The organism is Streptomyces sp. XY006, assembly GCF_002237655.1.
In the GTDB taxonomy this organism is placed as follows: domain Bacteria; phylum Actinomycetota; class Actinomycetes; order Streptomycetales; family Streptomycetaceae; genus Streptomyces; species Streptomyces levis.
The window spans coordinates 57,153-103,557 of record NZ_NOKT01000032.1; the positions used below are offsets into that span (position 1 = coordinate 57,153).

45 protein-coding genes (1 of these 45 running past the window's edge) are annotated in these 46,405 nt (G+C 73.4%); 22 read left to right on the plus strand and 23 right to left on the minus strand.

Annotated features, from left to right (window positions below):
- A protein-coding gene (locus tag CHR28_RS30560; protein ID WP_094056955.1) for an ABC transporter substrate-binding protein crosses the window boundary here: on the minus strand, window positions 1–1,079 show its 5' portion. Its footprint begins 232 nt before the window's first position; only the first 1,079 of its 1,311 coding nucleotides appear in the window; the start codon lies at window positions 1,077–1,079; the stop codon falls past the left edge of the window.
- A gap of 117 nt (window positions 1,080–1,196) precedes the next feature.
- Here CHR28_RS30560 and CHR28_RS30565 point away from each other — a divergent pair, with 117 nt between their 5' ends.
- A complete protein-coding gene (locus CHR28_RS30565; RefSeq protein ID WP_094056956.1) occupies window positions 1,197–1,697 on the plus strand; it encodes an SCO4402 family protein in 501 nt (166 codons plus the stop codon).
- A gap of 46 nt (window positions 1,698–1,743) precedes the next feature.
- Entirely contained in the window at window positions 1,744–2,625 is an 882-nt protein-coding gene (purU, locus tag CHR28_RS30570; protein ID WP_094056957.1) for a formyltetrahydrofolate deformylase, read from the plus strand.
- 38 nt (window positions 2,626–2,663) lie between these two features.
- On the opposite strand, the gene CHR28_RS30575 is transcribed toward purU, so the two are convergent.
- Window positions 2,664–3,947: a maleylpyruvate isomerase N-terminal domain-containing protein gene (locus CHR28_RS30575; RefSeq protein WP_094056958.1), complete on the minus strand. Its 1,284-nt coding sequence runs from the start codon at window positions 3,945–3,947 to the stop codon at window positions 2,664–2,666.
- The gene (locus tag CHR28_RS30580; RefSeq protein WP_094056959.1) at window positions 3,944–4,525 is read right to left on the minus strand and encodes a sigma-70 family RNA polymerase sigma factor; all 582 of its coding nucleotides are present in this window, start codon (window positions 4,523–4,525) and stop codon (window positions 3,944–3,946) included. The genes CHR28_RS30575 and CHR28_RS30580 overlap by 4 nt, the downstream gene beginning before the upstream one ends.
- 361 nt (window positions 4,526–4,886) lie before the next feature.
- Here CHR28_RS30580 and CHR28_RS30585 point away from each other — a divergent pair, with 361 nt between their 5' ends.
- Entirely contained in the window at window positions 4,887–5,267 is a 381-nt protein-coding gene (locus CHR28_RS30585; RefSeq protein ID WP_030849533.1) for an STAS domain-containing protein, read from the plus strand.
- Window positions 5,268–5,447: 180 nt separating this feature from the next.
- Window positions 5,448–5,960: an EF-hand domain-containing protein gene (locus CHR28_RS30590; protein WP_094056960.1), complete on the plus strand. Its 513-nt coding sequence runs from the start codon at window positions 5,448–5,450 to the stop codon at window positions 5,958–5,960.
- 50 nt (window positions 5,961–6,010) lie between these two features.
- Here the strand turns inward: CHR28_RS30590 and CHR28_RS30595 are convergent, their stop codons facing one another.
- The gene (locus tag CHR28_RS30595) at window positions 6,011–7,513 is read right to left on the minus strand and encodes a class I adenylate-forming enzyme family protein (RefSeq protein WP_094056961.1); all 1,503 of its coding nucleotides are present in this window, start codon (window positions 7,511–7,513) and stop codon (window positions 6,011–6,013) included.
- An 89-nt stretch (window positions 7,514–7,602) separates the two neighbouring features.
- Here CHR28_RS30595 and CHR28_RS30600 point away from each other — a divergent pair, with 89 nt between their 5' ends.
- From CHR28_RS30600 to CHR28_RS30615, 4 genes are all read left to right on the plus strand, one after another.
- Window positions 7,603–8,799 (plus strand): amidohydrolase family protein, encoded by a 1,197-nt coding sequence (locus tag CHR28_RS30600; protein ID WP_094056962.1) that lies wholly within the window; start codon window positions 7,603–7,605, stop codon window positions 8,797–8,799.
- Window positions 8,799–9,932 (plus strand): acyl-CoA dehydrogenase family protein, encoded by a 1,134-nt coding sequence (locus CHR28_RS30605; protein ID WP_094056963.1) that lies wholly within the window; start codon window positions 8,799–8,801, stop codon window positions 9,930–9,932. Before CHR28_RS30600 ends, CHR28_RS30605 begins: the two co-directional genes overlap by 1 nt.
- Before the next feature lie 5 nt (window positions 9,933–9,937).
- Window positions 9,938–10,828, plus strand: coding sequence for an acyl-CoA dehydrogenase family protein (locus CHR28_RS30610; protein ID WP_094056964.1), 891 nt, complete (start codon window positions 9,938–9,940; stop codon window positions 10,826–10,828).
- A gap of 444 nt (window positions 10,829–11,272) precedes the next feature.
- A complete protein-coding gene (locus CHR28_RS30615) occupies window positions 11,273–11,761 on the plus strand; it encodes an ATP-binding protein (protein ID WP_179272610.1) in 489 nt (162 codons plus the stop codon).
- A gap of 451 nt (window positions 11,762–12,212) precedes the next feature.
- On the opposite strand, the gene CHR28_RS30620 is transcribed toward CHR28_RS30615, so the two are convergent.
- Window positions 12,213–13,139, minus strand: a complete 927-nt coding sequence (locus CHR28_RS30620) for a cyclase family protein (RefSeq protein ID WP_094056966.1) — start codon at window positions 13,137–13,139, stop codon at window positions 12,213–12,215.
- Between the two features lie 104 nt (window positions 13,140–13,243).
- Between CHR28_RS30620 and CHR28_RS30625 the strand changes: the two genes are divergently transcribed.
- The 3 genes from CHR28_RS30625 to CHR28_RS30635 all read left to right on the plus strand — a co-directional run bounded on the left by CHR28_RS30625 (window position 13,244) and on the right by CHR28_RS30635 (window position 16,538).
- Complete coding sequence (locus tag CHR28_RS30625) at window positions 13,244–14,161, plus strand: SDR family NAD(P)-dependent oxidoreductase (protein ID WP_094056967.1); 918 nt, start codon at window positions 13,244–13,246, stop codon at window positions 14,159–14,161.
- A gap of 185 nt (window positions 14,162–14,346) precedes the next feature.
- Window positions 14,347–15,489, plus strand: coding sequence for an acyl-CoA dehydrogenase family protein (locus tag CHR28_RS30630; RefSeq protein ID WP_094056968.1), 1,143 nt, complete (start codon window positions 14,347–14,349; stop codon window positions 15,487–15,489).
- Complete coding sequence (locus CHR28_RS30635) at window positions 15,489–16,538, plus strand: alcohol dehydrogenase catalytic domain-containing protein (RefSeq protein WP_094056969.1); 1,050 nt, start codon at window positions 15,489–15,491, stop codon at window positions 16,536–16,538. The genes CHR28_RS30630 and CHR28_RS30635 overlap by 1 nt, the downstream gene beginning before the upstream one ends.
- On the opposite strand, the gene CHR28_RS30640 is transcribed toward CHR28_RS30635, so the two are convergent.
- Complete coding sequence (locus CHR28_RS30640; protein WP_094056970.1) at window positions 16,528–17,568, minus strand: GlxA family transcriptional regulator; 1,041 nt, start codon at window positions 17,566–17,568, stop codon at window positions 16,528–16,530. The two genes, CHR28_RS30635 and CHR28_RS30640, sit on opposite strands and share 11 nt — an antisense overlap.
- 102 nt (window positions 17,569–17,670) lie before the next feature.
- Between CHR28_RS30640 and CHR28_RS30645 the strand changes: the two genes are divergently transcribed.
- Window positions 17,671–18,975 carry an MFS transporter gene (locus CHR28_RS30645; RefSeq protein WP_094056971.1) on the plus strand — a complete coding sequence of 435 codons (1,305 nt, stop codon included), beginning with the start codon at window positions 17,671–17,673 and terminating at the stop codon, window positions 18,973–18,975.
- A gap of 15 nt (window positions 18,976–18,990) precedes the next feature.
- Here the strand turns inward: CHR28_RS30645 and tgmC are convergent, their stop codons facing one another.
- From tgmC to CHR28_RS30695, 10 genes are all read right to left on the minus strand, one after another.
- Window positions 18,991–20,109: an ATP-grasp peptide maturase system methyltransferase gene (gene tgmC / locus CHR28_RS30650; protein ID WP_256984500.1), complete on the minus strand. Its 1,119-nt coding sequence runs from the start codon at window positions 20,107–20,109 to the stop codon at window positions 18,991–18,993.
- Window positions 20,106–21,053 (minus strand): ATP-grasp ribosomal peptide maturase, encoded by a 948-nt coding sequence (gene tgmB, locus CHR28_RS30655; protein ID WP_094056972.1) that lies wholly within the window; start codon window positions 21,051–21,053, stop codon window positions 20,106–20,108. Before tgmB ends, tgmC begins: the two co-directional genes overlap by 4 nt.
- Window positions 21,050–21,346: a putative ATP-grasp-modified RiPP gene (tgmA, locus tag CHR28_RS30660; protein ID WP_094056973.1), complete on the minus strand. Its 297-nt coding sequence runs from the start codon at window positions 21,344–21,346 to the stop codon at window positions 21,050–21,052. Before tgmA ends, tgmB begins: the two co-directional genes overlap by 4 nt.
- Before the next feature lie 33 nt (window positions 21,347–21,379).
- Window positions 21,380–21,850: a DUF6415 family natural product biosynthesis protein gene (locus CHR28_RS30665; protein WP_094056974.1), complete on the minus strand. Its 471-nt coding sequence runs from the start codon at window positions 21,848–21,850 to the stop codon at window positions 21,380–21,382.
- Between the two features lie 212 nt (window positions 21,851–22,062).
- Window positions 22,063–23,250 (minus strand): helix-turn-helix domain-containing protein, encoded by a 1,188-nt coding sequence (locus tag CHR28_RS30670; protein ID WP_094056975.1) that lies wholly within the window; start codon window positions 23,248–23,250, stop codon window positions 22,063–22,065.
- Between the two features lie 108 nt (window positions 23,251–23,358).
- A complete protein-coding gene (locus CHR28_RS30675; protein ID WP_094056976.1) occupies window positions 23,359–24,000 on the minus strand; it encodes an HAD family hydrolase in 642 nt (213 codons plus the stop codon).
- Between the two features lie 407 nt (window positions 24,001–24,407).
- Window positions 24,408–25,028, minus strand: a complete 621-nt coding sequence (locus CHR28_RS30680) for a flavin reductase family protein (protein WP_094057001.1) — start codon at window positions 25,026–25,028, stop codon at window positions 24,408–24,410.
- 42 nt (window positions 25,029–25,070) lie between these two features.
- Entirely contained in the window at window positions 25,071–25,919 is an 849-nt protein-coding gene (locus tag CHR28_RS30685) for an enoyl-CoA hydratase/isomerase family protein (protein WP_094057002.1), read from the minus strand.
- On the minus strand, window positions 25,919–28,144 hold the full coding sequence (locus CHR28_RS30690; protein WP_094056977.1) for an acetate--CoA ligase family protein: 2,226 nt from the start codon (window positions 28,142–28,144) through the stop codon (window positions 25,919–25,921). Before CHR28_RS30690 ends, CHR28_RS30685 begins: the two co-directional genes overlap by 1 nt.
- A gap of 180 nt (window positions 28,145–28,324) precedes the next feature.
- Complete coding sequence (locus tag CHR28_RS30695) at window positions 28,325–29,530, minus strand: flavin-containing monooxygenase (protein WP_094056978.1); 1,206 nt, start codon at window positions 29,528–29,530, stop codon at window positions 28,325–28,327.
- Window positions 29,531–29,735: 205 nt separating this feature from the next.
- Here CHR28_RS30695 and CHR28_RS30700 point away from each other — a divergent pair, with 205 nt between their 5' ends.
- The 5 genes from CHR28_RS30700 (at window position 29,736) to CHR28_RS30720 (ending at window position 32,963) form a co-directional block, all read left to right on the plus strand.
- Window positions 29,736–30,185 (plus strand): DoxX family protein, encoded by a 450-nt coding sequence (locus CHR28_RS30700; RefSeq protein ID WP_094056979.1) that lies wholly within the window; start codon window positions 29,736–29,738, stop codon window positions 30,183–30,185.
- On the plus strand, window positions 30,185–30,676 hold the full coding sequence (locus tag CHR28_RS30705; RefSeq protein ID WP_094056980.1) for a Zn-ribbon domain-containing OB-fold protein: 492 nt from the start codon (window positions 30,185–30,187) through the stop codon (window positions 30,674–30,676). Before CHR28_RS30700 ends, CHR28_RS30705 begins: the two co-directional genes overlap by 1 nt.
- 389 nt (window positions 30,677–31,065) lie before the next feature.
- Window positions 31,066–31,668, plus strand: a complete 603-nt coding sequence (locus tag CHR28_RS30710; RefSeq protein WP_094056981.1) for a GNAT family N-acetyltransferase — start codon at window positions 31,066–31,068, stop codon at window positions 31,666–31,668.
- A 92-nt stretch (window positions 31,669–31,760) separates the two neighbouring features.
- Window positions 31,761–31,973: a DUF4287 domain-containing protein gene (locus CHR28_RS30715; protein WP_094056982.1), complete on the plus strand. Its 213-nt coding sequence runs from the start codon at window positions 31,761–31,763 to the stop codon at window positions 31,971–31,973.
- Window positions 31,974–32,030: 57 nt separating this feature from the next.
- Window positions 32,031–32,963, plus strand: a complete 933-nt coding sequence (locus tag CHR28_RS30720; protein WP_094056983.1) for a GNAT family N-acetyltransferase — start codon at window positions 32,031–32,033, stop codon at window positions 32,961–32,963.
- A gap of 501 nt (window positions 32,964–33,464) precedes the next feature.
- On the opposite strand, the gene CHR28_RS30725 is transcribed toward CHR28_RS30720, so the two are convergent.
- From CHR28_RS30725 to CHR28_RS30735, 3 genes are all read right to left on the minus strand, one after another.
- Window positions 33,465–34,139: a pyridoxine/pyridoxamine 5'-phosphate oxidase gene (locus tag CHR28_RS30725; RefSeq protein WP_094056984.1), complete on the minus strand. Its 675-nt coding sequence runs from the start codon at window positions 34,137–34,139 to the stop codon at window positions 33,465–33,467.
- Window positions 34,140–34,175: 36 nt separating this feature from the next.
- Window positions 34,176–34,601, minus strand: a complete 426-nt coding sequence (locus CHR28_RS30730) for a pyridoxamine 5'-phosphate oxidase family protein (protein ID WP_094056985.1) — start codon at window positions 34,599–34,601, stop codon at window positions 34,176–34,178.
- Between the two features lie 83 nt (window positions 34,602–34,684).
- Window positions 34,685–35,854, minus strand: a complete 1,170-nt coding sequence (locus CHR28_RS30735) for a thiolase C-terminal domain-containing protein (protein WP_094056986.1) — start codon at window positions 35,852–35,854, stop codon at window positions 34,685–34,687.
- A gap of 110 nt (window positions 35,855–35,964) precedes the next feature.
- Between CHR28_RS30735 and CHR28_RS30740 the strand changes: the two genes are divergently transcribed.
- Window positions 35,965–37,188, plus strand: a complete 1,224-nt coding sequence (locus CHR28_RS30740; RefSeq protein ID WP_094056987.1) for an acyl-CoA dehydrogenase family protein — start codon at window positions 35,965–35,967, stop codon at window positions 37,186–37,188.
- Window positions 37,188–37,661, plus strand: a complete 474-nt coding sequence (locus CHR28_RS30745) for a nitroreductase family deazaflavin-dependent oxidoreductase (protein WP_094056988.1) — start codon at window positions 37,188–37,190, stop codon at window positions 37,659–37,661. The genes CHR28_RS30740 and CHR28_RS30745 overlap by 1 nt, the downstream gene beginning before the upstream one ends.
- Before the next feature lie 110 nt (window positions 37,662–37,771).
- Here the strand turns inward: CHR28_RS30745 and CHR28_RS30750 are convergent, their stop codons facing one another.
- A complete protein-coding gene (locus tag CHR28_RS30750; protein WP_094056989.1) occupies window positions 37,772–38,419 on the minus strand; it encodes a TetR family transcriptional regulator in 648 nt (215 codons plus the stop codon).
- 122 nt (window positions 38,420–38,541) lie between these two features.
- On the opposite strand from CHR28_RS30750, the gene CHR28_RS30755 reads away from it, so the two are divergent.
- Both CHR28_RS30755 and CHR28_RS30760 read left to right on the plus strand, forming a co-directional pair.
- Window positions 38,542–39,264 carry a VOC family protein gene (locus tag CHR28_RS30755; RefSeq protein WP_094056990.1) on the plus strand — a complete coding sequence of 241 codons (723 nt, stop codon included), beginning with the start codon at window positions 38,542–38,544 and terminating at the stop codon, window positions 39,262–39,264.
- A gap of 191 nt (window positions 39,265–39,455) precedes the next feature.
- Window positions 39,456–41,840 (plus strand): outer membrane protein assembly factor BamB family protein, encoded by a 2,385-nt coding sequence (locus tag CHR28_RS30760; RefSeq protein ID WP_094056991.1) that lies wholly within the window; start codon window positions 39,456–39,458, stop codon window positions 41,838–41,840.
- 168 nt (window positions 41,841–42,008) lie between these two features.
- Here the strand turns inward: CHR28_RS30760 and CHR28_RS30765 are convergent, their stop codons facing one another.
- From CHR28_RS30765 to CHR28_RS30775, 3 genes are read right to left on the minus strand one after another with little or no spacing between them, the layout of a single operon-like run.
- The gene (locus CHR28_RS30765) at window positions 42,009–42,800 is read right to left on the minus strand and encodes an enoyl-CoA hydratase/isomerase family protein (RefSeq protein WP_094056992.1); all 792 of its coding nucleotides are present in this window, start codon (window positions 42,798–42,800) and stop codon (window positions 42,009–42,011) included.
- On the minus strand, window positions 42,779–43,192 hold the full coding sequence (locus tag CHR28_RS30770) for a Zn-ribbon domain-containing OB-fold protein (RefSeq protein WP_094056993.1): 414 nt from the start codon (window positions 43,190–43,192) through the stop codon (window positions 42,779–42,781). Before CHR28_RS30770 ends, CHR28_RS30765 begins: the two co-directional genes overlap by 22 nt.
- Before the next feature lies 1 nt (window position 43,193).
- Window positions 43,194–44,354, minus strand: coding sequence for a lipid-transfer protein (locus CHR28_RS30775; RefSeq protein ID WP_094056994.1), 1,161 nt, complete (start codon window positions 44,352–44,354; stop codon window positions 43,194–43,196).
- 95 nt (window positions 44,355–44,449) lie between these two features.
- Here CHR28_RS30775 and CHR28_RS30780 point away from each other — a divergent pair, with 95 nt between their 5' ends.
- Entirely contained in the window at window positions 44,450–46,057 is a 1,608-nt protein-coding gene (locus CHR28_RS30780) for a FadD3 family acyl-CoA ligase (protein ID WP_094056995.1), read from the plus strand.
- Window positions 46,058–46,405 lie beyond the last annotated feature (348 nt).

The window sequence follows — 46,405 nt, forward strand, 5'->3', positions numbered from 1 at the left end:
ACCTCGCCGTCGCCGAGCGACTCGACGACCCGGTGGAACACGGAGTAGGCGATCCAGGTGGTCTGCACACCGGCGTCCGCGGGGTCGATGCGGTTGTCGCCGAAGGCCTCCTCCTTGATCACCTGCTTCATCCCGTCCCAGCGCGGGTCACTCGCCACGGGGTACCAGCCGGTGATGTACGAGCCCTCGTAGGGCCCCGACGCCCCTCCCGTCGCGTCGATCACCGTCTGGTCGACGCTGCCGAGCACGGCGGCCGTCCGTACCTCGGGGTACTCCTCCCGGGCGCGGCGGAAGGAGTCCATGAACGTGCCGTTGCGGTCCCCGAGCGCCGGCACCACACAGCCCTCGTCCTCCGGGTCGACGGTCGTCGAGCGCAGCGCCCGCTCGGCGTGGCCGGTGTACTCGGTGGCGTCCTCGGGCGCGCGCTGGTCCCGGGCGGGCGCGTGCCCGCCCGACTTCAGGCCCGAGTCGAGCAGCGGCGGCAGCTGGTCGCCCGCGATGGTGTCGGGCCGGATCAGCGCGACCGGCCCGCAGTCGGCGAGCGCCCGGCCCAGACCGGCGAGCAGCGCGGGCTGCCCGCCGTTGACCGGGTAGGACAGGGGGCTGGTGAACTCGGCGTTCGTGATGCCGTAGCCGCCGATGTACGGGATGCCCGCGCCCTCGAGGGACGGGAAGAAGGAGTCGGCGTACTGACTGTAGGATCCGACGACCGCGACCACGTTCTCCCTGGCGGCCTGCCGGGCGCACTTCGCCGCGGCCACGCTGTCGTTGTGATCGTTGCAGGTCAGCACCTTGAGCTCGCGGCCGTTGATCCCGCCGCCCGCGTTCACCCAGCGGGCGTAGGCGCGGGCGAAGGCCGGCATGCCGGGCTTGTTGGTGGCCTTGGTCTTCTCGGGCGCCCACGTCATGACGGTGATGGGATCGTCCCCGGCACCCCCCGTGGTACCGGGCACGACCCCGCATCCGGCGAGGAGGGACGCGCACGCGACCGCCGTGCCCGCGGAGAGGACGCCTTTTCTGGCGTGACGGGTGAGGAGGCCGGGGAGGGATGTGCTGCGAGTACGTCGCCTGCCGGTCATGGTTCCGCACGATTCCGTCACATGGCTAACCCATGAGTGACCCGCGGTCAACGATCGGTGACGTACAGGTGAATTGCGGGGGTCCGTGTGACCGATGTGGAGGGGAACGTACGATCGATGACCGTGCAAGCTTCGGAGAACTCTTCCCGACGTGGCCGTCGCTCATCCACCATGGGCGGCATGCCTGTCAACGACATGCCGTGGTGGCGCTGGCGCAGCAACGTGCGCTCGGCGCTGCACATGCTCTCCGATCCCGTCTTCCAGCGGGACGTCTGGCTGGCCGGCGTGGACGGCTACGGCGACGTGACCGACGCGGTGTACCGGCTGGTCGAGGACACCTGGCTGGACCACTGGTCCGCCGAGAAGTACGTCGGCACGATCTTCCGCGACTCGCAGGAGGCGGCGCTGGTCGACACCGCCGTGCTGCGGGTGCTGCGGATCATGCACCAGGTGGGGCCGGACGCGCCGGTCGCCGCGTACCTGGAGCACGAGGCGTGGCCGGAGGCGGTCGGGGCCGCCCGGGAGGCCCATGTGCGGCTCGCCGCGAGCGACGGTGAGGAGCCGGACACGCCGCCGCGCAGCCTCGAGGTGCTGCGGATCATGACGAGGTCCGCCTAGCGGGACGATTGCCGGTGCCGTCGGTCCTTGTGGGAACCTGTCCAGCATGAACGAGCAGTCCACCAGTGCCGCGGTCCCGGCCGACCAGTACGTCCTCACCCTTTCCTGCCCGGACAGGAAGGGCATCGTGCACGCCGTGTCGAGCTACCTGTTCATGACCGGCTGCAACATCGAGGACAGCCAGCAGTTCGGCGACCACGACACGGGGCTGTTCTTCATGCGGGTCCACTTCTCGGCGGACGCCCCGGTGACGCTGGAGAAGCTGCGGGCCAGCTTCGCGGCGATCGGTGACTCCTTCCAGATGGACTGGCAGATCAACCGGGGCGACGAGAAGATGCGCATCCTGCTGATGGTCAGCAAGTTCGGGCACTGCCTGAACGACCTGCTGTTCCGGGCGCGGATCGGGGCGCTGCCGGTCGAGATCGCGGGTGTGGTGTCCAACCACACGGACTTCGCCGAGCTGGTGGGTTCCTACAACGTGCCCTTCCACCACATCCCGGTGACGAAGGACACCAAGCCGGAGGCCGAGGCGCGGCTGCTGGAGATCGTGCGCGAGGAGGGCGTGGAGCTGGTCGTGCTGGCCCGCTACATGCAGGTCCTCTCGGACGACCTGTGCAAGCGGCTGAGCGGGCGGATCATCAACATCCACCACTCGTTCCTGCCGAGCTTCAAGGGCGCGAAGCCGTACCACCAGGCGCACGCGCGGGGTGTGAAGCTGATCGGGGCCACGGCCCACTACGTGACGGCCGACCTCGACGAGGGGCCGATCATCGAGCAGGAGGTCGAGCGGGTCGGGCACGACGTCACGCCGGACCAGCTGGTGGCGATCGGGCGGGACGTGGAGTGCCAGGCGCTGGCGCGGGCCGTGAAGTGGCACGCCGAGCGCCGGATTCTGCTGAACGGGCGGCGGACCGTGGTGTTCGCCTAGGAGCTCGGGGCCTGAGGGCGCGTCCCCCCGGCCGCGTTCTACATCCTGCTCAGTGACGCCGCCGCGAACAGGACGTCCCTGATCGCCTCTCTGTCGCCCACCTGGCCGGCCGCCGCCTCCTGGGGTGGGACGTGGCCCGCCGCGAGGCGGCAGAACTCGACGCCGTCCAGGGCCACGTGGGCCACCTCGTGTTCGGCGGAGCCCTTGGCAGCGGGGGAGTCCAGCGGGATGAGCCACTCGCCGCCGCCCGAGCCCTCGATCTCCAGGCGCAGGCTGCGGCCCGGTTCACCGGCCGCGACCAGGTGGCGGTGGTGGGCGGGGGCCGCGAGGCCGGCCTGCCTGCGGTGGGCCAGCGCCGTCGGGAGCATGCGGGCCGCCAGGTCGATCATGCGGTGCAGATGGCGTGGCGAGGGCGGGTCGAAGGGGTAGTCGACGGCGTCCGCGATGTCCTCCGCGTGCACCCAGCACTCGAAGGCCCGGTCGAGCATCGCGTCGTGCAGCGGCAGGTCGAAGTCGCCGTACGGGATCGGCATCCGGCCCCCGCCGCCGCCCGTGAAGGACACCGTGCGCACCAGGTTGTGGCTCTGCTCCCGCCAGGGGGCGCGCACCGCGCGGGTGGGCGGGAAGTGGGAGGCGCGCCAGAACGCCTCGGTGCGCTCCGCCGGGGTCGGCCGCGCGGAGGGGACGTCGCCCAGCGGGTCGTCCAGGCCGAGCGCGACCGCCACCAGCCCGTCCACGCTGAGCAGATGCGCGATCACCCCGGCGACGGTGGTCCGGCGGGTCGTCGCCTCGTCGCCGTGGAACCAGCGCAGCCGTACCGGCGCGTGCCACTCGGCGTCGCCGAAGTCCTGCAGCAGGGCGTCCAGACGGGCGGTCTCGGCGTCGTACGCGGCGGCCCACTCCGGCACGGGGATGCGCGGCGGGCGCCGCTCCAGGCACGTCTCCAGGACGCGGGTGCGCAGGCCCGGGTCGAGGTCCAGGCTCTCGGGGCGCTGCAGCAGTCCGACCGCCTCGCGCAGCCGCCGCGCCTCGTCGGCGCACGCGCCGCACGATCCGAGGTGCTCCTCGACGGCCGTGGCCTCCTCGGCCGAGCAGGCGGCCAGCGCCCAGGCGCCGAGCAGGGACTTCAGCACGGGATGCTCGAACACGGGCCGTTCCGGTGGTGGTGGCGCGGGCAGGGGGAGCCCGTTGTCCTCGACGGAGGCCCGGGGCATGGGAATGCGCGGCGGCCGGCCCGGGCCGCGGCCCGGCTCGTCGCCGTGGTCGGGGCCGCCGTCGTCCTCGTGGTCGTCGTACGCCCCGGAAGCATCCGGTCCGCTCACGCCGCACCCCCGGATCCGGGCGGGGCGCCGGGGGCCTCGGTGTCGTGGGCGGTGGAGAGCAGTTGCAGGCCCAGGCGCAGCCGGCGGCGGGCCTCGTCCTCGGTGATGCCGAGGTCGGCGGCGGCCTGGCGGTAGTCGCGGCGCTGGAAGTAGGCCCGCTCCAGGGCCGAGCGCAGCGGGACCGGCATGGACTGGACGATGTAGTCGGCGCGGGCGGCGACCGCGGCGCTGCGCACCCGTTGCTCCAGTTCCTCCGCGGTGCCGGAGCCGTCCCGGGCGAGGGCGGCGGTCTCGGTGGCGCGCAGCCGCTGCACCGCGAGCCGGTGGGTCAGTCCGGCGACCCAGGTCCGCAGCGGGCCGTCCTTGGGGTCGTAGGAGTCGGGGTGTTCCCAGACGTGGACGAAGACCTCGCGGGTGATGCGGTCGGCCGCGCTCTCGTCGCCGAGGACGCGGTGGGCGAGGCCGTGCACGAGGGAGGCGAACCGGTCGTAGAGCTCACCGAGGGCGGCGGCTTCCCCGCGGGCGAGCCGCTGCTGCATCTTGCGGTCCCAGCGAGGCGGTACGTCCCTCTTCGCCATGCGGCCCCCTCACCCCCTGCTCGTGTTCCGCGCCCGTGTCCTGTCCAGCCTGTGCCTCATGTCTCCTCGAATGTAGTCGGCACGTCCGGCGGCGCACGCCCCTTTGTGGCAATGTGCGCCCCCCGAGGGGCCGCAGGTGGTAGGAGGCCACCCGTGCCCGGGCCAGGAGCCTTTGGTGCGCGCCTACCCCTCTGCCCGCCGATCAGACATGACTGATAAGGATCGAAGCGGATCGAAGCCGACTAAAACAAGCCTCTTTTGCCCGCCATCCGTTTTTGGGCCCGTGTTTCAGGGAACGGCCGCTGGGCAGCCGCGCTGCAAGGAAGCGTAGGGACTGCTTCCGTTTTGGCGAGCGAGGGGCGTGGTGGTGACCTTCAAAGTGACCGGCGGCGAGCAGGGCGAGTGGGCCGTGCTCCAGGTGTCGGGCGAGCTGGATCTGGTGACGTCGCCGGTGCTGCGTCAGCGGGTGCACGACGTGGTGGCCGAGGGGCACCACTGTCTCGTCCTGGACCTGTCCGAGGTGTTCTTCTGCGATTCCAGTGGGGTCGGCGTGCTCATCGCCGCCCGCCGGCTCATCCGCTCCTGCCAGGGCCGGCTGCGCCTGGTGCTGCCCGCCCGGGGCGCTGCGGACGGCTCGCACGTGAACCGGGTGCTCGGCGCCCTGGGCGTGCGCCGTCTGTTCGACGTGTACGGCGATGTGGACGCGGCCCTGGGCGACGAGGGCGAACCCCTGTCGGCATGACACCCGCGTGACGTCCCTCTCACGCAACGTAAGCCCCAAGCCGCGGTCGCGGCACGGTGTTGTCCCGGAATTCCCCCGGTCTTGGCACAAGTGACGTTTTCCCGCGCCCGAACCGCTCCCCCCGTCGTACGCTCCGACCGAAGACGCACCCCACCTGACGTAAGGCGGCCCGAAAGAGACATGGTCAGCAGCGAGTACGAGCGCAGGATCGCCGCCCGGTTCGCCACCTTCGACCAGGACGGCAACGGCTACATCGACCGCGAGGACTTCTTCGGGGCGGCCAAGGCGCTGCTCACGGAGTTCGGCGTCGCGGCCCGCTCCGACAAGGGGCAGGCGCTGTACGGCGGCGCCGAGGCGTTCTGGCAGGGCATGGCCGGGATAGCGGACCGCGACGGCGACCAGCGCATCACGCGCGAGGAGTTCGTCAACGGCGCGGTCAAGCGCCTGCGCGACAACCCCGACCGGTTCGCCGAGATCGCCCGCCCCTTCCTGCACGCGGCCCTGGACGTCGCCGACACCGACGGTGACGCCGCGGTGACGGTCGACGAGGCCGGGCGCGTCCTGAAGTGCCTGGGCGTCCCCGAGGAGATGGCCGCACCGGCCGCCGCGGAGCTCGACGCGGACGGCGACGGCAAGGTCGGCGAGGCCGATGTCGTGCCCGCCTTCGCCCGTTACTTCACCGTGCCCGAGTAGCCCCCCGGGCACGGGACTCACGTGCCCGAGCAGCCCTCGGGGCGCCGGACTCACGTGCCCGAATAGCGTTCGCGCAGCCGGTACTTCAGCACCTTCCGCAGGGTCTCGCCCCGCGGAAGGGCGTCCACCAGCTCCAGCCGTTCCGGCAGCTTGTGCACCGACAGTCCCTCGGCGCGCAGGAACGCGGTCACGGCTTCGAGCGTCAAGGCCGCGGCCCCGGGCGGCTGTTCCACCACCGCGCACACCAGCTCCCCGCGCACCGGGTCGGGCAGCCCGATCACGGCCACGTCCCCGACCGCCGGATGCCGGTGCAGCAGGTCCTCTATCTCCCGGGCCGAGATGTTCTCGCCCTTGCGGATGATGACGTCCTTGAGCCGGCCGGTGAGCACCAGGTGACCGGTCTCCGTGAGGTGCCCCAGGTCGCCGGTGCGCAGGAAGCCCTCCTCGTCGAAGGCCTGCGCCGTCTGCGCCGGGTCCAGGTATCCCCGGCACACGGCCTCCCCGCGCAGCCGCACCTCCCCGTCCACGACCCGGATCTCCATGCCCTGCGGCGCCCGCCCCTCGGTCGTCGCCAGCAGCTCGGCGCTGTCGTCGGGCGACCCCATGGTGATCATCGGCACCTCGGTCATGCCGTAGCCGTGGGTGAGCTGCACGCCCATCTCCCGCACCACCGCGTGGTACAGCTCCGGCGGCTTGGGGGCCCCGCCGCCCGCCAGCAGCCGCAGGGACGGCAGCAGTGGCTCCCCGGGCCGCTTGCGCTGCTCCGCCAGGAACATCGAGTAGAACGCCGTCGAGCCGCCCGCGATCGTCACCCCGTGCGCCCGGTACGCCGTCAGTGCCTCGGGCAGCGCGAACTGCTCGAACAGCACCGCCGGGAAGCCGTACAGCAGCAGCATCACCGTGTAGTCGGGCCCGCCGATGTGGGCGTAGGGAAAGGCGATCGACCCCACGTCGTCCGCCGAGGGCCGCAGGGCGTGGGCCAGGCAGGAGCCGCCCGCGAGCAGCGAACGGTCCGTGTGCAGCACGCCCTTGGGGGCGGAGGTCGTGCCGGACGTCCAGTAGATCCAGCGGACGGCGGTGCCGTCGGCCGGCGCCGGGGGCAGTACCGACGGGTCGCCGTCGGGCAGTTCGCCGTAGGCCTCGAAGACGCCCTTCGCGCCGAGCCTGCGGGCCATCTCCGTGTGGTCGAAGCCGCGCCACACGCCCGGCACCGCGAAGAACTCCGCCTTGGACTCCCGCAGCGCGAAGCCCACCTCGCGGTCCCGGTGGAAGGGGATCACCGGGCTCTGCACGGCGCCGAGCCGGGCCAGCGCGAAGGAGAGCAGGGCCGTCTCGATACGGGTGGGCAGCTGCCAGGCGACCACCGTGCCGGGGCGTACGCCCATGCCGTACAGGCCGGCCGCCACCCGCTCGGCGCGCACGGCCAGCTCGCCGAAGGTGAGGACGCGGTCGTCCTGGAGGAAGAGCGGGCGGCCGGGCGTGGCGGCGGCGCGGCGGGCCACCAGCTCCCACAGGGTGCGGGACGTGCTCAGGGCGTGCGGGGTCTCGTTCACGGCTGCCCCCTGCTGCTTGGCTGACGGGTCGTCAGGTGGGATGCTATCTGACGCTGTATCAGATAAGTACCGTCCGGCGGAGGGGACCCATGGCGACCGAACTGCCCCGCATCATCAGCGTCGACGACCACGTGATCGAGCCCGCCCACCTCTTCGACACCTGGCTGCCCGCCAAGTACCGCGACCGGGGCCCGAGGCCGCTGACCGCCGGCATCGGCGAACTCGCCTACGTCGGCGGCAAGTACCGCATCACCATGGACCCGGACGGCCCGCCCACCGACTGGTGGGTCTACGAGGACCTGAAGTTCCCGTACAAGCGCAACATCGCCGCCGTCGGCTTCGACCGGGACGAGATGACCCTGGAGGGCATCACCCGAGCCGAGATGCGGCGCGGCTGCTGGGACCCCAAGGCGCGGCTGGCGGACATGGACCTCAACCACGTCGAGGTCAGCCTCTGCTTCCCCTCCTTCCCCCGCTTCTGCGGCCAGACCTTCGCCGAGGCGCACGACAAGGAGGTCGCCCTGGCCTGCGTGCGCGCCTACAACGACTGGATGGTCGAGGAGTGGTGCGGCGACAGCGGCGGGCGGCTCATCCCGCTCTGCCTGATCCCGCTGTGGGACGTCGGCCTCGCGGTCGCCGAGATCCGCCGCAACGCCGCGCGCGGGGTGAAGGCCGTCACCTTCTCCGAGATCCCCACCCACCTCGGTCTGCCGTCCATCCACAGCGGCTACTGGGACCCGTTCTTCGCCGTCTGCCAGGAGACCGGGACGGTGGTGAACATGCACATCGGGTCCTCGTCCCAGATGCCGGCCGCCTCCCCGGACGCCCCGCCCGCCGTCCAGGCCTCGCTCAGTTTCAACAACGCGATGGCCTCGATGATGGACTTCCTGTTCAGCGGGGTGCTCGTCCGCTTCCCCCGGCTCAGACTCGCCTACTCCGAGGGCCAGATGGGCTGGGTGCCGTACGCCCTGGAGCGGGCCGACGACGTCTGGGCGGAGCACCGCGCCTGGGGCGGCGTACGGGAGACGGTCCCCGAGCCGCCGTCGACGTACTACTACCGGCAGATCTTCTGCTGCTTCTTCCGCGACCGGCACGGGGTCGCCTCGATCGACGCCGTCGGCCGCGACAACGCCACCTTCGAGACCGACTACCCGCACGTCGACTCGACCTTCCCGCACACCAAGGAGGTCGCGCTCGACCACGTCAAGGGCCTCGACGACGAGACGGTGTACAAGCTGATGCGGGGCAACGCCATCCGGATGCTCGACCTGGACCTCGACCGCTGATGGACCTGTCGGACACCCCCGAGGAGGAGGAGTTCCGGGCCCGGCTGCGCGCCTGGCTCGCCGCGGTGCTCCCCGGTCTCCCGCCCAAGCCGCCGCCCGACGACTGGCCGGCGCGGCGGGCGTACGACCTCGGCTGGCAGCACAGGCTCCACGACGCCGGGTACGCCGGCGTCCACTGGGACGCCTCCCCGGCGATCCGGCTGATCTTCCTGGAGGAGACCGAGAAGGCCGGCGCCCCCTACGTGGGCGCGAACTTCGTGGGCCTGCTGCACGCCGGGCCGACCATCGCCGCCGAGGGCACGGCGGAGCAGCGGGCGCGCTGGCTGCCGCCGATCCTGCGCGGCGAGGAGGTCTGGTGCCAGGGCTTCAGCGAACCGGAGGCCGGCTCCGACCTCGCGGCCCTGCGCACCCGCGCCCGGCGCGAGGGCGACACCTACGTCGTGACCGGCAGCAAGCTGTGGACCTCCCACGCGGAAGTGGCCGACTGGTGCGAGCTGTTGGTCCGCACCGACCCCGAGGCCCCCCGGCACCGGGGCATCACCTGGCTGGCCCTGCCCATGGACACGCCCGGCATCACCGTACGGCCGCTGCGCACGCTCGCCGGGTCGGCCGAGTTCGCCGAGGTCTTCCTCGACGAGGTGCGGGTGCCCGTGGCCAACCGGGTCGGGGACGAGAACGACGGGTGGCGCGTGACCATGGTGACGCTGTCCTTCGAACGCGGCACCGCCTTCGCCGGCGAGGTCGTCGCCTGCCGCCGCGTCCTCACCGAACTGGCCGCCGCGGCCCGGGGCAACGGCCGCTGGGACGACCCCGCCCTGCGGCGCCGGCTCGGCAGGCTGGGCGCCGAGTTCCGGGCGCTGTGGCGGCTGGTGCAGTGGAACGTGAGCGCGGCCGGGACCTCCGGCGGCGTGCCGGGCGCCGGCGGCTCGGTCTTCAAGCTGCGCTACTCGCACGCCCGCCAGGAGCTGTACGACGCCGCCGCCGACGTCCTGGGCGACGACTGCCTCGACCTGGACCGCCCCTGGACCCTCGACCGCCTCTCCTCGCTGTCGTACACCATCGCGGCCGGCACCTCGCAGATCCAGCACGGCATCATCGCCGAGCGGATCCTCGGCCTGCCGAAGGGACGGTGAGGGCGGTGCGGTTCGGTCTGACGGAGGACCAGCGGGCGCTGCGCGACGCGACACGGCGGCTGCTGGCCCGGCACTTCGGCGGCCAGGCGTTGCGGGCGGCCCTGGACGGACCCGCGCGGCCCGACCGGGCGCTGTGGCGGGCCCTGGGGGAGGCCGGGTTCTTCTCGCTGCGGCTGCCCGAGGCGCGGGGCGGCGCCGGACTGGGGCTGCCGGAGGCCGTGTTGGTGTTCGAGGAGGCCGGGCGGGCCCTGCTGCCCGGGCCGCTCGTCGCCACGCACCTCGCGGCCGGGGCCGTCGCGGGCGCGGCCACCGGGGAGGCCGTGGTGACAGACGTCGACGGCGGCCTGGTGGAGTGGCTGGCGGCGGCCGACGTCGTCCGCGGGGACGCCACCGGAGCCGTGCCGCTGCGCTCGCTCGACCCGCTCACGCCGCTGCACCGCGTACCCTCCGGGCGGCCCGCGCACGAGCGGCGCGACGTCCGCCTCACCGTCCTGCTCACCGCCGCCGAGCAACTCGGCACGGCCGGCCGCGTCTGCGAGCTGGCGGCGCAACACGCCCGGGCGCGCGAACAGTTCGGACGGCCCGTCGGCGCCTTCCAGGCCGTGGCGCACCTGTGCGCCGGGATGCTGGTCCGCACGGAGACGGCCCGCGCGGCGGTGTACGCGGCGGCCGTCACCGGCGATCCGGTCGACGTCGCCGCCGCCCGGCTGCTCGCCGACGAGGCCGCCGTACGCGGTGCCCGCGACTGTCTCCAGGTACACGGCGGCATGGGCTTCACCTGGGAGTCCGAGGTCCATCTCCATCTGAAGCGCGCATGGGTTCGAACCCGACGTGGCGGCGGTGTCACGGAGAGTGAGGAGGTGGTGGCGGCGGATCTGCTGGCCGGAACGGCCTGACAGGCCGCCGGGCTGCCGTATCGCCGCACGGGAGGCTCATGGATGTCGCGGATCGTGGCACACCATGATCACGGAGCGTTGATATCGGTCTGTGTCCTCGGTGTGACTCGTCACGGCCCGGAGTCGACGGCACGCTCCGGTACCTTGTGTGAGATGCGAGTGGCTCTGAGCGCAGCGCGACCCCGTGGCGCCGCCTGTTCGACTGCCCCTGGGGAGCGTCGCACAGTATGCCGCACGGGTACTCCTTCGCGCTGGAATATGCCCGAAGCGCTTGTTGGGGTGACTGTACGTCAACCATGCTGTCCCACAAGGGATTCACGTTCCGTGATCCCTGACTCGGCCGTTGTTCTGGCCATGCAGAAAATGGCTACGATCGTGGCCCTCGTGAGGCGCGAGCCTAAGTGTCCGCCGGTTCGGATGGTGTGAGCGGTGCAGGTGCTTCAAGTGCAGCTGGAGATCCGGCCCGACCCCGCAGAGGTGGGGCGGGCGCGGCGGTGGGCCCGCTCGCGCCTGGCCGGGTCGGGCATACAGGCCGATGAACCGCTCGCCGAGACGCTGATTCTGCTCGTCTCCGAGCTCGTCACCAACGCCGTGGTGCACACCGGCCGTCCCGCCGTGCTGCGGCTCAGTCTGCCGCCCGCGGTGACGGAGGAGGCCACGGTCCGCCTGGAGGTCGCCGACCGCAGCGGCCGGGCCCCCGTGCCCCGGTGCGCGGGCGACGAGGCGACCGGCGGCCGGGGCCTCGCCCTCGTGGACGGCCTCGCCGACCGCTGGGGCTGGAGCGTCGAGGCCACCGGTAAGCGCATCTGGTGCGAACTGGACCGGTGTGCCGCGTCCCGTGAGATCGCGGCGTCGTGCGGGGGCGGCGCGGTGGCGTACGGCGGCGCCGGCGGCGCGGCTCTCGAAGGGTTCGCGGCGTACGAGGTGGTGTAGGCCCGCCTTTCGGTCCGGCGGTGCGCGGCGGCAGATGCCGCGCCGTCGAGGTACGGCGGCACATGCCGCGCGGTCTTGCGGCGGACCCGGGGCACGTGGGCATCACGGGTCGGCCGGTTCCCTGCGGAGATGCGGCGGTGCGCCGGGACGTGCTTCCGTGCGCGCCCGCGGCAAAAGCCGCATAAGAAACAAAACGCCGAATCGGTGTTGACGCGTCGTGACCGGATGCTCACGCTTGTGGGCAGCGATTCGCCGTGAGGGGACGGCGAGGGCTGCGACGACGGCGGTCCTCGGCGAGTGTGAGTCGTGACTCGGCGTCGGCTTCCGTCAGGGCCATGGAAGCCGGGGCGGGAGCGCCGGAGTCGGATGGCGGCGCGCGCTGTCGTGTTCGGGGCGAGCAGCGCGGCGCCGTCATTCCGGTTCCGGGGGCTTCAGGAGGGTGGTCACCGGCCTACAGGACGGCGACCGGGGCCACCGGGGATCCGGTCGCCCCGGTGAACGGCTCGGGGGTGGCCGACAGCAGGAAGGCGTAGCGGCCGGTTTCTCCACAGGCTGTGGACAACTTTTCGAGATTCCAGTTCTGGCCCTGCGGCATGCCCATCTCCACGAGGTGGAGGGCGTGCACCGGCAGCCACAGGTCCTCCGACTCCGGCGGGAACACCTCGAAGGTGAGGGTGTCGTTGGCGACGGCGGCGATGTCCCGCGCGTGGAACCACTCCGGCGTCCGCACCGACAGCCCCGGCGAGGGATACGCGTAGGCGTGCCGGTCCCCGGCCAGGAAGACCCGCATCTGCCCGGTCCGCACGAGCACGGCGTCACCGGCCCGCACCCGGGTCCCGGCCAGTTCCTCGGCGGCGTCCAGGTCCTCGGGCGTGACGGCGTACGACCCGTCGAGCCGGTCCGTGCCCCGGGCCCGGGCCACGTCGAGCAGCACCCCGCGCGTCACGAGGTGCCGCACCGTGCCGATGCCGCTGAACTCGGCGCCGCCGTGCGCGGTGACGGTGTGGGCCGGGCGGCCGTTGTAGAGCCGGCCGGAGTGGGAGACGTGGGGCAGGGCGTCCCAGTGGGTGGCCGCCTGGAGCCCCATGGTCACGGCGTCGTCGCTGCACGCGACCGTGCCCGGGCCGAACAGCTCCTGGTTGATCTGCACCATGACGTGCAGCGGGTTGACCCGGCCGGGGATCATGCCCGTCTGCACGCCGTCCTGTCGCAGGGGCAGGGCGAGCGGGACGCGACGGCCGGTGCGGACGGTGGCGGCCGCCTCCCGGACCACCTCGTCCGTGATCAGGTTCAGCGTGCCGAGCTCGTCGTCGGGCCCCCAACGGCCCCAGTTGTTCACGCGCTTGGCGATCTCGTGGAACGCGGCCGGCAGCGACATGGGTCCTCCGCGGGGCTTGTCTTCCCGTATCTGACGGGTCGTAGAATCCAGGAACGGCGTATCTAACGGTCCGTCAGAAACCGTGGCGCGGGAAGGGGACCGGCGTGGGCAACTTCTTGGCAGGCAGGGTCGTCGCCGTCACCGGCGCCGGGCGGGGCATCGGCCGCGCGGTCGCGCGGGCGGCCGCCGCCGAGGGAGCGAGGGTCGTCGTCAACGACTACGGCGTCTCGGTCGACGGCGCCTCCCCGGCGAGCGAGGTCGCCGAGGCCGTGGCCAAGGAGATCACGGCGGCGGGCGGGGACGCGGTGGCCGTCGCCGACGACATCTCCACGATGGCGGGCGGGCAGCGGGTCGTCGACGCGGCACTGTCCGCGTACGGACGGCTGGACGGGGTGGTCTGCGGCGCCGGGATCCTGCGCGAGCGGATGCTGTTCAACATGACCGAGCAGGAGTGGGACCCGGTCCTCGCGACGCATCTGAAGGGCACCTTCACGGTGTTCCGGGCGGCGTCGGCGGTGATGCGCGCCCAGCGGTCCGGGACCCTGATCGGCTTCACCAGCGGCAACCACCAGGGGTCGGTCGCGCAGGCGAACTACAGCGCGGCGAAGGGCGGGGTCATCTCCCTCGTGCGCAGCGCCGCGCTGGGGCTGCACAAGTACGGGGTGACCGCGAACGCGGTCGCACCGGTCGCCCGGACCCGGATGTCGGCCGGGGTGCCGATGCGGCTGGCGGAGATCGGGGAGCCGGAGGACGTCGCCGCGCTGGTGGTGTACCTGCTGTCGGGCGAGGCCGCCCGGCACGGGATCACCGGGCAGGTGTACACGGCCGCCGGGGCGAAGATCGCGGTGTGGGCGCAGCCGCGGGAGCTGCGGGCCGTGTACGCCGAGGGCGGTGCGTGGACGCCGGAGCGGATCGCCGAGGTGCTGCCGGGGTCGGTGGGGGTGGATCCGATGCCGATGCTGGAGGGGGTGGCGGCGATGGAGCGGGCGGCGCGGGGAGGAGAGCGGCCGAACGCGCGGTAGCCGGGGGGCCGCTGGCCCCGGGGTTTTCGGCGGCCCGGGGAGTGCCGGCGGCTCGGGGGCGTGTGTGTGCGGGGGTGCGGGGTGTGCGGTGGTGTGGCGGGTGCGGGTTCGTTGTGGCTTGGCGCGCCGTTCCCCGCGCCCCCGAAGGTGGGGTTGTGCCCTGCGGCGTCGAGAGGAGAACCCTGATGGACTTCGGCTTCGGTCCGGAGGACGAGGCGTTTCGGGGTGAGGCCCGGGGCTGGCTCGCCTCGCACGTCAAGCCCGTTCAGGACCGGCGGACTTGGGAACGCACCCTCGGTGCGGCCGGCTGGATCGGGATCGGGTGGGGCGAGGGCGGGTACGGGAACCGCACCGCCTCCCTCACCCAGCAGGTCGTCTGGGCCGAGGAGTACGCGCGCTCGGGGGCGCCCCCGCGGTCGGGGCACATCGGGGAGAAGCTGCTCGCGCCCACGCTGATCGCGCACGGCACCGTCGAGCAGAAGGCCCGCTTCCTGCCCCCCGTCGCCGCCGGTGAGGAGCTGTGGTGCCAGGGCTACAGCGAACCCGGCGCCGGATCGGACCTGGCCGGGGTCCGCACGGCGGCCGTACGGGACGGGCGGGTCTACCGCGTCACCGGGCAGAAGATCTGGACCTCGCTCGCGCACGAGGCGCACTGGTGCTTCGTACTGGCCAGGACCCGGCCGGGCTCGACGCGGCACCACGGGCTGTCGTTCCTGCTCGTGCCGATGGACCAGCCGGGCCGTATCGAGGTCCGGCCCATCCGGCAGATGACGGGCACCAGCGACTTCAACGAGGTCTTCTTCGACGGCGCACGCGCCGAGCACGTCGTCGGCGCCGAGGGCGACGGCTGGCGGGTCGCGATGAGCCTGCTCGGATTCGAGCGGGGCGTGTCCACGCTGGCCCAGCAGATCGGGTTCGCCGAGGAACTGGACGGTGTGGTGCGCGCGGCCGTCGCCTCGGGCGCCGTACGGGACCCGGTCGTACGGGAGCGGCTCGTGCGGCTGTGGGCCGAGCTGCGCACGATGCGCTGGAACGCCCTGCGCACGCTGGGCGGTTCGGCCGACCCGGGCGCCCCGAGCGTGGCCAAGCTGCTGTGGGCCGGCTGGCACCAGCGGCTCGGGGAACTGGCGGTACTGGTGCGGGGCGCTGCGGGGGCCGCGGGGCCCGGAGAGTGGTCGGCGGCGGCGCCGTACGAACTGGACGCGGCGCAGCACCTGTTCCTCTTCTCCCGGGCCGACACGATCTACGGCGGCTCGGACCAGATCCAGCGCACGATCATCGCCGAGCGCGTGCTCGGACTGCCCAGGGAGCCCAAGGGGGCCGTGTGATGCGAGGCGTGATCTTCGACGGCAAACGGGTCCGGGTCGTGACGGACCTGGAGGTGCGCGACCCCGGGCCGGGGGAGGTGCGGGTGGCGATCTCGGCGGCCGGGCTGTGCCACAGCGACCTGTCGGTGGTGGACGGGACCATACCGTTCCCGGTTCCCGTGGTGCTGGGCCATGAGGGTGCCGGGGTCGTGGAGGCCGTAGGTGTGGGCGTCACCCATGTGGCGCCCGGGGATCATGTCGCGCTGTCCACCCTCGCCAACTGCGGGACCTGCCCGGACTGCGACCGGGGCCGGCCGACCATGTGCCGGCAGGCCATAGGCCGCCCTGGTCGGCCGTTCCGCCACGAGGGTCTGCCCGTCCACCAGTTCGCCGCCAACTCGGCGTTCGCGGAGCGCACGGTCGTCAAGGCCGTCCAGGCGGTCCGGGTCCCCGGCGACCTCCCGCTGCCGTCGGCCGCGCTCATCGGGTGCGGGGTGCTCACGGGCGTGGGCGCGGTGCTGAACCGGGCGCGGGTGGACCGGGGCGACCGCGTGCTGGTGATCGGCACCGGCGGGATCGGCCTGAACGTCCTGCAAGGGGCGCGGCTCGCGGGGGCGCTGCGGATCGTGGCCGTCGACGCGAACCCGGCGAAGGAGGAGGCGGCCCGGCGGTTCGGCGCGACCGACTTCCTCACCTCGATGGACGGCGTGCGGGACATCCTGCCCACGGGCGCGGACCACGCCTTCGAGTGCGTCGGCCGTGTGGAGCTGATCCGGCAGGCGATCGACGCGCTGGACCGGCACGGCCAAGCGGTCCTGCTCGGAGTGCCCCCGGCCACGGCGGAGGCGTCCTTCCGCGTCTCCTCCCTGTACCTGGACAAGTCCGTCCTCGGCTGCCGCTACGGCTCCTCCCGGCCGCAGCGGGACATCGCGCTCTACGCCGAGCTGTACCGCCGGGGCCGTCTCCTGCTCGACGAACTCGTCACCCGGACCTATCCCGTGGAGGACTTCGAGAAGGCGGCGGCTCACGCGCGGGCGGGGCGGGTGGCCCGGGCCGTCCTCACGTTCTGAGGCCGGCTCCCGGCTCGTCGGCTCCGGCCCGGAAGGTCCGGCGGTAGGCGGAGGGCGTCACGCCGAGCGCCGCCTGGAGGTGCTGGCGCATCGACTGGGCCGTGCCGAAGCCCGCGTCCCGGGCCACCTGGTCGACCGAGCGGTCGGTGGACTCCAGCAGGTGCCGGGCCCGCTCCACCCGCTGCTGGGTGAGCCACTGGCCGGGGCTGACGCCGGTCTCCTCGCGGAAGCGGCGCGTGAACGTGCGCACCGACATGGACTCCTGGGCGGCCATGTCGCGCAGCTGGATCGGCTCGTGGAGGCGGCCCAGGGCCCAGGCACGGGCCGTGGTGGTGGACGCCTGCTGCGGGTCCGGCACCGGCAGCGCGATGAACTGCGCCTGTCCACCCTCGCGGTACGGCGGGACGACCGTGCGGCGGGCCACCTCGTTGGCGACGGCGGTGCCGTGGTCGCGGCGCACCATGTGCAGGCACAGGTCGATGCCGGCCGCGACGCCCGCCGAGGTCAGGACGTCGCCGTCGTCGACGAACAGCACGTCCGGGTCGACCCGGACCCGCGGGAAGAGCCGCTGCAGGTGCTCGGCCTGGGCCCAGTGGGTGGTCGCGGGGCGGCCGTCGAGCAGACCGGCGGCGGCGAGGACGTAGACACCGGTGCAGATGGAGGCCAGCCGGGTGCCGGGCCTGAGGTGGGCCAGGGCGGCGGCGAGCTCGTCGGTCAGCACGCCCTGCTCGAAGACCGGCCCGAGCTCGTACGACGCCGGGACGATCACCGTGTCGGCGGTGGCCAGGGCCTCCGGGCCGTGCGGGACGTGGATGGCGAAGTCGGCGTCCGTCTCCACCGGGCCGGGCGGCCGGACCGAGCAGGTCAGGACCTCGTACAGGGGCCGTCCGCGGTCGTCCTTCGGGCGGCCGAAGATGCGGTGCGGGATGCCCAGCTCGAAGGGGAGCAGCCCGTCGAGGGCGAGGACGACGACGCGGTGCGGCCGGGCGCCGGCGTCCGCGGTACTGGAGGTGCTCAGCGCTTCGCTCATCTCAGGTCGTCCCGTCCGTGGCCGAGGTCATGGCCCGATCCTAGCGAACGCTGTCCTTCGGGCCACTCGCTGCGGGCGGCCCCGAGCCCGAAGCTCTATGGCGTGACCCAGACAACCGAAGCAGCGGCCGTCGAGCAGCCGCCGAAGCCCAGCCGCCGCCGGCGTGTGCACCGCGCCTGGTTCGTCGCCGCCGTCACCTTCGTGACGATCATCGGCGCCGCCGCCTTCCGTTCCGTGCCGGGTCTGCTGATCGACCCGCTGCACCAGGAGTTCGGCTGGTCGCGCGGCACGATCGGCGCGGCGGTCTCCGTCAACCTCGCGCTGTACGGCCTGACCGCCCCGTTCGCGGCGGCGCTCATGGACCGCTTCGGGATCCGGCGGGTCGTCGCGGTCGCGCTGACGGTGATCGCGCTCGGCTCCGGGCTCACCGTGTGGATGACTGCGGCCTGGCAGCTGATGCTGTGCTGGGGGCTGCTGGTCGGCCTCGGCTCCGGCTCCATGGCGCTGGCCTTCGCGGCGACCGTCACCAACCGCTGGTTCACCGAGCGGCGCGGCCTGGTCAGCGGCATCCTCACCGCCGCGTCGGCCTCCGGGCAGCTGATCTTCCTGCCGCTGCTGTCCTGGATCGTGGAGACGTACGACTGGCGTCCGGCCGCGGTGACCGTCGCTCTCGCCGCGCTCGCGGTCGTGCCGTTCGTCTGGCTGCTGCTGCACGACCACCCCGCCGACGTGGGCCAGAAGCCGTACGGGGCGCCCGAGTTCGTCCCGAAGCCCGCGCCGGTGGTGGGCGCCGCCCGGCGTGCCGTGAAGGTCCTGTTCTCGGCCGCGCGAACCGGCCCGTTCTGGCTGCTCGCCGGGACGTTCGCGATCTGCGGCGCCTCCACGAACGGCCTGGTCCAGACCCACTTCGTGCCGGCCGCGCACGACCACGGCATGCCCCTCACGGCCGCGGCCTCGCTCCTGGCGGTCATCGGCGTCTTCGACGTCGTCGGCACGATCGCCTCCGGCTGGTTCACCGACCGCTTCGAGCCGCGCCGCCTGCTGGCCGTGTACTACGCGCTGCGGGGCGTGTCGCTCCTCTTCCTGCCGATGCTGCTGGCGCCGAGCGTCCACCCGCCGATGATCTTCTTCATCGTCTTCTACGGCCTCGACTGGGTCGCCACCGTCCCGCCGACCCTCGCCCTGTGCCGTGAGCAGTACGGCGAGGACAGCGCGATCGTCTTCGGCTGGGTCCTCGCCTCCCACCAGGTGGGCGCGGCCCTCGTCGCCTTCCTCGGCGGCGTGGCCCGCGACACGTTCGGCTCGTACGACGTGGTCTGGTACGCGTCGGGCGCACTGTGCGCGGCGGCGGCACTGATGGCGTTGGTGATCCGACGACGAGGGCCGGCTCTCACGGTACGGGTCTGAGAGCGCGCGGGCGGATCACCAACGGACCGTCTGACCTTCCCCGGTGACACGTACGGTGAACCGCGCCGGCGGTGGTGTGCCGGCGGTGCGCCACCGGCCGACCAGTTCCTCCACGGCGTCCCAGAGCGCGTGGGGCCCGTCTTGGCGGACGAGCCACTGATCCCCGTGCTCGTACAGGCAGGCCCACGAACCGGACTCGGCATCGATCAGAACGTCCTCGGTGCGCCCGTTCCGTCGCAGCGCCACGTGTTGGGCGTCGGGTACAGCGAGTTGCACGACGAAGCGGGACGTCCAGTCGTCCAGTACGTCAGCACCTGTGGAGGTCCCGCGTTCCTCACCCTCGTCGAGATCGGGAAGGAGACCGAGCGGTGGCGGCATGTGGGCGCGCGCCAGCATGAAGTTCACCCCGCCGCCCAGCAGCGGACCGGTCGCCGTGCCGTCGTCTCGGACCGTCAGGCGCGCGAGCTCCGAGGAGCCGAGCCATCCCCCGACGGTTGCCAGGATCCGGCCCCCGGGCCGGGTTTGCTCGATCCACGACTCCGGCACCGCGCGCACGCCACACGTGGCCACGACCCGGTCGTACGGCGCCCCTGCGGGGTGGCCGAGGAGCCCGTCGCCGGTGACGAGCGTGGGGTACGTCCCGAGGCGACCGAGGGCTGCTCGTGCCCGCGTGGTCAGGTCCGGGTCGTACTCGATCGACGTGATGCTCTGCTCACCGAGGCGCGCGCAGAGCAGCGCGGTGGAGTACCCCGTGCCAGTACCGATCTCCAGCACACGGTGGCCGTCCTCGACTTGGAGGTCCTCCAGCATGCGCAGTACGAGGGAGGGCAGCGTGCTGGAACTGGTGGGCTCGCGCATGATTCGTCCGCGGATGTCCGTCGGCGCGATCGTGCCGGCGATCTGAGTCACCAGAGACTCGTCCGAGTAGCACCCCTCCAGCCAGTCCGTGTCCCCTTCCCATACGGGCTCCCATGACGTGACCCCGCCGCCGGATGCCCGCCGGAAGAACCCGCCGCGCAGGAACTCGTGCCGTGGGACGGCAGCGGCGGCGTGCTTCCAGGGCTCGGTGCGCAGGTTTCCGTCAGCGGTCATCGCGTCGATGAGCCGCTTGTGCAGCTGTGCTTGGTCGCTCACGTCTTCCCCTCCAACAGGTCGGCCAGAGTTGCGCACATGGGCAGGCCTGTCTCGGATTCCAGCCAGTACCACTGGCCGGAGGGATTGCACTCCAGAAACCACCACCGGCTCTCATGGTCGACAGCGAAGTCGAAGGCGCCGAAGGAGAGCAGGAAATGGCTCATGTAGCGATGAATTGCGGGCAGGATCCCGGGCGGTGCCTCGACGGGGGCGTACGTCAGTTCGCTGTAATCGGTTCGCCAGTCCAAGAGACCCGAGTCGATACGGACGCAGAACACCTTGCAGCCGATCACGGTCACCCGCACGTCGGCGATCTTGTGAACCCGCTTCTGGAACAGATGCGCCGTGCCCGCCACGCCATCATCGATGTCCGTTGCCGACACTTCGGCGATTTCCACTACGGATGAGACACCGTCGACTCGATAGGCGGGATTGTGCAGCGGCTTGTAGATGACTGGCCCGTGAGCCTCGCAGAAACTTCGGGCGGCTGTGGGGCTGGACGTGATCAGGGTGGGTGGTACCAGGAACCCGGCTTCGATCGCCGCCATCAGCCCGGCCGGTTTGAACTCGGCGTCCCCGATGCGGTGCGGGTGATTGACGTAGAGGCAGCCGGGCAGCGAAGCCAGAACTCCGCCGAGCCCATAGCGGGCCTGGGTGATGGCGAAGCGTGCGTCCTGCTCGTCGAGGTGGGGGAAGGCGAATCCCGTCGGCCGGCGATAGTAGAGCGCCCGGACGCTTTCCAGGTCCGTGATACGGGAGGAAGTGAGAACCCGGCCTCGTAAGCCATGCTCGGTGATCTCTGCCTCCATCGCCAGGGAGGAAGGGAAGTCCCCCGAGTCGAGCCGCACGACCGGGACCTCACGAGCGTGCAGCTCGCGGATCACCACGTCTGCCGTCGGGTCGTGCAGGCTGGTGATCACGAGCACCGGACGGGTGTCCTTCACTGGTCACTGTCACTTCCGGAATCGGTGTCCGTGGAGCCCTGGTTCTGCCCGTCCGGGCTGGTGCCTGTGGACGGAGACGTGCCCGTGCTGGTGCCGTGGCCGGGCATCTCCATGACCTCGCCCGCGGCGTCGTAGAACACGGCGGTCTGGGTGGTGGGGTCCAGCTCGGCACGGACGTACTCAGGAGCCATGGTCGGGTAGGGCGTCATGCGGCTGATACCCCACGGGCGAGGGGCGCCGATTCCCTGCGGAAGGGCCGGGGCGCTGGGCAGACGATCGGAGTGGACGAACATGTCTCTTCCCTGGGTGTGAGTGCTGACGGGTGTTTACCGCTCGGGCCGGGGTGCGGGCTCGGTGAAGTGTGAGGTCACGGCCGGTGCACAGCGCAGATGAACCCTTCCGCGGTCGAGAACCCCGGCCCCGCCCGGCGCCCGCTCGTACGGAAGCCAAGCGTCGTCGTCGATGACGCGATCACAGATGAGGCACATGGTGATGCCGGTCAATGCGTCGTAGTGGTCGCAGAGTGCGACGACCGACCGGGCCAGTCGCTTCACGCGTTCCACGCTGTGGCGCGGACTCTCGCCACTCTCGGGCTCGGCCATGCGATGCCTGGCCTGGGCGACTCCGGCCTGGGCGACGTTCGCCGGCACGTCGTCGTCGGGGCACCCTGCCACGAGGTCCTCGAGCCGCGGAATCAGGTCGTGCAGGAATCGGCGGAGGTCCTGACCGATATGTCGGACGACCTGGTGGCGCGGCAAAGTGCGCTGGTCCAGGAACCAACTCGCCTCGGCCCGCATGGAGACCGTGCCCGGAATGGTCGCAGCGTTCCCGGAGGGTGTCGCGCTTTCACTCCGATCCCGGCATCCACCCGCGTGGTAGCGCTCTCCGTGCCGATCTTCCCGTGAGGCGTTGGCCACGTCGTCCCCCTGCCGATTCCTGAACGTGCACCAGATGGTGAAGGTGGCAGGGACCGACAACTACCCCCGCGAGGGGTACGCCGGGGACTCGCTCAGGTGGCGGCACACCACTCTGCGAAGTTGGTGAGGCTCTCCGAGTCGCCGCGCTTGAGCCGACGGAGCGTGGCAGCGTCCTCGCGCACCCACGGGTGCACGCGAGTGTGCTGGGGTGCGATGTGCCGAGCGGTCTTCAACGACTCGAACGCCTTGCTCGGCAGGCCCGACCACAATTGCGCGCGGGCGAGCTCGATGTAGAACCCTGAGCGCCGTTCGTCCGGCAATTCCGTGGGAGGGTCCCACCGGCCCGCTACGCCAAGGGCGCGGCCGATGTACTCGTCCCCGAGGCTGACCGCGACGGACACCTCATGGATTCTCACGGAGTCCGGGCCGAACGCGGTGCCGCGGTACACGCCCTCCGTCACGCGATCGGCGAGCACAGCCGCCTCGGTGAGATGAGTGACTGCCGCCGAGCCGTCGCGGGCCCGGCCCGCGATGACGGCGGCCCTCATGTGCATGGCCCCCCTGACAGCGATCTCCGGGGTGGTGGTGGGGGCGGGAGCGGCGTCCAGGGCCTGCTCCAGAGCGCGTAACCCGGCCGAGAAGGCACGAGCGGCGAAGAAGGTCTCCGTGCGCACGTAGGCGACGGTTGCGGAGAGCAGGGGGTCACAGGTCTCCGGGACAGCCCAGCGCATGAGGTCGATGAGGCGCGCGGACAGGTCCTGGGCACCGAACTTGTAGGCGACGGCATCCGCGGACCGGTAGGCCTGCACCAAGAGGCCGGCCAGCTCGGACCGCTCCGCGCCGGAGGCGGCGTGATAGGCGCGGGCGAGTTCACCGAGCAGGTCGGGTACCTCGCGGGCGATGCCGGTGTACCGGGCAGCCAGGCGTAGTCGGGCGGTCTCGGCGACGGCCTGGCGTAGTTCGCGCGTGGACCGGACCGGACCGTCGTCAGGGAAGTCGTACGTGGCGATCGTGGCAGACAATGCGGGCAGACACTCGTGCACGCGAGTGTGGGCGGACGCACGGTCGGTCAGGAGACGCATGGGGTCGACGCCGAGAGCATCGGCGATGGCCTCCAGAGTGGGACCGCTGACGCCGCGTTCGCCACGTTCGATCTTGCGCACGGTGCCGAGAGAGACGTGAGCTGCGTCTGCGAGTTGCTTCTGCGTCAGCTTGGGCCGCATCACGCTGCGGTAATAGGCGATCCGGGCGCCTACCCGACCCTTGCTGTGAGCGGACATGCCGGCTCCCCTTCCGTGCTTCCGCTGCGAACCGTACCGGTGTCGCGACAGCGCGTGCACAGCAACGGCACTCGGCCCGTTCCAATGGGTGCGGGCCGCGTCGTGCCGTCAGACCTGTACGACCTCGGTGAGATCGGAGAGACTTCCGATCCGCCAGTCCGCCGTGGCGACGACCTCCGGGGCGTCAGCCCAGAGGTGTCCCCATGGGCCACGGCGGAGGTGGGCCGCCCGCAGGCCGGCTGCCTTCGCCGGGAAGACGTCGTTGGCGGGGTGATCGCCGACGTAGAGAGTCGCGTCCGCGGCGGCGTGGGAGACCTCAAGTGTCCGCTGGAAGAAGTCCGGGTGCGGCTTGGCCACGCCCCACTCCCCGGAGGTCACGATGAGATCGGCGGGTAGGTTCAGGGCGCGCAGCAGCTCACCTGCGCGGGGCGTCTGGTTGCCGGCGATGACGACGCGGACGCCTGCCTCCCGGAGCGCGGACAGGGTCGGGCGGACGTCGTCGTAAAGGTCGTCCTCGTCGAGGTGCTCGCCCCGGCCCGCGGCTTCGCGAGCGTGGTACTCGGCGTCGACGTCGATACCCGGGCGGACCAGACGGAGGGCTTCGGCATTGTCCTGGCCTTGGGCGACGACGGCACCGACGAGTGCGGAAAGGGTGTGTCGGGGTACGTCCAGCCAGTCGGCCCAGGCAGCCCAGTACCGATCGTCACGGGTGATCGTCTCGCCGATGTCGAACACGATGGTCTCAATCACCCTGGGAGCCTAAAGGGCGGTGGTGACGCGGCCGGTCGTCCGCGCAGGCCCTGTGGTCCTCGGGCAGGGGCCGGGCACCGCCGGGTGCGACGCGACAGAGCCGTCGGGCCGCCCGCTTTCTCGGCAGTGTCGTGCCTTCGCGGCCTGCCTCAAGGGCGCTTTGCGTCGCCTTCGGCGATGGCCCTGCGGGCCACCCTTGACCCAGGCCGCTGCGGCACGGGAGAGAAGCGAGCGAGCGGCCCGGGAAGCGGGTGGCCGGGGGCGGTGGGCCCTCGGGTCGGTCGCGTGGCCGGTCGGCGAGGGGTGGCGCGTGCGCGTCTCGCCTGCACGCCGGGGGAGTTCGGCGGGTGCCGGCGTCCAGGGCGCGTCCCCGCGCGGCTTGGTGCCGGCGAGCCGTCGTGGGTGGGTCAGGGCTGTAGGTGGGTGAAGTGGCCGCGGTGGAAGAGGAGGGGGGAGCGGGGTGGGTTCTGCTCGGGTGGGCCGAGGGCGGTTGCGCGGCCTACCACGATCACGTGGTCGCCGCCCGGGTGGACCGCGTGGATCGTGCAGTCGATCCACGCGGCCGTGTCCGCCAGGCGGGGGGAGCCCGACACCGGGGCCGCGTCGTAGCGCACGCCCGCGAACTTGTCCGTGCCGCTCGCCGCGAACGCGCGGCACAGGCCGGCCTGGTCCGCGGCCAGGACGTTGACGCAGAAGACGCCGGCCCGGGCGATGCGCGGCCAGGTCGTGGACGTGCGCGCGACCATGAAGGCGACCAGGGGCGGGTCGAGGGAGAGGGACGTGAAGGACTGGCAGGCGAAGCCGGCCGGGGAGCTTTCCGTGCCGGTGGGAGGCGCGGTGACGACCGTCACGCCCGTCGCGAACGTGCCCAGCACGCGACGGAATTCGCGCTGGTCCAGGGGTGCGCGCTCGTCCCCCCGCACGCAGCGCAGCTCCGGGCGCGGCAGCGCCTCCACCGGCTCAGCGGCGGTGGCCCGGGCCGACCTGAGGTAGCGGACGGCGGCTTCCGCCATGCCTGCTTGTCCCATCATGTCCAGCATTGAAACTGACGAATCGTCAGATAGGAAGGGCTAGTGGCCCTCGTAGTGCGGGGTTTCGCGCTCCAGGAAGGCGCGCACGCCCTCCTGGGCGTCCCGGGTCGTCATGTTGATCTCCTGTGCCGCCGCCTCCGCGGCGAAGGCGGTCGCCCGGTCGGTGTCCAGGGACGCGTTGACGAGCTGCTTGGTCAGGGCGAGGGCGCGGGTGGGGCCCGAGGCGAGGCGGTCGGCCCAGGCGCGGGCCGTCCCGGCCAGGTTGCCGTCCGGCACGACCCGGTTCACCAGGCCCGTCCGCTCCGCTTCCGCCGCCGTGAGCGCGTCGCCGAAGAACATCAGCTCCTTGGCGCGCCGCGGGCCGACGAGGCGGGGCAGCAGATAGGCGCCGCCCGCGTCGGGGACCAGCCCGCGGCGCACGAACACCTCGATGAAACGGGCGGATTCGGCCGCGAGGACCAGATCGCAGGCGAACGCGAGATGCGCGCCGAGCCCCGCCGCCGTGCCGTTGACCGCCGCGATCACCGGCTTCTCGCAGTCCAGTACGGCCGCGATCAGCCGCTGCGCGCCGGTGCGCAGGGTGCGCGCGACGTCCCCGGCGATCCGCTCACCCGGGGGCGTGCCCGTGCCCCGCAGGTCCGCGCCCGTGCCCGTGCCCCGCAGGTCCGCGCCCGCGCCCGTGCCCCGCAGGTCCGCGCCCGCGCAGAAACCGCGGCCCGTGCCGGTGAGGACCACGGCCCGTACGGCCGGGTCCGCCGAAGCGTCGGACAGCAGCTCGATGAGCCGTTCGCGCTGGTCGGGGGTGAGCGCGTTGAGGGCCTCGGGCCGGTTGAGGGTGAGGGTGAGGACCGGGCCGCCGGTCGAGCGCAGCACCTCGGGTTCCGCCATCAGCGGCACACCGCCAGCGCGTCCAGCGCCACCGCCCCCTGCCCGCGGGGCAGCACCATGAGGGGGTTGATGTCCAACTCGGCGAGGTCGTCGCCGAGTTCCAGGGCCATGCGCTGCACGCGCAGCACGACCTCGACGAGCGCGTCCAGATCCGCCGGGGGCCGCCCCCGCACCCCCTCCAGCAGGGCCCGCCCGCGCAGCCCGGCGAGCATGTCCCGCGCCTGCTCCTCACCGAACGGCGGCACCCCCACGGCCGTGTCGCGCAGCACCTCGACCAGCACACCGCCCAGCCCGACGGTCACGGTCGGTCCGAACAGGTCGTCGTGGGTGACGCCGACGACCATCTCCACGCCGTGCTCGACCATCTGGCAGACCAGGACGCCGTCCAGCGCGACGTCCTGGTAGCGGGCGATGTCCGTCAGCTCGCGGTAGGCGTCGCGGACCTGGCTGGCCGAGGTCAGCCCGATCTTCACCAGGCCCAGCTCGGTCTTGTGGGCGATCTTCGCGCCCGAGGCCTTCATGACGACCGGGTAGCCGACCGGTCCGGCCGCCCGTACGGCCGCCGCCGCGCTGGTCACCAGCTGCTCGCGCGGGACCCGGATGCCGTACGCCCGCAGCAGCGTCTTCGCCGCGTGCTCGCTGAGCTGCCGGCCGGGCTGCATGAGGGCCCGGGCCTTGCGGTACGACGGCGAGGGGGTGCGCGGGGCGTCGTCGAAGGGGGAGCGGTAGCCGGTGGCGAAGCGGTGGTGGGCGAGGTGGGCGCGGACGGCGGTGAGGCAGTTGCCGACCGTGCGGAAGGTCGCCACGCGCGAGGAGCCCAGCAGGACCTCGCGGTAGGCGGGCTCGGTGCCCACGGGCGAACCCCACACCACGCACACGAGCTTGTCGGTCCGCTCAGCGGCGTCCACCAGGTCCCGGACGAGACGGTCGCTGAGCGGCGGGAACGGGCCCGTGACGGGGCAGATCAGCACGCCCACCGCCGGGTCGTCGAGGAGCGCGTCGATGATCTTCCGCCCGCGCTCGTCGCCGACCGGATGCCCGCCGTTGTCGACGGGGTTGGCCACGCTCAGGTAGGCGGGTATCCACTGGTGCAGCTCGGCCTGCTTCGCCTCGGACAGCACCGGCAGCCGCAGGCCCGCCGCGCTCGCCAGGTCGGCCACGTGCGCCCCGGTGCCGCCGGAGATCGAGTAGACGACCACGCCGTCGGCGCGCGGCGGGCGGGCCCGGGCCAGCAGGGCCGCCGTGTCCTGGAGTTCGTCGAGGCCGTCGACGCGGATCACGCCGTACTGCCGCAGCGCCGCGTCCACCACCGCGTCGGCGCCCGTGAGCTTGCCGGTGTGGGAGGCGGCCGTGCGGGCGCCGGTCTCGGTGCGGCCCACCTTGACGGCGACGACCGGCACCCCGCGCCGGGCGGCCCGGTCGGCGGCGAGCAGGAACGAGCGGCCGTCCTTCAGCCCTTCCAGATAGCAGGCGATGGCGCCGACCTCGGGCTGCTCGGCGAAGTACGAGAGGAAGTCGGCGGTCTCCAGGTCGGCCTCGTTGCCGGTGGGCGCCCAGTGGGAGAGGCGGATGCCGAGCTCCTGGAGGGCGAAGACGGGGCGGCCCTGGTGGCCGGACTGGGTGATCAGCGCGATCGCCGGTCCCCGGAGGTCCTCGCGGAACCGCTCGAAGGCGTTGAGGTTGGTGTTGGGCCCCAGCAGCCGCATCCCGGACCGCTCGACGGCGGCGGCGAGGCTCCGCTGGGCCGCCTCGCCCTCCGGCCCGGTCTCCGCGAACCCGGAGGCGAAGGCGACCGCGAACCGGGCCTTGGCCTCGGCCAGTTCCTCGATCACCGGCAGGGGGTCGCCGACCAGCACGACCGCGAGATCGACCTGCTCGGGCAGGTCGGCCACGGACGGGCAGCAGGGCAGGCCGAGGACGGACGGCCGGCTCGGGTGCACGGGATACAGCCGGGCGCCGACGCGCCCGGCCCAGTCGGCGAGCTGCCGCGTGATGCCGGTCCGGGGCCGTCCCTCGGTGTCCGAGGCGCCGATCACGGCGACGGACCGGGGACGGAAGAAGCGGTCGAGATCGGGGACGTCGGCGTGCAGCGGGCGTCCGCTGACGTCGAGGTCGCCCACCTGGGCCGGCCTGCCGTGCACGGCGGGCCCGGACCGTTCGCCGCAGGCGAGGGCCCGGGCCCGGCGGGAGTCGGTGGTGAGAGTGCCGTGGGTCGATCCAAGCATCGTTCCGCCCGCTCCTGTGAGACAGCCGCTAACTGACGCCCTGTCAGATTAACGGAACTGACAGGACGTCAGGAATGGGCGGGAGCAGACGAGTCGGCCCGGTGGCCGGCGCGGAGCATCGGCGGGTGACGACAACGCGGCAGATGTGCGTGCCAGCCCCCGCGTTCCGAACGACGGGTCCTAGCCCGGCAGCCGGGAGACCTGCCCCGAACCGTCCCGGGCGACGGCCTTCGCGATCCGCACCGCGTCGATCGCCATCTCGCGGAGGTTGCCGCTGATCGGGTTCGTGAAGCCGGTGAAGTACAGGCCGGGCGCGCCCTGTGGGCTGCGGGCGCCGTGGACGACGGGCCTGCCGCGGGCGTCGAGCACACCGAGGTGGCCGACCAGGTCCTCCAGGGCGCGGACGTAGCCCGTGGCGGCGATCACGGCGTCCGGCGAGATCCGGGTGCCGTCGGCGAGGGCGACCTTGCCGCCCTCCTCGAAGGCGTCCACGGCGGCGACGACCTCCACCCGGCCCGTGCGCACGGCGTCGATCAGCCCGACGTCCTGCACCGGGATCGCCCCCTGCCGCACCCTGCTGTACAGCCCGGTGTCCGGGCGCGGCAGCCCGTGCGCCGACAGGTCGGGCATCGTCAGCTTCGCCTGGACCCGGGACATCCGGTCGACCAGGCCGACCGGCAGCCGGCGCACCAGGATGCCGCTGTACTGGGCGGCCCAGCCGGCCGTCGAACGGCGCAGGATGTGCGGGACGGTGCGCACGGCCAGCCGGACCCGGGCGGCGCCGCTCTCGACGAGGTCCACGGCGATCTCGGCGCCGGTGTTGCCGACGCCGACGACGAGGACGTCCCGGCCGGCGTAGGGCTCGCCGTTGCGGTACGCGGCGGCGTGCAGGAACTCGCCGGGGTAGGTGTCGCGGCCCGGCCAGTCCGGCACCCGTGGGGTGTGGTTGAAGCCGGTCGCGACGACCACGGCGGCGCCGGTCAGCTCCCGGCCGCCGGTGGCGCGCAGCAGCCAGCCCGTGTCGTCGGGCAGGCGCTCCACGCGGGAGACCTCGACGCCGGTGACGATCTCCAGGCGGTGGTGCTCGGCGTACTTCTCCAGGTAGCGCACCACGTCGTCCCGGGACACCCACCGTCCGAACCGGCGTGGCATCGGCAGTCCGGGCAGGGCGGAGAAGCGGCGGGTGGTGTGCAGGTGCAGCCGGTCGTAGTGGCCGCGCCAGGACGCTCCGACCCGGTCGGACTTCTCCAGGACGACGGCCCGTATGCCCCTCGCCCGCAGCGCGTACGCGGCGGCGAGCCCGCCGGGACCGCCGCCGATGACGTAGACGGGGCGGTCGGGTGCGGGATGCGCGGAGGAGTGTGTGGGGGGTGTGGAGTCGGCCATGAGCGGGAGCGTAACCCCGGACCCGCTTGATGGGTCTCGGTCAAGACCGGAATTGGTTTCGGATTGATCACGGATGTGCGGGACGGGACGGGGATGCGGCCGCCGCTGACGGAGCCCGGGCGGCGGTCCCGGCTCTTGTTGCCATCCCGTATCTGACTTACCGTCAGATTCCACCGTCGGCGTCGCTTCGGGAACGGGGGCAGGCATGGACGCGATCTGGCTCAGTGGAGCGGAATGGCTGGCCGTCCTGCGGATCGGGCTCGGCCTGTGGTGGCTGGAGAGCTGGCGGCACAAGGACCGCCAGGCGTGGTTCGAGCGGGGCACCGGCATCGCGTGGGCGGCGGGCATCGCGGGGAAGCACCGCTGGAGCGCGGGCCGTTCGGGATTCCGGGTGGCCGTCGCACCGCACCCGCGCGTGATGGCGTACGTCGTCGTCCACGCCGAACTCGCCCTCGGACTGGGCCTCGTCACCGGGTTCCTCACCCCGGTCGCCCTGGCCGGCGGGTTCCTCCTCAACACCCTCTACTTCACGCTCATGATCCACGACGTGGCCGAGCAGGGGCAGAACTCGATGATGGCGCTGATGTCGGTGGTCGGGCTGTTCGGGATGTCCTGGCAGACCTGGTCGCTGGACAGCGCGCTGGGACTGTTCTGATGACCGGCCGCTTCGACGTACCGGAGACCGACGCCTTCACCCGGACCTACTGGAGCGCGGCGGCCGAGGGCAGGCTGCTGATCCGCCGCTGTCGTGCCTGCGGCCGGGCCCACCACTACCCGCGGGAGTTCTGCCCCCACTGCTGGAGCGAGGACGTGGCGTGGGAGACGGCGAGCGGCCGTGCCACGCTCTACACCTGGTCCGTCGTCCACCGCAACGACCTGCCGCCCTTCACGGACCGCACGCCCTACGTCGCGGCCGTGGTGGACCTGGCCGAGGGACCGCGGATGATGACGGAGATCGTACGGGCGGAGGCGGATCCATTCGGCTCGGATCCATTCGGCTCGGATCCTGCCGGCTCGGATCCATTCGGCGGTGCCGGACCGGAGCTGTCGGCCGGCGCGGCCCTGGAGGTGGCGTTCCGGCAGGGCATACCGGTCTTCCGGGTGGCGCCACCCCCGGCCAGGGAGCCCGGGCGGCGCCGGGGGTGAGCGGCACCCCCGGTTCGGCGGCATCCGAGCCGAACCGGGGCGGCCGAGGCCGTCGATGCCCACCCCTGGCGCATCCCCGCAGCGCACCGGCCTGCCGTGTACCGCCGGCGGTGGGCCGGCCTGCTCGCGGTCTTTCGGCGCCGTCGGCGCTGCCGGCGCTCGGCGCGCACCCGGCCACCGGCCCGGACGCGGACCCGGGGCCGTGACCCGGGCCGGGGGGCGGGGAGGGCCCGCGGCGTCTGCCCTCGTTACTCGCGTTCGATGTGTCGTCGAGGTCGCGGGGCGCGCGGCCCGCGTTGCCGAAGTGGGGCCCCGGCGTCCGGCGTGGGGTAGCTCTCGATCGGGCCGGCGCCGGTTTCGTGCGGCGGGTTACGGGTTTGAATGGGGCCATGGCCTCCCTACGTGACCCGTCCCTGACCGGTCCCCGTGCGGAACTGCACGGGCACGGCCTGATCCTGCGGCCCTGGGACGCCGGGTCGGGCTCCGACGTCGGTACCTGGCTGCGCGGCATGCGGGACCCGGAGTTCCGCCGCTGGAACACCCCGCTGCGGCTGGTCACGGACCGGGCGAGCGCCCGCGAGTCCCTGCGGGCGCGGGCGCAGAGCGCCACGGAGGGCACCTCCGTCTCCTTCCGCGTCGCGGACGAGCGGACCGGCGAGGCCCTGGGGCACATCGGCGTCAACGAGATCAAGTACCACCTGAAGGTCGCCCGCGTCGGCTACTGGGTGCTCCCCGAGGCCCGGGGCAGGGGCGTCGCCACGGGGGCCCTGCTGCTCGCCGCCGACTGGGCCTTCGCCCAACTCGGCCTTCACCGCCTGGAACTGGACCACGCCGTCGGCCACGACGCCTCGTGCCGGATAGCGCAGCGGTGCGGTTTCGCCTACGAGGGCACCCTGCGCGGGGCGGTCTTCCAGGAGGGCCGGCACGACGCGTTCCGGGACGCCCACCTCCACGCCCGGCTGGCGACGGACCCGCCCCCGGCGGCTCCTTGAGCATCAGGTGACCCAGATCACACGGGCGGGCCGGTGAGTCCGTCCCGCCGCGCCGGTCGTATCGGGTGACCACAGAGAAGGGACCACCCCAGATGACCGCACCCGTGAAGGGCCCCGCGAGCTACTTCCCCTCCATCGAGAAGAAGTACGGCCGCCCGATCGCCGACTGGCAGGCCCTCATCCGCTCCTCGCCCCTGACCCGCCACATGGAGCTCGTCACCTGGCTCAAGACCGAGCACGGCCTGGGCCACGGCCACGCCAACGCGCTCGTCGCCCACACCCTCGCCGAGGACAGCGGCGCATGAGCTGACCGGCGCGGAAAACGAGAGGTGCCGGACGGCGCACCGGCGGCACCATGAGGCATGGACACCGACTCCCGCTCCAACTCCGACTCCGACTCCGAAATCCACACCGACACCGGCTCCCGCACCGGCGCGTGGCACCTCACCCACGACCTCGACGACTTCCTGCTCCGGAGCGGGGACTTCCTGCGGTCCCGCCCGGCCCTGCACACCGTCCCGCTGACCGTCACGGAGACCCTGCGCACCCGTGGGCCGCACGTGTACGGCGACGGCGCACCGGAGTTCGGGGTGCTGGAGCGGGACGGGGAGGTCCGGGCCGCGTTCTTCCGCACACCGCCGCACTGGCTGAACCTCACCGCCCTCACCCCCGGCGAGGCCGACGACCTCGCGGCGACGCTGGCCGGCCTGGGCAGGCCCCTGCCCGGTGTGAGCGCCGACCGCGACACCGCCGCCGCGTTCGTCACCGCCTGGCAGCGGCACACGGGCGCGACGGCCGTGCTCCGCCAGCGCCAGCGGCTCTACCGGCTCGGCACGCTGACCCCGCCCCGGCCGCTGCCGCCCGGCAGGCCGCGGATCGCCGTCCGGGCGGATCACGCACTCCTCGTGCGCTGGCACGACGAGTTCGCCGAGGCCGTCGGGGCGGGCACCGTCCGGGACTCCGCGGAGTGGGCGGACGCCCGGATCGACAGCGGCGGCATCACCTTCTGGGAGACCCCCGACGGCACCCCGGTCGCGATGGCCGGCACGGGTCCGCGGGTCGCCGGGCAGGTGCGCGTCGCCTCCGTGTACACCCCGGCCCACCTGCGCGGCCGTGGCTACGCGGGCGCCGTCACGGCCGAGGTCAGCCGTGCCGCCCTCGCCGCCGGGGCCGACGAGGTGCTGCTCTTCACGGATCTGGTGAACCCGACCAGCAACGGCCTGTACCAGCGGATCGGGTACCGGCCCGTCGCGGACTTCGCGGTGTACGACTTCGCCCGGACGGGCCGGGGCTAGCCACGCCGGGCCGGACGCGCGGGGACCAGCGGTGAAGCCAACCGGCGCCGCGGCCCGGCGGACCGGGCTCCGGGCCGGACCGGACACCACGGGCACCGTGCACGTAGGCCCCCGGTCGGACCGGCCCCACGGACGCCCCCGGTCGGACCGGCCCCGGTCGGACCGGCACCACGGACGCTCCCTGTCGGACCGGCACCGGTCCCGGAGCCTCACCACGGACGCCCCCGGTCGGACCGGCACCACGGACGCTCCCTGTCGGACCGGCCCCGGTCCCGGAGCCCCACTACGGACGCTCCCGGTCGGACCCGCCCCGGTCCCGGAGCCCCACTACGGACGCCCGCGGTCGGGCCGGCCCCGGTCCTGGAGCCTCACCACGGACGCCCCCGGTCGGACCGGCCCCGGTCGGACCGACACCCCGACGCCCCCGGTCGGACCGGCCCCGGTCCCGCAGCCTCACCACGGACGCCCCCGGTCGGACCGGCCCCGGTCCCGGAGCCTCCTTCACGGCCACAGCAGTTCCCGCGTCCACCCCGTCTCCGGGCTCTCCGCGTGCCGGTAGCGGAGCCGGACGTGTCGTCGGCGTTCGTCGCCCTGGAAGAACTCGGCCTCCTCGGCGCGCAGCCGGTACAGCGTCCAGGAGGGCACCGGTGCCTCCGGCTCCCGCGCGGCCCGTTCCCACGCCGACTCCGAGGCCCGGTTCAGTTCCTCCAGCGAGCCGAGGACCTCGCTCTGCCGCCCGGTCAGGGCGGCGGCCAGGGCGCCTGTCGAGCGGGCGTGGAGGTCGCCCCGGGACTCCTCGGAGGGCGCGGCCGTCACAGGGCCGCGGACACGGACCTGGCGGCCCAGCACGGGCCAGTAGAAGCAGAGCGCGGCGTACGGGCGGCCGGTGAGGTGGCGGCCCTTGCGGCTGCCGGCGTGGGACGCGAAGGACCAGCCCCGCTCGTCCGCGCCGTGCAGCATCACGATCCGTACGTCGGGCAGGCCCGACGCGTCCGCGGTGGCCAGGGACATGGTGTGCGGCTCGGGCTGCCCGGCCGCCACCGCCTGCGCGAACCACTCGGCGAACAGGGGCAGGGGGTCCTCGGGGGCGGTGGCCGGGTCGAAGGGCCGCAGGTCCGTGGTCTCCGGGGCCCACACCCGCAGTGACCTCAGCAGCTCGTGAAGATCGGTTGCCATGCCCCGATTGTCACCGCTCCCCGGGCTCCCCGGGGCTCACACCTGTCCCAGGTCCGAGGAGACCCACCGCTCCGGCCGCATCCGCAGCACCAGCTGCTCCCCGTGGTTCTTCCAGGCGAAGTCGACATAGCCGTCGACCTTCTCGGGCGGCAGGTAGCGCGCCGAGATCTCCCGGAGCTGGTCAAGGGTCGCGGGCGACGTGCCGACCACCGGGCCCTCCACGGACACGTACCGGATCGTGGGCTCCACCCGGTCCACCATCAGCGAGAACCGGCCCGCGGCGCTGATCAGCTGGTTCTTCCGGGAGTCGAGCCCGGTCATGATCCAGATGTCGCCGCCGGGCTCGTACTGGTACCAGATCGGCACGGTGAGCGGGGCGCGGCCCGCTCCCGCGTCGACCGCGAGGGCCGCGATGTGCGGCTCGGCCAGGAACTGTTCACGTTCGTCGCGGGACAGGGCCACCACGGACTCCTTCGGCAGAACGGTCGCTTCCCGGGTCAACGCCCGTGCCGGGCGACGGTGTTCCCCTCCCGGAGCCGGGCCGGTCACTCCGCCCCGAGCACCACGGTGCCGGACGAGCAGAACCAGCCCCCCGTGCCCGACGCCACCGCCAGCCGCGGCAGCGAACCGTCGGCGCGCCGCACCTGCCGCTCCCCGCACTCCCCGCGCAGCTGCCGTACCGCCTCCACCAGCAGGAACAGTCCTCGCATCCCGGGGTGCTGGGCCGACAGACCGCCCCCGTCGGTGTTCACCGGCAGCGCCCCGCCCCTGACCCGCAGCCGGCCCTCGCCGACGAACGCCCCGCCCTCGCCCTTCGCGCAGAAGCCGAGGTCCTCCAGCGTCACCAGGGTCATGTAGGTGAAGGCGTCGTAGAGCTCGGCGAGGTCGATCTCCGAGGGCCGCACTCCCGCCCGTGCGAAGGCCAGCCGCCCGCTGACCGCCGCCGGGGACACCGTGAAGTCCGGCCACTCGGACATCGCGGCGTGCGAGACGGCCTCCCCGCTGCCCAGGACCCACACCGGCCGGGTGCGGCAGTCGCGCACGTACTCCTGTGCCACGAGCAGCACCGCCGCGCCGCCGTCGGAGCGGACGCAGCAGTGCAGTTTCGTGAAGGGGTCCGCGATCACCGGGCCCGCGGCGACCTCGTCCACCGTGACCGGGGTGCGGAACATCGCCTCGGGGTTGAGCGCCGCGTTCGCCCGGGCCTGCACGGCCACCTGGGCCAGCTGCTCGATCGTCGTGCCGTACTCGATCATGTGCCGGCGGGCGGCCATGGCGTACTTGGCGATCAGGGTGTGGCCGTAGGGGACCTCGAACTGGGCGGGGCCGCGCGAGCCGAAGGAGAGGGTCCCGGTGCGGCGGCCCGCTCTGACGTCCGCGCGGGCCGTGGAGCCGTAGGCGAGCAGCACCGCCCGGGCGTGCCCCGCCGCGACGGCGTCGGCCGCGTGGGCCGCCATGACCTCCCAGGTGGAGCCGCCGACCGAGGTGGAGTCGACCCAGGTGGGGCGCAGGCCCAGGTACGCGGCGACCTCCACGGGCGCCAGCGTGCCCAGGCCGGCCGAGGCGAAGCCGTCGACCAGCGACCGGTCCAGGCCCGCGTCGGCGAGGGCGCGCCGGGCCGCCTGGGCGTGCAGGGCGTACGGGGTCACGTCGTCCACGCGGCCGCAGTCCGACAGGGCCACGCCGACGACGGCCACTTTCCTCCGGGCCACCATGAATCTGACGGTACATCAGATCCGGCACCCGACGGGAGGTGCGGGACTCTGGGCATCACCGCCCCCCGGCCCTAACATGACGGACCGTCAGATGTGGAGAGAGGTGGCTCATGGACGCCCGCTTCACCGCCGAACAGGACGAGATCCGCCGCACTTTGCGCGACCTGCTCCACAAGCGGTGCGGTCCGGAGGAGCTGCGGGCCGCCGCCGGCACCCCCGTCGGGCACGACCCGGCCCTGTGGACCGCCCTCGCCGCCCACCTGGGCCTGCCCGGCCTGGCCCTGCCCGAGGCGTACGGCGGTGTCGGCTGCACGGTCACCGAGCTGGCCCTGGCCTGCGAGGAGACGGGCCGGGCCCTCGCCCCCTCCCCGCTGCTCGCCACGGCCGTCCTCGCCGCCCCGCTGCTGCTCGCCCTCGGCACCGAGGCCCAGCGGTCCGCGCTGCTGCCCCGGCTCGCCGGCGGCGCGCTCACCGCCGCCCTCGCCGTACCGGGGCCGGCCCTCGCCACCGCCCTCGCCCTCACCGGCCGTGACCCGGGCGGGGCCTGGGCGGGCGGCGGACGGGCCGGGGGCGTGCAGGCCCGGCGGACGGACGGCGGCTGGCGGCTGTACGGGCAGGTGGACCAGGTCCTCGACGGGCACAGCGCGGACCTCCTGCTGGTCGCGGCGCACACCGGCGGCTTCGCCCGGTCCCGGGTGCTGATCTTCCTCGTCGGCGCGGACGCGGCCGGCCTCACCCGGGTCCGGCGCACCGCGCTCGACGCCACCCGCCCGCAGGGCCGGCTCCAACTGCGCGAGGTCGAGGCGGAGTTGCTCGGCTCGGCCGGCGACGACGTGCCCGGTGCCCTCGCCCGGCTCGGCGACGGGGCCGCCGCCTGTCTCGCCGCGGAGGCCGCGGGGGCGGCCGGCCGGGTGCTGGAGCGGACCGTGGAGTACGTGGGGCGGCGCGAGCAGTTCGGGCGGCCGATCGGCTCCTTCCAGGCGGTCAAGCACCGGCTGGCGGACGTCCACGTCCAGGTGCAGGCGGCCCGGTCGGCGGCGTACTACGCGGCCTGGGCCGCCGCCCGGGGGGAGGCGGCCGAGGCGTACTACGCGGCCTGGGCCGCCGCCCGGGGGGAGGTGGCCGGCGGACTGGCCCTCGCGCAGGCGCTGGACGCCCTGCGCCGCGCCGCCGCCGAGGGCGTCCAGCTGCACGGGGGCATCGGCTTCACCTGGGAACACGAGGCTCATCTGTATGTCAAGCGCGCCACGGGCGACGCGCTGCTGTTCGGGCCGGTCCACCGGCTGCGGGCGCACGCGGCCGACGCGGCCCACGTCTTCGAGGAGGCCGGCTGATGGCGAGGGCCGTGCGGTTCGTGCAGAAGGTGTCCGCCACCCCGGGCTTCGCGCGGGTGGCGCCGTACGTCTTCCCGGCCCTGGACCGGGCCGTGCACCGGCTCAGCCGGGGAAAGGTGCTGCTCAGCGCGCAACTGCTGCCCGGGGTGGTGCTGACCTCGACCGGGGCGCGCAGCGGACTGCCCCGCCGGACGCCGCTGGCCTGCATGCCGGAGGACGGCGGGCACGGCTGGATCCTGGTCGGGTCCAACTTCGGGCGGCCGGGGCACCCCGCCTGGAGCCACAACCTGCTCGCCCACCCCGACGCGGAGATCAGCTGGAAGGGCCGGGACATCCCGGTCACGGCCCGGCTGCTGGCGGGGGAGGAGCGGGCGGCGGCCTGGCGGGCGGTGCTGGCGTTCTGGCCGCCGTACGCGGCCTACCAGGCCCGGGTGGACCGGGAGATCCGGGTGTTCCGGCTCGTGCGGCGATGAGGGGGCGGGGCGGCAGGGCGCCGGAAAGCACGACAGGCGGCCGTCCACCGAGGTGAACCGCCGCCTGCCAGACAGGACTTGGGAAAGGGGGAAGGGCCGCCGCCGGCCGGTTACTTCGTCGGCTTTCTCCCTGTGACACCCAGGTGCACCAACAGCGCGAGGTTCGGCTTCAGTTCGGCCTGCTTCACGCCCCAGGAGGAGAAGCCCTTCTGGTGCGAGGCGACGGCCGCGAGCATCGCGACCAGCGAACCGGCGACGGCCGCCGGGTTCACGTCCTTGTCGACCCGGCCCTTGGCCTGGAGCTCGGCGACGGCGTCCGCGAGCGAGTTGTTCACCGAGTTGAGGATCTTCATGCGGAGCTTGTAGAAGCGCTTGTCGCCCTCGGCGGCGCCGAGATCCACCACCCGGAGGATCGCGTCGTTCTTGCGCCAGAACTCCAGGAACCCGTCGACCAGTTCCTGCGCCGTCTGCCAGCCGGCCTTCCCGGCCCAGGAGCGGCCCTCCAGGAGCTCGGTCAACGACGCGCCCTCGGCCGCCATTTGCTCGGCGATCTCCAGGACGGCGCCCTCGACGTCCGGGAAGTACTGGTAGAAGGTCGCGGGCGAAGTGCCCGCCTTCCGGGCGACATCGATGACTTTGACGTCCCGGTACGGGGAGGAGCTGAGCATCTCGCTGAGGCAGTCGAGCAGCTTCTGCCGGGTCGCCTGCCCACGCCGGCCGGCCACGCGGCCGTCGACGGTACGCACTTGTCCTGTCATGCCGTCAGCTTACCGAGGCGTGATCGGGGCGCGATTCGGCCGACTGCAAATGGGGTGTGAGGGGGTGCGGAGGCTGGTGTGCCTGGTCTGCGGGGTGCGCCGGTCGCGGTTACGTTGGCGGCATGGCCGAAAACAGGGCATCGGTGTACGCAGAGGGCGTTCCCTGCTGGGTGGACGCGCAGCTTCCCGACGTCGAGGCGGGCAAGCGCTTCTACGGCGAACTCTTCGGGTGGACCTTCGAGGACTGGTTCGGACCCTTCACGCGGGCGCTGAAGGACGGGGAACCCGTGGCCGCGCTGGTCCGCAAGACGGACGGCCGGCTGCCCACCGTCTGGACGGTGTACTTTTCCACCCCGGACGCCCGGGCCCTGGTCCGGCGGGTCCAGGCGGCCGGCGGGCAGGTCGTCCAGTCGCCGGTGCCGGCCGCCGGGCTGGGCGTCACCGCGCTGGTCACCGACCCGGACGGGGCCGTCTTCGCCCTGTGGCAGCCGCGGGAGCACCCCGGGTTCGGCCGACGGCGCGAGCCGGGCGCCTTCGCCTGGGCCGAGCTGTACGCCCGGGACACCGAGGCGGCCAACGCCTTCTACGGCGACCTCTTCCACGAGGCCCTGTTCGGGCCGGAGGCCGAGCCCGACTTCGGCCGCGCCCCGGTCTCCGACGTCTTCCCGGCCGAGATGCCGCCCCACTTCCTGGTCCACTTCGCCGTCGAGGACGTCCCGGCCGCGCTGGCGGAGGTGACCCGGCTCGGCGGGCGGGTCCAGGCCCCGCCGTTCGAGACCTCGTACGGCACCGTGGCCGTCGTCTCGGACGACCAGGGGGCCTCCTTCGCGCTGCTGCGCCGCTGAGCGGCCCCCACTGGTCATATTTCGTCCCTGTATGGCCGGAGACACCCCAATGGTCACCGGGTTCGCCACCACGGCTTTGGCCAGGAAGAATCGGGGTGCGTGCCGCCATGGCGGTGCGGTGGTGAGACGCTGCACGGGGTCGCGTGGAAGATGTGGCTTGGCGCGGCTCGTACGGGGAGGTGGCAGGCAGAGTGGTGGATCAGCTGACGCAGCACGATCCGCGGCGGATCGGGCCGTTCGAGGTGCTGGGGCGGCTGGGTGCCGGCGGCATGGGGCTGGTCTATCTCGCGCGCTCGGCGTCCGGCCGGCGCGTGGCGATCAAGACCGTCCGGACGGAGCTCGCCGAGGACCAGCTGTTCCGGGTCCGCTTCACCCGTGAGGTGGAGGCGGCCCGGGCCGTCTCCGGCTTCTACACGGCCGCCGTCGTGGACGCCGACCCGCGTGCCGCCGTGCCGTGGCTGGCCACCGCGTACGTCCCCGCGCCCTCCCTGGAAGAGATAGTGAACGACTGCGGGCCGCTCCCGGCCCAGGCGGTGCGCTGGCTCGCGGCGGGCGTGGCCGAGGCGCTGCAGTCCATCCACGGGGCCGGTCTGGTGCACCGGGACCTGAAGCCGTCGAACGTGCTGGTCGTCGAGGACGGCCCGCGGGTCATCGACTTCGGTATCGCGTCCGGCGTTTCGAACACGCGTTTGACGATGACGAACGTGGCCGTCGGCACGCCCGCCTACATGTCCCCCGAGCAGGCCAAGGACTCCCGCAGTGTCACGGGCGCGAGCGACGTCTTCTCGCTCGGCTCCATGCTGGTCTTCGCCGCCACCGGCCACCCCCCGTTCCACGGCGCCAACCCGGTCGAGACCGTCTTCATGCTGCTGCGCGAGGGCCCGGACCTCGAAGGACTCCCGGACGAGCTGCGGCCGCTCATCGAGTCCTGTATGCAGATGGACCCGACGGCCCGCCCCAACCCGGCCGACCTCCAGGCGCAGCTCGCCCCGCACCTGTTCGGCTCCGGCTCCGACGACAGCGGCACGGCCTCCGCGTGGCTGCCCGAGCGGGCGGTCGGCCTGATCGAGTCCCGCCGCAACGGCCGCCCGGCCGCCAAGCCCGCCGCCGGCCCCGGCCGCAGCGGCGGCGGCCGTCCCGCACCCGGCCCGGCGCCCATCCCGCCCCCGCCCTCGCACGACCCCGTCGTCCCGGCACCCGCGCCGGTGCCCGCCCCGGTCGGCGGGCCCGACACCGGCCCCGTGCGGCTGGCCGGCGCCCAGGTGCCCATCGGCCCGGGCCCGCGGGTCGCCGACGTCCGGGCCGCCGCCGTCAAGGCACCGCCCCCGGAGGCCGCCCTCGCCGCCTCCTGGTCCAAGCCCCGCCCCGGGGTCAACGGCACCGACCCCGCCGTGGGTCCGGCCGTCGCCGCGCCCCCGGCCCCGGCCGCGCCGCCCGAGCAGCCGGGCGGCTGGCGCCCCTGGCGCTTCCGCATGTCCAACGACGTCTGGGGCACCCCCTCGGTCGCCGGCGACCTCGTCTACGTCACCTCCTTCGAGGTGCACGCGCTGGACGTGGCCACCGGCCGCCGCCGCTTCAAGACGCGGGACGTCGCCTGGTCCATGGCCGTCTCGGACGGCCGTATCCACGCCTCCGACGGGCCCACGCTGTTCGCCCTGGACGCCCGCGAGGGCGGCGACCTGTGGCGCCTGCAGACGGACGCCTGGGTCTACTCGCTCAAGGCCGGCCGCGGCACCGTCGTCACCGGCACCCGGGGCGGCGGCGTCCAGGGCTGGGAGGCCTCCAGCGGCCAGAAGCTGTGGGAGATCACCGGCTGCCAGACCGACTTCGAGTCCCCCGAGGCCGGGCCCGCCCTGCACGACGGCACGGTCTACGTGTGGCAGGACGCCCGGCTGCGCGCCCTGGACGCCCGCACCGGCGACGAGCGCTGGTCGTACCCGATCGGCGACGCGGCCTCCTGCGGCGGCGTCCCGGTCCGGCTGATCCAGGCGCCCGACGGGTACGTCTACGTCTGCGCCGGCACCCGCGTCCTCGCCCTGGACGTGGCCGCCGGGCATGTGCGGTGGCACTTCGAGGCCCCGGCCGTCTTCCTCTCCCCGCCCACCTTCGTGCCGGGCCCGGCCGTCACCGGCGGCGGCGTCTACCTGGCCGACTACCTCGGCACGGTCTACGCCCTCGACGCCACCGACGGCCGCGACCGCTGGCGCATCGCCACCGAGGCGCGCTCCTCCGTCGAGCCGGTCCTGGTCGCCGCCGGTCACGTCCACGTGGGCAGCGGCAAGGGCCTGTACACCCTGGACGCGGTCACCGGCACGCCCAAGTGGCGCTTCCAGGCGGGCGGCGACATCGTCGGCGCCCCCTCGGTCGCCGAGGGCCGCATCCACTTCGGCTCCACCGACCACCTGCTCTACACCCTCAAGGCCGACGACGGCCGGCTGCGCTGGAAGCTCGCCACCGGCGGCGAGATCACCGGCTCCCCGGTCGTCCGGGACGGGGTGGTGTACGCGTGCAGCAAGGACCGCTGCGTGTACGCGCTGGACGCGGAGAAGGGCACGGGGACGGCGCGCACCGCCTGACGGGCCCGGGACGGCCGTCGCACCGGCGCACGGAAGGGGATCCGGACGGCGGCCGTCGCTCGGGGGAGCGGCCCGTTCACCGCCCTCGTCCGAGACGCTACGCCGGGCACGCACCCGTCGCCACGCGGTGACATGACGGTGACGGCAGGGCCCTGGAGGGCGGCTTCCCTACCGCGACCGGTACTCCCGGCCCCGCCCGGCGAACAACCGGGCCTGCTGCTCGGCCGTCGCGTTCCCGAGTGCGATGAGGTGCGGCGCCTGCGCCACCCCCTGGGCGCGGCCCGCCTCGCTCGCGGCCCACAGCGCCCGCACGGTGCCCTCCACGGCCCGGGCCGGATGGCCGGCGACGACGGCGGCGCACGCCGTGGCCGTCTGAAGCGCCCCGCCCTCCGGCACGAGTTCCGACACGAGCCCCACCTCGTACGCGCGCCGTGCCGAGATCCGCTCGGCCGTACCCATCAGCGCCATCCGCGCGATCTCCCCGTACGGAGCGCGCTGTGCCATGAGGACGGACTCGTAGGCGCTGACCATGCCGTAGGTGGTGTGCGGGTCGAAGAAGGCGGCCGTCGTGTCGGCGATGACGAACTCCGCCTCCCCGAGCAGGTAGAAGGCGCCGCCACAGGCCATCCCGCGCACGGCCGCGACGACCGGCTTCCACAGGTCGTTCGCCTTGGGCCCGACGCCGAGCAGCGGGTCGTCCTGCGCGTACGGCGAGCTGGGCTGCGGCACCACGGCGTCCCGGTCGACGCCCGTGCAGAAGGCGCGCTCCCCGGCGCCGGTGAGGACGATCGCCCGCACGGTGTCGTCGAACCGCAACTCCTGCCAGGTGGAGACGAGTTCGTCGGCCATGGCGAGGTCGATGGCGTTGAGCCGCTCCGGCCGGTTCAGGGTGACCACGGCGACCCCGGTGTCCCGGTCGGCGTCGACCAGCACGGCGCTCACGGCCGCTCCGGGATCCATCGGGGCAGGCCGTCGTCGAAGGCGACCTGCACCCGGGCGCCGATGCGCAGCCGGCCGGCGGGCAGGGAGCCGGGCGCCGCCCCCGGCTCCGCGACCAGGTTCCCGACGAGCCGGATGCGCGGCGCCTCGTCGAGGGCGACGACGACCACGTTGTACGGCGCCAGCGCCGCGTAGTCGGGCAGCAGCGGTGGATGGGCGACGACGTACGACCAGACGCGGCCCCGGCCCGACATGCGGCGCCACTCGGACGCGAAGGACTGGCAGTGCGGGCAGCAGGGCCGGGGCGGGAAGCGCAGTTCGCCGCAGCCGGCGCAGGCCTGGATCCGCAGTTCGCCCCGGGCGGCGTACTCCCAGAAGGGGGCGCCGTCGGTGTCGGTGACGGGACGCAGCATCTCAACTCCTCAGCAGCAGCGCGGAGGTCGGCACGCCCTCACCGGCCGTGACCAGGCAGGTCCTGGCGCCCGGCACCTGCGCGGTGCTGGTCCCGCGCAGCTGCTTGACCCCTTCGGTGATCAGGTTGAAGCCGTGCACGTACGCCTCGGACAGCCCGCCCCCGCCGGTGTTCAGCGGCAGCAGCCCGCCGGTCTCCAGCGCCCCGCCCTCGGTGAAGGCCCCGCCCTCGCCGCGCCCGCAGAAGCCGTAGCCCTCCAGGGAGAGCAGGACCAGGGGCGTGAAGGCGTCGTAGATCTGGGCGACGTCCACGTCCTCGGGGGTCAGGTCGGCGTGCTTCCACAGGTGCCGGGCGGCGCTCCAGGCGGGGCCGGTGAGGGGGTCGTCGTTCCAGTAGTTGACCATGCCGTGGTGCTGGGCGGGCAGCGACTGGGCGGCGGAGTGGACGTAGACGGGCTGGTGGCGGCAGTCGCGGGCGCGTTCGGCGGAGACCAGCACGCAGGCCAGCGCCCCGTCCGTCTCCAGGCAGTTGTCGAAGAGGCAGAGCGGCTCGCTGATCCACCGGGACGTCATGTACATCTCGCGGGTCAGGGGCCGGTCGTACATGATCGCGTCGGGGTTCTGGTTGGCGCGGTTGCGGCAGGCCAGGGCGACGTTGAAGAGGTGGTCGCGGGTGGCCCCGTAGGCGTGCAGGTAGCGGCGGGCGAGCATGGCGATCTCGTCGACCGGCCGGAGCAGCCCGAACGGCCGGGTCCACTGGGCCGGAGTCGGCAGCTGCACGGAGGTGTCGGTCCAGGGCCGGGGCCCGCTGCCCCGCTTGCGCGACCGCCAGGCGACCCCGACGCTCGCCTGCCCGCCGGCGACGGCGGCGGCCAGGTGCGCGACGGTCGCGCACGAACCCCCGCCCCCGTAGCCGACCTTGCTGAAGAAGGTGAGGTCGCCGAAGCCGCAGGCCTTGGCCAGCTCGACCTCGTCCGTCTCCTCCATGGTGTAGGAGGCGAGCGCGTCGACCTCACCGGGTGCGATCCCGGCGTCGTCCAGGGCCGCCAGTACGGCACGGCAGGCGAGGGTGCGTTCGTCCTCGGGCAGCCGCTTGGCGAAGGGCGTCTGGCCGATGCCGACGAGTGCCGTGGCGTCCTTGAGGCCTCCTGGTCCTGCTGCCATGCTGCGCGCACCTCCGGCCCGAACCGTTGCTGACAGTCCGTCAGATTACCGCTAATCTGACGGTCAGTCAGCTCCGAGTTCGCGGGAGGCGCGCGGTGCGAGCGGATGTGGCGGGCGAGAGCGTTCCGGACCTGGTCAGGGCGGCGGCCGAGCGGTACGCGGACGTCGAGGCGGTCGTCGAGGGCCGAACGCGCGTGACCTACGCGGAACTCGGCGCCCGGGTGGACCGCGCGGCGGCGGCCTGCCTGGCCAACGGCGTGGCACCGGGCGACCGGGTCGGCATCTGGGCGCCCAACACCCTCGACTGGATCACCGCCGCCCTCGGCGCGGTCTCGGCCGGTGCGGTGCTCGTGCCGCTGAACACCCGCTTCAAGGGCGCCGAGGCGGCGGACGTCCTGCGCCGCAGCGGGGCACGGCTGCTGTTCGTCACGGGCACGTTCCTCGGCACCTCGTACGTGGCGTCGCTGCGCAGGGCCGCCGGTCAGGGCCCGGGCGACGGACCGCTGCCCGGACTCCCCGCCCTGCGGCGGGCGGTGGTGTTCTCGGCGGACGCCCCGCCCGGCTTCCTCACGTGGAAGGACTTCCTGGCGAGCGGCGAGGTGGTGGGGGAGGGGGAGGTGCGGGACCGGGCGCGGGCGGTGCGGCCCTCCCGGCCGTCGGACCTGATCTTCACCTCGGGCACCACGGGCCGCCCCAAGGGCGCGGTCATCACCCACGCGCAGACGGTGCGGGCGTACCGCATCTGGAGCGACCTGGCGGGCCTGGCCCGGGGCGACCGCTATCTGATCGTCAACCCCTTCTTCCACACCTTCGGTTACAAGGCCGGAGTGATCGCCTGCCTGATGCGGGGCGCCACGATGATCCCGCAGCCGGTGTTCAACGTGGACACCGTCCTCGCCAACCTCGCGGCGGAACGGGTCTCCGTCCTGCCCGGCCCGCCGACGCTCCTGCAGTCCCTGCTGGACCACCCGGCCCGGGACGCCCACGACCTGTCGGCTCTGCGGCTGGTCGTCACGGGAGCGGCGGTCGTCCCGCTGCGCCTGGTGGAGCGGCTGCGCGCCGAACTGCGCGTCGGCACGGTCCTGACGGCCTACGGCCTCTCCGAGGCCGGCGGGGTGGTCACGATGTGCCGGCGCGGCGACGACCCGGCCGTGATCGCGTCCACGTCGGGCCGGGCGATCCCCGGCACCGAGGTCCGGGTCGCCGACGCCGAGGGCCGGCCCCTGGCCCCCGGCACACCGGGTGAGGTCCTCGTCCGGGGCTTCAACGTCATGACCGGCTACCACGAGGACGAGCGGGCCACCGCCGAGGTGCTGTCCCCGGACGGCTGGCTGCGCACGGGCGACGTCGGCGTCCTGGACGGCGCGGGCAACCTGCGCATCACCGACCGCCTGAAGGACATGTTCATCGTCGGCGGCTTCAACGCCTACCCGGCGGAGATAGAGCAGCGTCTGGGCCTGCACCCGGACGTGGCGGACGTGGCGGTGATCGGTGTGCCCGACGCCCGGCTCGGGGAGGTCGGCAGGGCCTACGTCGTACGCCGCCCGGGCGCCCTGCTCACCGGCGACGACCTGATCGCCTGGGCCCGGCGGGAGATGGCGAACTACAAGGTCCCGCGGACGGTGGAGTTCGTCGCGCAGCTGCCGCGCAACGCGAGCGGCAAGGTCGTGAAGGGCGCCCTGCGCGAGTGGGTCACCGGCTGACCGGCAGGGCCGGGGTCCCGCTCACCGACAGCATCAGCGAGTGGAGCGTGGTGCCGGCGGCGATGACCACGCGGTTGCGCCGGGCGCCGCCGAAGCGGATGCCGGCGACCGGTCCGTACGGAACCGCTCGTCGAGGGTCTCGTGGGTCTGCGGTTGCTCACCGGGCATGGGGGCGCCTCCGCGCGCGTGAACAGGCGGCGCGCGCCGCCGGGCCGGGCCCCCGCAGCCCGGGTGTCCACGCCGGCGCCGCGGCTGCGGCCGTCATCGCGGGCCTACGGCCACGCATCGGCCGCGACGGCTCCCCCTCCGCGCCGCCGCGGCCGAACCCCGTCGGCGCGCCGCCGGGCC

What these genes read in the sequence shown, in the direction of transcription:
- CHR28_RS30620 (WP_094056966.1), bottom strand. Translation starts at nt 13,139, where the DNA reads ATGTCGCTGCCGGCCGCGTTCCACGAGATCGCCAAGCGCGTGAACAAC.
- CHR28_RS30685 (WP_094057002.1), bottom strand. Translation starts at nt 25,919, where the DNA reads ATGGCGGAACCCGAGGTGCTGCGCTCGACCGGCGGCCCGGTCCTCACC.
- CHR28_RS30590 (WP_094056960.1), top strand. Translation starts at nt 5,448, where the DNA reads ATGGTCAGCAGCGAGTACGAGCGCAGGATCGCCGCCCGGTTCGCCACC.
- CHR28_RS30635 (WP_094056969.1), top strand. Translation starts at nt 15,489, where the DNA reads ATGCGAGGCGTGATCTTCGACGGCAAACGGGTCCGGGTCGTGACGGAC.
- CHR28_RS30640 (WP_094056970.1), bottom strand. Translation starts at nt 17,568, where the DNA reads ATGAGCGAAGCGCTGAGCACCTCCAGTACCGCGGACGCCGGCGCCCGG.
- CHR28_RS30755 (WP_094056990.1), top strand. Translation starts at nt 38,542, where the DNA reads ATGGCCGAAAACAGGGCATCGGTGTACGCAGAGGGCGTTCCCTGCTGG.
- CHR28_RS30725 (WP_094056984.1), bottom strand. Translation starts at nt 34,139, where the DNA reads ATGGCAACCGATCTTCACGAGCTGCTGAGGTCACTGCGGGTGTGGGCC.
- CHR28_RS30690 (WP_094056977.1), bottom strand. Translation starts at nt 28,144, where the DNA reads ATGCTTGGATCGACCCACGGCACTCTCACCACCGACTCCCGCCGGGCC.
- CHR28_RS30740 (WP_094056987.1), top strand. Translation starts at nt 35,965, where the DNA reads ATGGACGCCCGCTTCACCGCCGAACAGGACGAGATCCGCCGCACTTTG.
- CHR28_RS30665 (WP_094056974.1), bottom strand. Translation starts at nt 21,850, where the DNA reads ATGCGGGCCGAGGCGAGTTGGTTCCTGGACCAGCGCACTTTGCCGCGC.
- CHR28_RS30605 (WP_094056963.1), top strand. Translation starts at nt 8,799, where the DNA reads ATGGACCTGTCGGACACCCCCGAGGAGGAGGAGTTCCGGGCCCGGCTG.
- CHR28_RS30745 (WP_094056988.1), top strand. Translation starts at nt 37,188, where the DNA reads ATGGCGAGGGCCGTGCGGTTCGTGCAGAAGGTGTCCGCCACCCCGGGC.
- purU (WP_094056957.1), top strand. Translation starts at nt 1,744, where the DNA reads ATGAACGAGCAGTCCACCAGTGCCGCGGTCCCGGCCGACCAGTACGTC.
- CHR28_RS30735 (WP_094056986.1), bottom strand. Translation starts at nt 35,854, where the DNA reads ATGGTGGCCCGGAGGAAAGTGGCCGTCGTCGGCGTGGCCCTGTCGGAC.
- CHR28_RS30710 (WP_094056981.1), top strand. Translation starts at nt 31,066, where the DNA reads ATGGCCTCCCTACGTGACCCGTCCCTGACCGGTCCCCGTGCGGAACTG.
- CHR28_RS30695 (WP_094056978.1), bottom strand. Translation starts at nt 29,530, where the DNA reads ATGGCCGACTCCACACCCCCCACACACTCCTCCGCGCATCCCGCACCC.
- CHR28_RS30670 (WP_094056975.1), bottom strand. Translation starts at nt 23,250, where the DNA reads ATGTCCGCTCACAGCAAGGGTCGGGTAGGCGCCCGGATCGCCTATTAC.
- CHR28_RS30770 (WP_094056993.1), bottom strand. Translation starts at nt 43,192, where the DNA reads ATGCTGCGTCCCGTCACCGACACCGACGGCGCCCCCTTCTGGGAGTAC.
- tgmA (WP_094056973.1), bottom strand. Translation starts at nt 21,346, where the DNA reads ATGTTCGTCCACTCCGATCGTCTGCCCAGCGCCCCGGCCCTTCCGCAG.
- CHR28_RS30775 (WP_094056994.1), bottom strand. Translation starts at nt 44,354, where the DNA reads ATGGCAGCAGGACCAGGAGGCCTCAAGGACGCCACGGCACTCGTCGGC.
- CHR28_RS30680 (WP_094057001.1), bottom strand. Translation starts at nt 25,028, where the DNA reads ATGGGACAAGCAGGCATGGCGGAAGCCGCCGTCCGCTACCTCAGGTCG.
- CHR28_RS30720 (WP_094056983.1), top strand. Translation starts at nt 32,031, where the DNA reads ATGGACACCGACTCCCGCTCCAACTCCGACTCCGACTCCGAAATCCAC.
- CHR28_RS30715 (WP_094056982.1), top strand. Translation starts at nt 31,761, where the DNA reads ATGACCGCACCCGTGAAGGGCCCCGCGAGCTACTTCCCCTCCATCGAG.
- CHR28_RS30765 (WP_094056992.1), bottom strand. Translation starts at nt 42,800, where the DNA reads ATGGATCCCGGAGCGGCCGTGAGCGCCGTGCTGGTCGACGCCGACCGG.
- CHR28_RS30700 (WP_094056979.1), top strand. Translation starts at nt 29,736, where the DNA reads ATGGACGCGATCTGGCTCAGTGGAGCGGAATGGCTGGCCGTCCTGCGG.
- CHR28_RS30705 (WP_094056980.1), top strand. Translation starts at nt 30,185, where the DNA reads ATGACCGGCCGCTTCGACGTACCGGAGACCGACGCCTTCACCCGGACC.
- CHR28_RS30580 (WP_094056959.1), bottom strand. Translation starts at nt 4,525, where the DNA reads ATGGCGAAGAGGGACGTACCGCCTCGCTGGGACCGCAAGATGCAGCAG.
- CHR28_RS30750 (WP_094056989.1), bottom strand. Translation starts at nt 38,419, where the DNA reads ATGACAGGACAAGTGCGTACCGTCGACGGCCGCGTGGCCGGCCGGCGT.
- CHR28_RS30600 (WP_094056962.1), top strand. Translation starts at nt 7,603, where the DNA reads ATGGCGACCGAACTGCCCCGCATCATCAGCGTCGACGACCACGTGATC.
- CHR28_RS30630 (WP_094056968.1), top strand. Translation starts at nt 14,347, where the DNA reads ATGGACTTCGGCTTCGGTCCGGAGGACGAGGCGTTTCGGGGTGAGGCC.
- CHR28_RS30565 (WP_094056956.1), top strand. Translation starts at nt 1,197, where the DNA reads ATGACCGTGCAAGCTTCGGAGAACTCTTCCCGACGTGGCCGTCGCTCA.